Genomic DNA, 57,671 nt, shown 5'->3' on the forward strand with positions numbered 1-57,671 from the left:
TCACGAACGAGAGCCCCTTCTTTTGCTACAGCATGTTTATGTTGTATTTTTTACCGTCTGGAAAGGTCCTTGTTAAATACCTGTAGCCGTCTTCTCTTTGAGCAAATGAACGATTTCTTTAAACTCTTGAGGTAAAGACCCAATAGGTGTAAGAGGGCCGGTTGGATGCCAAGTGACGGTTTTATGGTCAACCTCGCCGCGCAAAAGTGCTTCCCACAGGGGGGTAGCACTTTCAAAGGTTATATCACCATTACGTCTCCAGTGGTACCCCATATCTTCAGGCAAATCGGTGGCTTCCAATGCCTTAGCCCCTTGACGTAGCTTGCGAGCAAATTGTTCCTTTGAACGCCAGGGGTAGTGGATGATAGCAACTTCATTAAGCTTCTGCTTACCCGGTGCAATGACCTCATGGTTACCCATTTTGATAACGGCATTTTCCCAGCGTGAGAAACACACTTTCAGGTCCCAGTGGGGAGTTGGATCAACCCTGAGACTAGGTCCTTCAATACTGGGAAAAACGTTGTACAGCTTCGTCAGTTCGATAGTGCGCCCCTTTTGCGAGCGTAGGACTTCCGATAGCGGAGCGGAAACACCATACCAAAATTCATCAGCGTCGAACGGGATAATCCATTCAGCGCCCGCCTCCATCACCCGGTCAGCAAGCCAGGTCATTTTCTCTGATTGGTAGTAGGCTAGTTCACGGTCCTGAATAACGTGCACAGGTAGGATCTTGCTGAGTTCGAGCAGTATCTCATAGGTCCCGTCTGAAGAGCCATTATCAGCTGCTAAGATATGGTCCACACCTTGATCGAATAGATGTCGGATTGTCTGCTCGATGATATCTGCTTCGTTCTTCACCATGGTTATGCCCCATATAAAGGGGCCGGAGGGGAGAACCGTGTGGGTAAATGTTTTATCGAGCGAAGCGTAACGTTCTTTAAACTCAGTACTCTCACGGAGCGCAATGGCTTCGCGTTTTTTATCATGATTAATTTTCAGCACGAAAAGCTGGTGCTTGAGGGATTTAAGAGCGTTAATCACAGCATTTCACCCGTAATCCAGTTTTTACCTTCGGGGTGATGCACAGCAACCCAATGAGTACGGTGCATCTTTGGGCGGCTCTGATAGATACGAGCATCTTCAGAAATAACTTGATGAATATCAGGGGAAAGGACGAGCTTTTGGGCCAGCAACTCACCGATATAGGCGCCCCAATAACCGAAAGTCGTGTTGGTCAGAATCAGGTAAGGGGCGCTGGCCACAAGGGCCAGATCGTCGAACATACCGGAACCCTGCTTTTCAAAGATACAGGGTGCTACTGAGTTCAGGTGTGAGAGGTTTTCCTCGCACCACTGAAGATCATCTGATACAAAAATAATCTTTGAAGGAGTTACGGTATCCTGAAGTTTCTTCAGTGCTTCCTCCACATAGGTCACCGTATCAATTCCGAAAACCTCATTAATTTGAGGCACAGAATAGTAATCGCCACGGCGAATGTTAATGACGAGAGAATTTTCATCCACTATGTCCTGCATTCTTGCAAGGCGCTCGCTAAAGGACTCTGAAGAAAGAAGGTACTCGCGAATAAAAAAGTGCAAATCTTCTTCGCTGATATCCTTCTCAATATCCGTCGGGAAGTAGCCGCTACGGCGGGTAAAGAACGTATACTCTGACGAAGAAGCCGTAATGGAGGCAAGCTTCGGGAACTCCTCGGTCCATGCCTCCATCCCGGGACCATAGAGCAAAGATGCTTTGTCGGTGCCGTGATGGCGGAGAGTAGCCGCGCGGGCCCATAGATACAGCCAATTACCTCCCCGGGAGATGGGGTAGGAAAGGAGAATAAATTTTTCGCCGCGGCGTAGAAGGTTAATATATTTCCCCAGATACTTATGGCGAATAGAGTTGTAAGCCGTATCGACAGCACGTTTGAAAGCGGGGTGCTGAACAGTGTATACGGCGACCCTTTCTGATTCATTGATGGGTTGGATATCAGAATCCACGAGAAAGTCCCCTTTCGGATGTGTAAGATAGCGAGTTGATAGTGGGCGAGTATTTGTTAACTGCATAGGTGATTGAAAAGTGCAGCTGAAAAAGTAGTGAAGTTGTATAATCCTAGAGACGATAGCATCCACCGCTACGGTGGTTTCTATTATCCCTCTCACTCAAGAAAGATTGTAATACATGACCTTCCTTCCCCGCGTTTCTGCGGTTATTCCTTTCTACGGCGAGCCGGAGCCGGTTCTTGCCATTATTGACACTCTGCGTGCTCAGCAGGGCATTGACTCCGCAGACATTGAGATTATTGTCTCTGATGATGTTTCGCCCATCCCGTTCCCCGAGGTTGAGGGCGTGACCGTGGTTCGCCGCCCTGTTAACGGTGGTTTCGGTAAGGCTGTGAACTCCGGTGTTGCTGCCGCGACCGGTGAATGGGTTTTCATCCTCAACAGCGACCTGGAGCTGGATAACACTTTCGTCTCGCGCATGCTCGCAGCCGTGGAACGCCACGGCGAGGTACTGGCTAGCCCCCAGATTATTGGCCACGACGGCAAGCAGCAGTGGGTCGCACGTAAGTTCCCCACCGCAGCGCATATTGCGTGGGAATGGTTCACTCCGCTGGCTCGTTTCAAGCCGACCGACTGGTGGCACCGCGGCGTCGGTCACGACGTTGAAGCATGCACCGGTACCTCGGACGCGAAGGTCGACTGGGTTATGGGTGCATGCATGGTTGTTCCTCGTACGACCTTCAACCGCATCGGTGGCATGGATGAGCGTTTCTACATGAACAGCGAAGAGGTGGATTTCCAGTACCGCCTCTCGAACGCTGGTGTGGACCGTTACCTGATTCCTTCGGTGACTGTAACCCACGAGGGTGGCGGATCTTCGCCCTCCGAGCGTCGTGTGCAGTGGCTGACCACCGCTCGCTTCATTTATGCGGATAAGTGGGGCTGGGAGAAGAAGCTCGCTGCTGCTCTGCGTGCTACCAGCTACGCAAACTTTGCGGTGAACTCGGTGCGCGGCCTGCGCAATAAGGATGTGGACGCTCGTGGCTTCCTTGCCACCGAGCTGGAGCGTATTGCCAAGGCAGAGCGCCGCGAGAACTAGGCACGAAACGTGCGGAGTCTGCAAGAGTAATTCCGGAGGATTTCTAGCTCTCTTCGTAAGAAGGCGCATATAGAACGTAGGAGGCGACACAGTGCACTCGAGTGTGTCGTCTCCTGCTTTCGTTGTAAAATTTCAATAGGTATGTTTTGCCTCAAGTTGTAGGTGAAACTTTCCGTTCCTCTTCACTCCAACACATAGCACCGCACGGTTTTACCCTGCGGGTTCTTATAGCAAACGCCGACAGGATTCAATCCTCATATGACTCAGCCCAAACTTCTACTGCTCTCGCCCGCATTCCACGGGTACTGGAAGGCAATTCAGGCATCCCTGGAAGTGCACGGATACGAAGTGCGCACCCACATCTACGATGCGCCGGGTACTCTGCCCGAGCGCATCCTCAACAAGCTTGCCCACGAGCTGCCCGAGAAGTACCGCCCCGAAAGCTTCGCAGCGCAGGCTACCCGTAAGGCTATTGACGCTTTCAACGAGTTCCGCCCCGATATTGTGCTGGTCATTAAGGGCGATATGCTCTCCCGCGAATGGTGGGACCTGCTGAAGACCTCCGGTGTTCGCTACGGCACCTGGCTCTACGACGAAATGCGCCGCATGAGCTACACCGAAGAGGACCTGCACCACCTGGGCTCGCTGGCAAGCTACAGCCCGCTGGATGCGCAGCACCTGCGTGAGCAGGGCTTCGAGGTGCTCGATATGCCCAACGCCTACGACACCCATTGCCCGGTTGTCCCCATGCGCGAGGACTCCATCAACTTTGTGGGTGCTAAGTACCCGAACCGTGAGGAGACCCTGCAGGCGCTGGTCGCAGCCGGTCTGCCGGTGCGTGCTTACGGCCGTGCTTGGTCGCGTCACCCTTACGACATTCTGCGCACTAAGCAGTTCAAGGACTCCGGCGTGCCTGCAGGCCGCGATATTGACCGCTCTGAGGCGTACGGCATCATGGCGTCCTCCCCGGCAACGCTGAACATCCACAATAACCAGGATGGTTTCACCATGCGCACCTTTGAGGCTCCCGGCGTGGGCGCTCTGCAGGTGATTGACCGTGCCGATGTGGATCGCTACTACATTCCTGGCGAAGAGGTCCTGGTCTACGAGAGCATTGATGAGCTCATCGAGATTTGTACCCGTATTTTCCGTGAGCCGAAGTGGGCTCGTCAGATTCGTGAAGCCGGTCAGAAGCGTACTCTGGCTGAGCACACCTTCGATCAGCGTGTCAAGATTTTGGAGCAGCTATGGGCCTAACCTATCCCGTTGATATTGACGCATGGGCTGCCTGGCAGAAACGCCAAAACACCCTGCGCTGGGCTAAGACGGAGGCACGTCAGCTCGTGAACCGTCTGCGCGGAGACGCGGCTGAACAGGAAGGCCCCGTCGGCGGCGTTCTGTACACCCGCGGTGCCGTACCCCGCGTGCTCATCGTGCTCGATTCGTTCTCGCCGACGAGCCGTAACTCCCTATTGGAGCCGCTCAAGTACCTCGAAAACGTGGGTGTGGCCCTGTGGGTCCCCGAGGACGCTTCGGAGTACCTCAACGGCCAGTACGCCACTGAACGTTACGACCGCGATGCCTGGAGCGAGCAGGAAGCGACAGGAGACCAGTTGCAGGAACTCCTGCCCGGTGTGCGCGTAGTTCTTTCCCTGGGCCACTACCTGGCACGCGGTGCGGCAGCCTACGAGTACGCTCGCGCGATTGGCGCGGAGTACTGGGTGGTTCAGCACGGTCTGCTCGTGCCGCAGGCACCGCCGCTACCGGTCGGATGCACCCTGCTGGCTTTCAGCGAAGCTGATGCGGAATTCTGGGCATCGGGTCGCCGCGACGTCACCACTCACGCGGTGGGTTCGCAGCTGCTCTACCTCGCGGCGCAGAAGGCTGCCGGTGCTGAGGCGCAGAAGCAGAACGACCTGGAACCGATCTTCCTAGGACAGATGCACGGTGCGGAACTGCCGCGCGCATCCTTCGCGTACGCTTCGCACTCCTTCTTGAAGAAGTTTGGTGGAACCTACCGCCCGCACCCGAGCGAGAAGGACAAGCTGTCGGTGCTGACCCACAAGCTGTGGGAGAAGGAAGGCATCCGCATTGACCGCTCCGGCACCCCGCTGAACGAGGTACCGAACCCGGTGGTGTCCATCTTCTCTACCGGTGTTCTGGAGGCTGCAATCCGCGGTATCCCGGCGTGGGTTTACCACCCGGCACCGCCGGCATGGCTCGTGGAATTCTGGGACCGCTACGGCATGAACCAGTGGGGTCAGGAACCGACCCCGGCGCCTGTTCAGCCGAAGAAGGAACCGGCACAGCGTATCGCTGAACTAATGATTGAAACTTTGGAGGCATAATGCGTATTCTCTGCGTCATCCCCGTGCGCGGTGGCTCAAAGGGCATTCCGCGTAAGAACCTGCGCCCTATCGCGGGTAAGCCGCTGGTCGCATGGACCATCAAGCAGGCACTGGCTGCTAAGGAAGAAGTAGCCGGCGAGCACGAGCTGCGTGTTGTCGTCTCCACCGATGATGCTGAGCTGGCTGATATCGCCCGCGAGTACGGTGCTGAGGTGCCGTTCATGCGCCCGGCACACCTGGCTGAAGACACCACCGCAACCGAGCCGGTCATCGAGCACGCCATCGAGTTCTACACCGAAAACGGTTGGGAACCCGAGGCTGTCATGCTGCTGCAGGCAACCAGCCCGGTGCGTCTGCCCGGTACTCTGGCTCGTGCGGTCCGCCAGTTCGCGGAGAACGGTAAGGACTCCATGGTCGGTGTGATTCCGATTGGTCCGTTCATCTGGACCTGGCACGCTGACGGTGAGCCCACCGCGGCGTTCGAGATTATGGCTCGCCCGCGCCGCCAGGAGCTGACCAAGGAAACCTTCCGCTACCGTGAGAACGGTTCGATGTACATCACCAAGACCCACGTGTACATGGACCACCACAACCGCCTGGCGGGCTACCCCGGCGGTACCATTGATTTGTTCATGCTGGACGAGGTCGAGGGTGTCGATATTGACGCACCGATTGACTTCTCCGTGGCAGAGCACCAGCTCACTCAGATCCTGTCCGAAGGCAAGTAACCTTCACCCGCGGCAGTACCTCTTCTGCCGCTTCCGGCTTGACCAGCACTCAGGCATTCAACTAAACGCTCAAACGAAAAGGTCAAAATCGTGATTATTGAACGCAATATTGCCCCCTACGTGGTCTTCGCTGAAGACCCGATTCTCAACGCCCTGCAGAAGATTTCTGCTAACGGCCAGCGCATCATCTTCCTGGTGAATGAGTCCGGTATTCTGCGCGGTTCGCTCTCTGACGGTGACTTCCGTCGTTGGCTGATTGCTAACCCGACCGCATCCCTGGAGACCAGCGCCCTGGACGCTGCGAACACCAACCCGCAGACCGCACCGGCTGATGCTGATCCCGAGACCCTGCGCGCATACTTCGCGAAGGGCATCAACCACGTGCCGCTGACCGACGAGCGCGGTCACCTTGTGGCACTGGCGATGGATGAGCAGGACGTCCTGCGCATCGGTAAGCACACCATCAGCGAGGATTCCCCCTCCTTCATCATTGCTGAGATTGGTAACAACCACCAGGGTAGCGTTGACTTCGCTAAGGAACTGGTGGACCTGGCTGTTGAGTCCGGCGCGGACGCTGTGAAGTTCCAGCTGCGCGACATGGACGCTCTGTACCGCCAGCGCGGCGCAGCAACCGCAGGTGAGGACCTGGGCGTTCAGTACACCCTGGACCTGCTCTCTCGCTTCTCCCTGACCGTTGACCAGATGTACGAGGTCTTCGACCACGTCAAGCAGCACGACATGGACATCATGTGCACCCCCTGGGACGCACCCTCCGTTCAGGCGCTGGTTGACTACGGCATCCAGGGCATGAAGATTGCTTCTGCTGACCTGACCAACCACGAGCTGCTGCGCGACGTGGCTTCCCGCGGCCTGCCCATGCTGGTTTCCACCGGTATGAGCCGCGAAGAGGAAATCCGCGAGTCGGTTGCCCTGCTGCGTAACGCTGGCGCGTCCTACGCTCTGCTGCAGTGCCAGTCCGCATACCCGGCACCCTTCAAGGACGTCAACCTGGCGTATATGGACCGCCTGGCTGAGATTGGTCAGTGCCTGGTCGGCTACTCCGGTCACGAGCGTGGCTACCACGTGCCGATTGCTGCTGTTGCTCGCGGCGCGAAGATTATTGAGAAGCACTTCACCACCGACAAGACCCTCGAGGGTAACGACCACACCGTCTCCCTGCTGCCTGAGGAATTCAAGGCAATGGTTCAGCAGATCCGTGAGGTTGAGGCGGCTATTGGCTCTGCTGCTCCTCGCGAGGTGTCCACCGGTGAGCTGATGAACCGTGTGAACCTGGCAAAGTCCCTGGTTGCTACCCGCCACATCGCTAAGGGCGAGGTTGTGACTGAGGCTGACGTTGCTGTGAAGTCCCCCGGTCGCGGTCTGCAGCCGAACCACCTGCCGCAGCTGGTCGGCCGTACCATGCAGCGCGATGTTGAAGAAGGCTCGTTCTTCTTCGAGGGTGACCTGAAGGACGATCTGGTGACCCGCCGCGACTTCAAGTTCGACCGCCCCTGGGGTCTGCCGGTTCGCTACCACGACTACAAGCCGCTGATCGAAGAGGCGAAGCCGGACTTCTTGGAGTTCCACTTCTCCTACAAGGACCTCGAGATTAACATCGACGACGTCTTTGACTCCAAGCTGGACATGGGCTTCACCACCCACCTGCCCGACCTGTTCGCAGGCGACTTCCTGGTGGACCTCGCGTCCAAGGACCCCGAGGTGTGGGAGCGCTCCATCGCTGAAGTTCAGCGCACCATTGACATCACCCGTGACCTGACCCGCTACTTCACTGTGGATGAGGACCCGGTCATGGTTGTGACCATGGGTGGCTTCACCAAGGACAAGCACATCCCCGCTGCTGCACGTGCTGAGAAGTACGAGCGTATCGGTGAGGCTCTGAAGCGTCTGGACGCATCCGGCGTTCGCCTGGCTGCTCAGACTCTGCCCCCGTACCCCTGGCTGATGGGTGGTCAGCAGTACCACAACCTGTTCCTGGATCCGAAGGACACCGCAGAGTTCTCGCGTGCATTCGATACCGCACTCTGCCTGGATATCTCCCACACCATGCTTGCATGCAACTTCCTGAACATTCCGCTGTCGGAGGCTGTTGAGCAGCTGGCACCGCTGTCCATTCACCTGCACCTGGTGGACGGCACCGGCGTTGACGGTGAGGGCGTTCAGGTTGGCGAAGGCGATGTCGACTGGGCATCCCTGGGTAAGCAGCTGCGTGAGCTGGCGCCGAAGGCATCCTTCATTCCCGAAATCTGGCAGGGCCACATCAACAACGGTGAAGGCTTCTTCACCGCACTGGACCGCCTCGAAAAGTGGCTGTAGGATTAGCGTCTATGGCCAAGTCTCAGACCGTAAAAGCTCGGGAGGGTGAAATTCTGGATCAGAATTTCATTACTCCCGGGCGTTTCCGGGAGCTAGACGGGTTCCGTGGCCTGGCTGCTATTACCGTGGTGATTTATCACCTGGGTGTTCCGGCTACTCAAAATTACCCGCGAACCGCCCCCTCGCCTTACGATATTCCTCTGGGCGAGCTGGGTGTTCAGCTCTTCTTCATTATTTCTGGCTTTGTAATCCTGCTCAGCGCTATCAAGAGCGGGTCGGCACTGAAGTTCGCGGTTTCGCGTTTTTCTCGTATTTACCCGACATACTGGTTTGCGCTGGCTGTATCAGCGCTGGTGTATTTCATCTATGGAAACCCCGGACGCCATATTACGATTCCGCAGACCCTAATCAACACAACGATGTTGCAACGCTTCCTGCGTGTGGATAACGTGGATCAGGTGTACTGGACGCTGGCAGTTGAACTGCAGTTCTACGTGATGGTCGCCCTGTACCTGATTATCAGGAAGGGAAAGATTTACCGTGGGGAGCTGACTACGATTCTGCTTACCTGGTCGGTTATCGGTACGGCTCTGTGTCTGCTTTTCCACCCTGAGGCTTCTCTCGGTGGAGCACCGAAGATGATTGTGTGGGCTGCGGTTGCGGAACATTCTTCGCTCTTTAGTCTGGGCATGATGTTCTTCATGTACAGTCATGATCGAAAGTTCACCTGGCACATTCCGTACTTTGCAATTCTGGCTTCCCTCAACGCAGCGCTGATGCATGATCTTGCTCATGGAATCGGTGTGGCGCTGATTAGCCTGGTGTTCTTCATCGTTGTATACCTGAAGAACGTTCCGGTACTTGCAAAGGGTCCGCTGAATTTCTTGGGACGTATTTCCTACCCCCTGTACTTGGGCCACGCTATGGTCGGCTATATGCTGGTGGATCTGTTCTACCCGGTGGCTGGTCCCTGGGGGGCACGTATTATTGCATTGGTTTTGGTGGTTTGCTTCGCCTACCTGGTGCATATTTCCATTGAAACTAAGGTTTCTGCATCCTTCCGTTCTTTCCTCACTCGAAAGTTGACTAAGGCATGACCACTACACCAACGACTCTTTGGGTCGTTCCGGTTCCCGATTTTGGTGGAGTAGCTCGGCACGTTGTCGATATGGCACGTGCCGGGCTCCCCGGCTTTAACCTGGTGGTTCTCGCCCCCGAGGGTAAGCTGACCGAGCGCCTCGAGGAACTGGGCGTCACCGTCATCAAGGCTGAGTTCGGCCCCGACTACGGTTTTAAGACTTCCTTTGCTTCTTTGAAGAAGGCTATTGAGCAGCTTCGCCCGGAGATTGTGCACAGCCACCTCGCATATGCGGACGTCGTCGCAACCGCTGTGGTGAATGCTCTGCGCGTCCGTAGTGTAATCAAGCGTGGTACCTGCGTGCCGAAGCTCCTGACCACTGAGCACGGTATTGCCGGTAACGATTCGGTGTATCACGGCAGCTCCTGGCGTTCTAAGCTCATGGAGACCGTGCACCGTGTGCGCCTGTGGGGTACCGACCAGGCGATTGCTGTTTCTCGTTCTACCGCTGATCAGATGCGCGCCAAGTGGGGCGCTCGTGGCGTGGAGCTGGTGTATAACGGTGTGGATATCCTCGAGGTACATGCAGCTGTTGAGCAGCAGCGTATTCCCTCTGAGGGGGGTCCGCGTATTCTCTCGCTGTCTCGTCTGTCCCCTGAGAAGGGCATCGACGTGCTGTTGGATGCTTTTGCGCAGCTTCGTGCTGAGTACCCGAAGGCTCATCTTGAGATTGCGGGATCTGGCGATTTGGCATCCGAGTTGCAGGCTCAGGCTCAGCGTCTGAACCTGGGCGATTCGGTGACCTTCAGCGGCTTCGTTAACCCGATTGAGGCTATGGGCCGTAGCGACATGATTGTTCAGCTGTCGGTGTGGGAGAACTGCTCCTACACTCTGCTGGATGCTAAGGCAGCCGGCTTGAAGACGGTCGCTACCGCTGTGGGCGGCAACCCGGAGATTCTGGGCGCTGATGAGCTGGTGGACCGCCAGAGTGCAACCCTGACTCAGGATGTTCTGCAGGCTATGCGCGCGCAACTGCAGAAGGGGGAATCGGTGCCTTTTACCTGGATCTCAAACGCGCAGATGGCTGCTCAGACCGCCGAGATATACGCTCGTATTTTGGAGAAGAAATGACTGTAGCTCACTCTCAACCTGCATCTGGAACCCAGTATCCAGGTGCCGCATCGAGCAATGCCACTCGCTTTGGGCAGGCTGCGAAGGCTGAAGCAAAGTACCTTGCTGGTAGTGTGTCCAAGCTATCGATGCTCGATTTCTGGGCGGGGTTCGGCCTGATTTTTATTGGTATTACAACAGCGTTCTTCGCCATGCCAGTTGGAACTGTTGTGGTGATGGTGCTTGTACTCTACAACTTGACTAAGCCTGCCAAAATCGAGAACACCTACAACGGCTTGTTCTTTACGATTCTTCTGTTGGCCATTGGCTGGGCACTATTTGAGACTTTGACGTTCAACAGCTTCCCTGTTGAATATGCGATTCGTCGTGCTGTGCGTATGGCGGTTGTGGTACTGCTTGCTCTGCAGATTGCGCAGAAGAAGATTGATATCCGTTCTCTACTGTTTGGTGTGGCCTTTGGCCTCTTGATCAACGTCATTGGCTTCTACGCGGGTATCGCACCTGATAACTATGGTGGTACGTTGACCGGTTGGCTCAATGATAAGAACCAATCGGGTCTGTACTATGCGCTTTTCGGTTTCCTCTTTGTCGCTATGGTCAGAAAGACAAGCCACCGTATTGCTGCTATTGCTGTTAGCGCGGGCATGTTGTGGCTGACTGGTTCTCGCACTTCATTGGCGGCGTACGCATTCGCCGTCCTGTGGTTGTACTTCTCCTACCGTCTGAATCTCTTCGGCAAAGCTGTTCTGGCGTATCTGTTCTATCTAGGCGTGAACTACCTGGAAGATAACTTTGCTCGTGCTGGTGCTTTCTCGGATCGCCTCGGTAGTGACCTATTGCGTCAGCGAATTGACGAAGGAATGTACCGCATGATTGATGTGGTTCCGTGGTACGGCGGCGGTTTGGGTACTGCACAGGTTCCGCTACAAGACCGATACTTTTACTTCCACAACTCATATATGACGCTGGTCCAGGAGGCCGGATGGGTCTATATGATTGTGGTTGTATCCTTGATGATTTCTGCCGCATTCATCTGGAAGCAGCAGCGTACTCAGCGCATTGTTATTGCCGAAGCCGCAATGGTGATTATCATTATTACCTCTCAGCGTCTTGGAGAGGTGATTCTGACTGTGCCGTGGGCTATCGTGGTGGGTCTTGCATTGCTGTACCTGAACCCGGATAAGGATCTGGATGCTTCAGATAGCGGACAGCAGGAACCAGGTGCTATGCAGAAGGTGCAGAGTAGCGATGAAAAACCTGCGCTGCAGAACGGCGAGCTCATCGAGAATGAAGCTCCTGCCTCTGTAACCCATCAAGAAACGCCTAAGAAGTTGACTACTTCTAAATCGTTTGACGTCAGTTCTATCCGTCAGCAGGCGAGGAAAGTATAACGATGAAAGAACTCTACATCGCCACCAATAACGGTGACATGGGCGGCGGCGAGGTCATGCTCCTGAACATTGCCCGCGCAGCCCGTAGCCTTGGCTACAAGGTCACTATTGTGGGTCCTTCCGAGCCGAAGCAGCTTGTAGAAGCTGCTGCGGATGAGGGGTTCCCCCGCATTGTCTTGCCGGCTAAGAACCGCGCACAGTACATGGTGGCTCTGCGTAGCTGGCACGCTCGCCATAAGGACGTTCTGTTGTGGTGCAATGGTCTGGTTCCCGCAGCGGCAACGGGCGGCCGTAAGAACCGCATCGTGCACCTGCACCAGCTGCCTACCGGTGTGAACGCGAAGCTCGTACCCTTTGCCCGCCATAAGGCGTCTGTCACCCTGGTGCCTAGCCGCTATGTGGCTCGTGCCTGCCCCGGTAGCGAGCTGTTCGCGAACTGGGTCAGTGGCGTATCCACCGAGCTGGATCACCGTGTGGGGGAGCGCCGACTTCGCGTCGGTTACCTGGGGCGTTTGACTCCGTCTAAGGGCATCGCGACCCTGTGCCAGGCGATGAGTTCCTTGAACTCTAACGGTATTGAATACGACCTGGTGATTGGTGGCGAGCCTGTCTTCGCATCTGATGAAGAACGTGCTGAGGTTGAGGACGCCCTAGCCCGTGTTGCTACGTTCAGCACGCGTTTGGGCTGGACTACCCCAGACCGTCTTTTCGGTGACATTGACATGCTTGTTGTACCTTCGATTGCCCCTGAGTCCTTTGGCTTGGTGGTCGCTGAAGCGATGAGCGCGCGCGTCCCTGTGGTGGTCAGTGATGCTGGTGCTCTGTCGGAGGTGCTGGGCGGCGCGTCGTACCCGTACGTTGTGCCTGCTGATCAGCCGGTAGCTCTTGCGCAGGCCATTAAGAGCCTGGGTACTGAGCTTCGAGAAGATACGGATGCCCTGGCGGAGCGAACCTCCGAGCTGTTCTGGCGTTGGCAGGAGAATTACTCGCCTGAAGCAGGCAAGGTCCGTGTTGGTGAGATTCTGGAGCGTTTTATCCGCTAAGGTGCCTCTAAACGTATAGGCCATTCCCAACGGATATCCTCTCACTCAAACCCCGAAGGAAAATTATGACGACTACTCACCGCTACAAGGCTGCGGTTATCATTCCGTCTCGCGGTGGTGCAGATATTCTGCACTACCCGCTGGATGCGCTTGCCGCCCAGACCGAGAAGGACTTCCAAGTTATCGTGGTCCTCGACGGCGATATCGATAACAGTGAAGCTGTGCTTGACCGCTACATTGCCGAAGGCAAGCTGAACCTGACCAAGATCGTTTTCGAGGAGAACCGTGGCCGCGTGGCTGCGCTGAACGCTGGCCACCGTGCGGCTGATGCGGATGTCCTCATCCGTTGCGATGACGATCTTGAGCCGGCATCCGACTACGTCGAGGCGCAGATCCGCCTGCACCGTGATTATGACGGTGTGATTGGTACCTTGAAGAACGTGTACCCGGACACTCCCTACTCTCGTGTGTACGGTAACTTCCGCGATGCTCGATTCAAAGAGGGCGCCCTCAGTGTAGCTGAAGAAGGCCGTTGGCTGTACTGGAACGGTAACTCTTCTATCTCTGCGGAGTACTTTGAGCGTACTGGCGGCTACGACCCCGCGTACCGTCTCTACGGCTGGGAAGACGTAGACATGGGCAAGATGGTTCATGACGCTGGTGGCCGCATCATCATCTCTGATGAGGTTGAGGTCAAGCACTATGCTGAGGCTACCACCACTGCGGTGCGTGCCCTGCGTGCCCTACACTCGGGTTCTGCTCGCACCATCTTCGTGCGTAAGCACGGCGATGCGGCGCACCCTGCCCCGAACCCGACCGGTCCCTGGGGTTTCTTGGTCAAGACCCTCGCTCGTTTCACCACCGAGAAGACCATCAAGGCTCTGGGGGATGCGAGCGATAAGATTCTGCTCAAGCTGCCGGCTAAGGCGGCTGAGAAGCTTGTGGCTTTGCAGGTTGAGGCTGCATCTTACGCCGGTATTCACTATCCTGAGCGAGCTCAGAAAGTTTTCTAGGAGGAAAAGAAAATGTCACTCACTCAGCTCTTGACCTCCGCTCCGTTTACCGGGCCGAAGAACCCTGACGCGGTGCTTGCGGATATCCCGAAGAGCCTCAAGAAGCTTGGCCGCCTGGTGCGTCGTTACGTGCCGCTGGTGAAGCCTGAGGCTACTGAAGAGATTGCAATTGCCCACGACTACCTGACTCAGCGCGGCGGTGCGGAGCGTGTTGTGCTGGCAATGCACCGTGCGTTCCCGGATGCACCGATTTACACGACTCTGTACGACCCGGAGGGCACCTTCCCCGAGTTCAAGGACGCGAAGATTATCACGAGTCCGCTGAACAAGATTGGCTACCTGCGTCGTAACCACCGTATGGCTCTGCCGATTCTGCCGTTTGCTTCTTCTCTCTTGAAGGTGCCGGCTGAGCGTGCTGTGGTGTCGACGACCGGCTGGGCGCACGGCTTCAACTTTGCTGGTCGTAAGTTCATTTACTGCCATTCGCCGGCGCGTTGGCTGTACCTGAGCGATCAGTACCTGGGTGAGAAGAGCACCGGTCCCGTGCCGTTGCTGCTGAAGACTCTGCGTCCTGCACTGATGCTGTGGGATCACTGGGCGGCTCACTGTTCGGCGGTGTACGTGGCGAATGCGAGCGTGATTAAGAAGCGTATTGAGAACGTCTACGGTAAGAAGGACGTTCCGATTTTCTTCCCGCCGCACTCGGTAGACGCCACCGCACCGGTTGAGCCTATTCCGGGTCTGGAAGAGTTTACCGAATCGGACGATTACTTCCTGATTGTTTCGCGTCTGCTGCCCTACAAGAATGTTGATAAGGCTGTTGAGGCGTGTAATGAGTTGGGTAAGAAGCTGCTGGTGATTGGTCGCGGCCCGGAGAAGGAACGCCTGGAGGCCCTTGCTGGCCCGACTGTTCGTATTGCTTCGGGTGTCTCGGATGCGCAGCTTCGTTACGCGTACCGTCACTGCTTGGCGCTGCTGGCTATCTCTTATGAGGACTTCGGTATTACCCCGCTGGAGGCGGGCGCTAGCGGCAAGGCCGTGATTGCCTACCGTGCGGGTGGCTTCCTGGATACCATTCAGGAAGGTAAGACCGGCATGTTCATCAACCAGCCGACTGTGGAACAGCTGGTGGAAGCCCTCAAGGCTTTCAATCCGGATGACTGGGATGCCGACTACATCCGTGAGCACGTTGATGGCTTCTCGGAGGCTCGTTTCATCAGCCGCCTGAAGATGTACGTGCAGGCTCTGCCTGAAGACTAAAAGAGCTCAACGGCTCATAGAAGAAGGCGGGGCGGTAGAAACTAAGGTTTTTTTCTACCGCCCCGCCTTCTTTGCGCCTTCTGGAGGCCTTAGCGGGCCTCTAGGAGCCCCTTGGAGAGTAGCTCGGGAATGAAACCCTCAATCTGCGGTCCCATGGTCTCTATGGGCTGTTCATACATTTCGCAGAGCTCGTCGATAGCATCCTGCAGAGACATCGGGTCCTCAAAAATACTCCAAATAATGGAGGCAGAATCCTGAAGAACAGACAGCTCACCGTTGGCAAGATTCGCGAGATAAGTTGCCGTGGGGGAGTACTTAGCGAACTCTTCAGAATGAACATACGCGATGTTCTCGGGGATGCCGTATACGGTCTGACGGGAATCTACCGGATTGCTCATTTTTTCACCTTGATTCCGAAACGATCAAAGAACTTTGCACGTATCTCTGCCTTAGTGGGGGTGCGTCCCAGCTGCATCGCCAAATGGTCCTTATTCACAAAGAAAATATTTTTGAGGGTGCGTAGCTTATCGTGCAGGGTCGTCGCCGACTGCAGACGTCCGATCCACTGGATGTAGTGGGGCACATCCTGGGAGACCGACAGCCACAGTAGGTAGTCGCGGTCGTCACGGTACTGCTCCAGACCGCCCATAGCCGCGCTATATGCCAGGGACGAGTCAAGCTCCTCGGCGCGGGCTTGTAGGCGCTGCCAATCGCTGTAGGAGAGCAGAGAGACCAGGTAGTTAATATCTGCACTGTAGCGTGATGCTGCGCGGGCGCGGTGAAGCACCACGAGAAGACGCGCGTCCAGATCGCTGGGGACAGTGCAGGGACGGTGAGCAATCATACGGGTCTTGCGTGCCGCCCAGACGCGGTCAAACGCCTTCTCATAATCGCCGTGGCGTCCTAGACCGGGGAAGAAACGATGAATATCAGTCAGGCCCCATGAAGCGTGGTAGAGCGTCATCGCGTGCTCGAACACGGAACCTGTTTCGAAGTGGGCTTGGATACGCCATCCATCTGCCAGAAGGATCTCTACAAAGCGGTCCACGTGAGAGGGACGGACGAGCAGGTCAGCGTCGGAGCTGTACCTGCCCTTGCGGTAAATTTCCTGGGAGAAAGCGTAGCCTTTGACATGCAGAATATCGATGGAGTGCATGTCGGCAATTCGCTGGAAGTAGGCGTGCGCAAGCCGAATCCGTGCCGCGAGCGGAGTAGTCTGCGGCTCCGGGGTATTGGATGAGTGAGTGGTCACAATAGCCTTTCGGTGCACATGTATACCAGATAAGTATAAGGCGGGACAGACAGAAAATACTGCCCATCCCGCCCTAAGTCGCTCCCTATAATTTAGGGCGCTTATTACGTTATTACTTCTTAGCCGAGGACTTCTTTGACGACTTCTTGTCGCCGTCCTTGCCGTAACCGTAGTAGGTTGCATAACCAACGTAGGCGCTTGCGTAGCCGAAGCCGTAGTAGGAGTTACCCAGACCCTTACGGGGTGCACGGTTCAGAACCATACCGAGGAGGTTAGCGTTGACCTTCTTCAGGATGTTGGCAGCCTCGGTCATCTGCTCACGGTGGCTTCGGCCGATAGAACCAACGAGAATCACGCCATCCACGGAGTGGGAGAGCAGCGAAGCGTCGGTCACGGGCAACAGCGGCGGAACGTCAACGACCACGATGAACTCTTCGGAGAGCTCGTTAATCAGCTGGCGCATCTTATCCGAACCCAGAAGTTCGGAGGGGTTCGGGGGGATACGGCCTGCAGGCAGGACGAAGAGGTTCGAATCACCCAGCTGGTGCACAGCGTTAGCAATCTCAACCTGACCAGCCAGAACCTGGGTCAGACCGACCTTAGCGTCGAGCTTCAGCTTCTTAGCCACGGTCGGGCGGCGCAGGTCGGCGTCAATGAGGATGACGGGCGAACCCGCATCAGCCATTGCGCGAGCCAGCGACAGCGACACGGTAGACTTACCTTCACCGGGCACTGCGGAGGTGACGATGAACGAACGCGGGGGAGTGTCAACGTTCACGAAGCGCAGGTTGGTGCGCAACTGACGAATGGATTCCTGTGCGATGTGGTCGTCGGTGTTGCCGTTAACGATGTTTTCTTCGTTCAGGTCGTCACTGACGGGCAGAACACCCAGGATGCTCGCGCCGGTTGCCTTGGTAGCATCGTCACGAGTGCGGATGCGCTGATCCAGTGCGCGGCGCAGGAAGATTGCAGCGTAGACCAGAACCAAACCGGTGCCAGCACCGATAAGAGTGTTCTGCTGGTAATTCGGAGCTACCAGCGGCGGGTTCACGCTTGCGTTATTCAGCGGAATCACGCGAACGGTGTTGCCGCCAGTCGGGGATGCACCGGTGTTTTCGCCGTTTACCAGAGCCTGAGCATTACCGGGGTTCTGCTCAATCTCCTTGATGTAGTCGGCGGTAGCCTGCAACGCACCGTTAGCGAGCAACTGTGCGTTCTTCGGGGAAGAAGCCTGCGCGCTCACGGTAATCAGCGCGGCGTTATCACCCGCAGTTGCAGTGAGGCTTGCACGAATCTGCCCGGTAGTCATGGAGAGTTCGGGGTTGTTCTGCTTAATCTTCTGTGCCACGGCCTCAGAGGAGACGATAGCAGCGTAGGAACGAGCGCGCTCCTTAGCGGCTGTAGAGCCGGAGAGAACATCCACCGTACCGGACTCGCCCACGGTCACGTAGCCCGAGGACGAAGCAGCGTAGACCCTCGGCTGGAGAGAGGCATAGCCGAAGCCCGCTGCGGCACCGACAACGATGCCAATAATCAGCAGCCAGAGGTTAGCCCTCGTGGTGCGGAAAAATTCCAAAATGGTCATGGTAGTGAGAATACTCCAGAAAGTTTGAGTTAGTGTACCTGCAACGTGGAGTGTTGTTGCAGGCGGTGAAGGGATACGAAAATCCCCTGGTGTTTATTAGCGGAGCAATCCGAGCAGGTAGCTACCGTAACCGCTCTTAACAAGCGGGGTAGCAATGTCGCGCAACTGCTCATCGGAGAGCCAACCGTGGCGCCACGCAATTTCCTCCGGGCAACCAACTGACAGGCCCTGACGGCTCTGAACAGTGCGGATGAAGTTAGTGGCATCAGCGAGTGAATCAAAGGTTCCGGTATCGAGCCACGCGGTACCGCGAGGCAGAACCTCAACCTTCAGTTTACCCTGTTCCAGGTAGACGCGGTTGAGGTCAGTGATTTCCAACTCACCGCGCGGAGAAGGCTTAATCTGACGTGCATACTCTACAACCTTGGAGTCGTAGAAGTACAGACCCGGAATAGCGTAGTCGCTCTTGGGGTTCTCGGGCTTCTCTTCGATGGACAGTGCGTTGAAGTTCTCGTCGAACTCCACCACGCCGTAGGCGCGAGGATCAGCAACCCGGTAAGCGAAGACGGTTGCGCCGTCCTTCTGCTCGTAGGTGGCAAGCTGAGTACCCAGGCCGGGACCGTAGAAGATATTGTCACCGAGCACGAGCGCTACAGGGTCATTGCCAATAAAGTCGGCACCCAGAATAAATGCCTGTGCCAGGCCGTCCGGGGAAGGCTGCACCTTGTATTCGAGATTAATACCGAAACGGGAGCCGTCACCGAGCAGTCGCTGGAACTGCTCCTGGTCGGCAGGAGTGGTAATAATCAAAATATCGCGGATACCCGCCAGCATGAGAGTGGACAGCGGGTAGTAAATCATCGGCTTGTCATAGACCGGAGTGAGCTGCTTGCTAATACCCTGAGTGATAGGGTGCAAACGGCTTCCGGTACCGCCGGCAAGAATAATTCCCTTCATAACTTCTTATTGTGTCATGTTTATCTCTTTGTTGAGGCATAAAAATCACTGTTTAGCCAGGTAAAATCTACCGTATGGCTCACATTCTTGTTACCGGCGGTGCCGGTTTTATTGGTTCGAACTTTGTTCACCACCTCATCGATAACACTGATCACACTATTACTGTGCTGGATAAGATGACCTACGCCGCAAATGCTGCGTCTTTGGAGGGTCTTCCCGAATCCCGCTTTAAGCTCGTCGTAGGCGACATCGCCGACCGCGAGCTGGCTGACGAATTGGTCGGCAAGGCAGATGCTGTCGTTCACTACGCTGCGGAATCGCACAACGACAACTCCCTGTCCAACCCCGAACCGTTCATCCACACTAACCTCATCGGTACTTTCAGCCTTCTGGAAGCAGTCCGTAAGCACGGCACTCGCTACCACCACATCTCCACCGACGAGGTCTTCGGCGACCTCGATCTGGACGATCCGGCAAAGTTCACCGAAACCACCCCCTACAACCCCTCTTCCCCTTACTCCTCCACTAAGGCAGGCTCCGATCTGCTCGTGCGCGCATGGGTCCGCTCCTTCGGTATTGAAGCAACCATCTCTAACTGCTCCAACAACTACGGCCCCTACCAGCACATCGAGAAGTTCATCCCCCGCCAGATCACTAACATCCTCTCGGGTTTGACCCCGAAGCTGTATGGCGAGGGCCTGAACGTTCGTGACTGGATTCACGCATCCGACCACTCTTCTGCTGTGCTGCGCATCCTGGAGCAGGGCAAGATTGGCGAAACTTACCTCATCGGTGCAGACGGTGAAGAGAACAACATCACCGTTCTGCGCACCATCCTGCGTCTGATGGGCAAGGACGAGAACGACTTCGAGCACGTGGTTGACCGCCCCGGTCACGACCTGCGCTACGCAATCGACGGTAGCCGCCTGCGTGCAGAGCTCGGCTGGGAGCCGAAGTTCACCGACTTCGAATCCGGTCTTGCCGACACTATTAAGTGGTACACCGATAACCGCGGCTGGTGGGAGCCCCTGAAGGCTGAGGTTGAGGCGAAGTACGCAAAGGCTGGCCAGTAATGACCAAGGAATTGAAGGTTACTGAAACCGAGATTCCCGGCCTGCTCATCATTGACCTGCCGGTTCACGGCGATAACCGCGGCTGGTTCAAGGAAAATTGGCAGCGCGAGAAGATGGTCGCAGCCGGTCTGCCCGACTTCAACCCGGTGCAGAACAACATCTCGTTCAACGCTTCGATAGGTACCACCCGCGGTATCCACGCCGAGCCGTGGGATAAGTACGTTTCTGTTGCGACCGGCCGTATCTTCGGCGCGTGGGTTGACCTGCGTGCCGGCGAGTCCTTCGGCAAGGTCGTCACCGTGGAGCTGGGCCCGGACACCGCAATCTTCGTGCCCCGCGGCGTGGGTAACTCCTTCCAGACCCTGGAAGAGAACACCGCCTACACCTACCTGGTGAACGACCACTGGTCGGCGGATGCAGTATCTGGCTACAGCTTCCTGAACCTTGCCGATGAGACCGTCGCAATCGACTGGCCTATCGACCTGGCGAAGGCGGAACTCTCCGAGAAGGACCGTAACCACCCGCGTCTGAACGAGATCAAGCCCCTGGAAGCCGACCCGATCCTGATTATTGGTGCGGGCGGTCAGCTCGGCACCGAGCTGGTTCGCCAGCTCACCGAGCAGAACGTACCCTTCCTGGCTGTGGATCGCGACCGCCTCGACCTGGGCAAGCCCGAGCAGTGGCGCGACGCATTCCGCTGGCGCTCCTTCCGCGCGGTCATCAACGCTGCAGCGTACACCGCAGTGGATCAGGCAGAAACCCCCGAGGGGCGCCGTGACGCCTGGGCAGCTAACGCCCTGGGTGTGAGCGCTCTTGCCTCCATCTGTGAAGAAGCTAACCTGCCGCTGGTTCACGTATCCACCGACTACGTCTTTGACGGCTCCCTGCCCCTGGGCGAGGAATACCCGGAGGACTACCCCCTGGCACCGCTGAGCGTCTACGGCGCATCCAAGGCTGCCGGTGAGGTTGCCGCCGCCGCATGGCGTAAGCACTACACCCTGCGCACCAGCTGGGTTGTTGGCGCCGGCAAGAACTTTGTGGGCACCATGGCGTCCCTGGCTGAGCGCGGTATCGACCCGTCCGTGGTCGCCGACCAGTGGGGTCGCCCGACCTTCACCCAGGACCTGGCAGCAGCTGCCCTGCACCTGCTCTTCTCCGGCGCTGAATACGGCACCTACAACGTGTCGAACACCGGTGAGGTCATCAACTGGGCACAGTTCGCTCGTGCAGTGTACGAGGGCACCGGCCATGACCCGGCACGCGTCAGCGACACCACCACCGAGGAATACTTCGCCAACGCTGAGCTCTTCGCTCACCGTCCGACGAACTCGGCAATGGACCTGTCCAAGCTGATTGCTGCAGGCTTCACCCCGCGCGATCACCGCGAGGCGCTCGCCGCCTACCTTGCAGAAATGGGTTCCTAATCCTCTAGGATTTGGTCCTAATATCTGCTGATAACAGCATAAAAGGCGTGAAAAGCGCCATATCACAGGTTCCCGGCCCTTGAAGAAGAGCCGGGAACCTGTACAATATTGTCTTGGCCAAGGCGGTGGAATACACGAAACGTGTAGGTCCGTAACTGACGGTGGCTGGTTGGAAAGAGATTTCTGGCGCCAGTCCCTATTCCACTTGGCGCATAACTTCTAACCAAGAAAGGGTGGACAACTCATGTCAGATACCATCAAAATTTCAGCTACCGTACGTAGCGACTTCGGCAAGGGCTACGCGCGCCGCATCCGCATGGCAGGCGACATCCCCGCCGTCATCTACGGCCACGGCGAAGAGCCCAAGCACGTAGTACTCCCCGGCCACGCAACCACCCTGGCTGCCCGCGTCCCCAACGCTATCCTCGACCTCGACATCGAAGGTGAATCACACCTCGCAATGATCAAGGACATCCAGCGTCACGCAATCCGCCCTGAACTGCAGCACATCGACCTGCTGACCGTTAAGCGCGGCGAGCGCGTTGAGATTGAGGTTCCTGTACACGTTGAAGGCGAGCCTGCTGTTGGCGCCGTTGCTAACCAGGAAGAAACCGTTCTTCTGGTTGAAGCTGACGCACTGAAGGCACCCGAAGCTTTGACCGTGAGCATCGAAGGCCGCGAAGCTGGCGCTCACGTTCTGGCATCAGACGTTGAACTGCCCTCAGGCGTAACCCTGGTTGCAGACGCTGAACTGCTGATCGTTAACGTTTCTGAGCCCGAGGAACTCGACGTTCCCGAGCCCGGTGAAGAAGGCGAAAACGCACCCGAGGGTGACATCGTTGAAGCTTCCGAGGAATCAGATCAGGCTGGCGAAGCTCACGACTCAGATAACTCAAAGCACTAGACCGCGCCCTGCGCCTAGCGCAACAATGATTTGTGGATGGCCCGCCGCTACCTCTCTTCTGAGGTGGTAGCGGGCCATACTCATAGAATGGTGTAGTCCATGAATTTTCTAAAAACCTTTTACAGCGCCGTGGAAAGGGCGAAGATATGTCTGATGCGTGGCTCATTGTTGGTCTGGGGAACCCGGGCCCGGAGTACGAGAAAACCCGCCATAACATCGGCCAGATGGTGGTTGATGAACTGGCGCGTGAAGTAGGCGGTGGCTTCAAGAAGCACGGACGCGCGCGCGCCCAGGTGCTGGAAGGACGTTTGGGTATAGGCGGACCCAAGGTAGTGCTGGCCAAGCCCCTGACCTATATGAACACCTCGGGCGGCCCGGTATCGGCTCTAGCCCAGTTCTACGATATTAACCCCGACCGTATCATCGCGGTGCACGATGAACTGGATATCCCCTTCGACACCATTAAGCTCAAGATTGGTGGGGGAGAGGGCGGCCATAACGGTCTGCGCGATATCACCAAGGCGCTGGGCACCAAGGACTACTACCGTGTTCGCACCGGCATCGGTCGTCCTCCCGGACGCATGGACACCGCAGACTTCGTGCTCAAGCCCTTCAGTAGCACTGAAGCGAAGGACCTGCCCTTCCTCATCTCAAACGCAGCGGATGCAACCATGATGCTCGTAAAGGAAGGCCTGCTGGCAACCCAGCAGCGCTACCACGGCGCAGGTTCCTAGCCGTATGACCCGTGCCGGGTAAACACTGAACTGGGTCAACACTGAACTGGGGTAATGCATGATGCGGGCCGATGTGTGAACTAGGCTCTACCTAACTATGCAAGAGCCCGGTGAGGGAATAAGCTAGAAAAGAATGACGTTATACGCTCCACGACGGGAAAACACCCGACCGTGGAGCGTATGAGCGAGAGAAGAAGGTACCCGTGGCTGAATACTCCACCCCCGCCAACACCCCGCTGAGCGACGACATTGTACGCCAGCTTCGTAAGGATTTTCCTATCCTCAACACTGAGGTTAACGGGCATCCTCTGGTCTACCTGGATTCGGGGGCGACCAGCCAGAAACCCCTTCAGGTGCTCGACGCAGAACGCGACTTCTACCTGCACGCTAACTCTGCCGTACACCGTGGCGCACACACCCTCGCGGTTGAGGCAACCGACCTGTTTGAGGACGCGCGCATCACCGTCGCCAACTTCGTGGGCGCTACCGACGAAGAGCTAGTGTGGACCTCCAACGCAACCGAGGCGCTGAACCTGATTGCCTACTCCATTGGTAACGCCTCGCAGGGTATCGGCGGTCCCGCCGCCGAGCGTTTTGCGCTGGGCCCCGGCGATGAAATCGTCACCACCGAGATTGAGCACCACGCGAACCTCATCCCCTGGCAGATCCTTGCTCAGCGTACCGGCGCGATCCTGCGCCACATCCCCTCCACCGAGGACGGTCAGCTCGACTACGCTGCTGCCGAGGGCATCATCAACGAGAAGACCCGCATCGTGGCGTTCACCCACGTCTCGAATGTGACCGGCGCGATTACCGATGTGCCCCGCATGGTCGCCATGGCTCGTAAGCACGGCGCTCTCGTTGTGCTGGATGCCTGCCAGTCCGTGCCGCACATGCCCGTAGACTTCCACGCCCTGGACGTCGACTTTGCGGCGTTCTCCGGCCACAAGATGCTGGCTCCCACCGGCATTGGCGCCCTCTACGGTCGTGCCGAACTGCTTGAGGCCCTGCCCCCCTTCCTGACCGGTGGCTCCATGATTACCCGCGTGGGTCTGCAGGATGCCGAATACATGCCCGCCCCCATCAAGTTTGAAGCGGGTACCCAGCGCGTCTCGCAGGCAGTCGCCTTCGCCGCCGCCGTGCGTTACCTGCAGCACCTGGGCATGGAGAACGTTGAGGCATGGGAGCACGAACTGGGCGCTCGCCTGGTTGAGGGTGTTCAGAAGATTGAGGGCGTGCGCCTGCTCGGCCCCGCCGACCCCTCCAAGCGTGCCGGCCTGGTAGCCCTCGCCATTGAGGGTGTGCACCCGCACGACGTGGGCCAGCTGCTCGACACCCAGGGTATCGCTGTGCGCGTGGGCCACCACTGCGCCCAGCCGCTACACCGCTGCGCCGGTGTGACCGCCTCGACCCGTGCATCCACCTACATCTACAACACCACCGAAGATGTGGACGCTTTCCTGAAGGCACTTGCCGAGGTGCGCCCCTACTTCGGGTTCTAAACGTAGACGCGTTAGAAGCTAACGCCTCAATTTTTCAGACAGACCAACTGACGGAAGAAGAACACCGTGTCTCTTGAATCCCTGTACCAGGAAATCATTCTGGAGCATTCCAAGCAGCGTAGCGGCGAGCACCTCGTAGAGGTACCCGCCGGCCACGCAAGCGCCGATAACCACCAGTACAACCCCACCTGCGGTGACGAAATCAACCTGCGCGTGGTGCTCTCTGACGAGCTGAAGGATGGCGAGAAGACCATCGAGTCGATCTCTTGGGAAGGCGACGGTTGCTCCATTTCGATGGCTGCCGCTTCCGTGCTCTCTGAAATGGCTCCCGGCATGACCACCTCCGAGCTGCAGAGCCACGTGGATGCGTTCCGCGAGATGCTGCGTTCGCGCGGTAAGGTGACTCTGGACGAAGAGGAGTACGGCGATATGGCGGCTTTCTCCGGCGTTTCGAAGTTCATGGCGCGCGTGAAGTGCGCAATGCTCTCGTGGGTTGCTGTTGAAGAAGCCACTAAGGAAGCGGCAGCCAAGAACTAACTCTTCGCTGAGAATGTAGTGGAAACGGCGGGGGAGTAGCTAGTATTTGAACGCCAATCGAAAATACCGAATGGAACCATCGACAATATATTGCATTTATGTGTAATATTTTTTGATGAACTTTTAGCGGTAAGCACCGAACGAGACCCGAGCTGAGAATCTACCCCCTGCCCTTTCTTGATATAAGTTTTCTTTGATTTAAATCAATAGGATGAAAATATGAGGCGGATACTACACCGTATCCGCCTCATATTTATATCTTTTCCTTTTTCCTTCAAAAAGGTGACTGGTAAAATAAAAGGACGAAGGGCGCCCAACCAGCACCCTCGAGAAACTCTTTTCGGACCCGCACGTTCTAAGGCAACAGCGCGAAGAAATAGGGCAATATAAGAAAATATTTTCTCAATATTGCACATTCTTCGTTTCATCTCATGCTCTCACCCTAGACCGCGGATACGTTTCTCACCCTCCGGTACTTCAACCACACCGGAATAACCATCGCCGCTACCAACCACAAGGAAGCCCTATGATTATTGGCTACGCCGCAGGCGCCTACGACCTTTTCCACTACGGCCACCTCGAGATTCTCCGCAAGGCTAAGGAAAACTGCGACTACCTCATTGCCGGCGTCGTGCACGATGACGTTCTGGAAGTGACCAAGGGTCGTCGCCCCGTCATCCCCATCGAAGAGCGTGCCGCCATCGTCAGCCACATCGACTACGTGGACGAAGTGCACGTTGAAACCAACCCCGACAAGCTCGAAACCTGGAAGCAGAAGCCCTTCAACGTCTTCTTCAAGGGCGACGACTGGAAGGGCACCGAAAAGGGCAATGCCCTGGAAGCACGCTTCGCAGAGGTCGGCGTGGAAGTACACTACTTCCCCTACACCGAGCACACCTCCAGCACCAAGCTGCGCAAGGTCGTTGACCTACTCGAAGCAGAGCACGACCTGCGCGTAGAGATGCGCCGCTTTGCTGAGCTGCTTGGCGAACGCGAATACTCCGAGGCGACCGTCGCCTCCTAACGCTCCTACCCCTTCATAGGTGCGTTAGAGCTCATAAGACTCATAAAGACACAAAGAGGATCCCCGCCGTAAGTACTTACGGCGGGGATTCTCTGCATATTGGCGGTATATCAGCTACACCTCAAAGGTGAGCGTCTCATAAGCTTTAGCGCTGTGCCAGCCACTTCTCAGCGGAGGAGCCCAGAACCTTCAGCACGCGGCCAACCTGCGGCTCAGCAGCGGCTGCAATCTTCTTGCCCACCAGTGGGATGGAGCAGGAGACTTCACCGTTGACGTCCAGGCGGGTCTGCTCGCCCTCGGGGGTCAGCTTCTGAGTAGCCTGAGCGGACACGGGCACGCCGTTGACCTTGACCTCGGTAGAAACGGTGCGGGATCCGTCAGCAGCCGGTGCGCTTACGGTGTCCATCTGGGTCATAGCAACGCCGTTGCCGACGAACTTACGAGCGATGTCCGGCACGCGCTCAGCGGGTACGGTACGCTCGGTGGTTGCGGTGAACTCGGCGGAGGTGTCACCGGAAACGGAGAAGCTACCGAACTCCACGCCAACCTCGGAGCATACGAAGCGTGCGAAATCCTCGCTAGAGAACGCCTCGATAACCTGTTCAACGCTTGCGTTGATAACGGTCGATTCCTGAACTGCCATAATTGTTCCTTTCGTAGTGCGCGAAAACCCCGCGCATTATCCCTTACTAAGGATACGGTGCGCGGGGTTTCGCAACCAATGTAAAGACGCGAATCCACCTGAGAATATGCCGTGAACAAGGGAAAACATCCACAGCCTCTCACAGGGTGGTTGGAGGATTCGCATGCCGGTCTAAAAATGTGGGAAGCGCCCGGCCGGGCACCTCCCACACCGCATCACGAGGATGCTGAGCTTAGAAAGCAAGAAAACCTTAGGCGCTGGGAGCCATCGCGTCGATGCGAGCCATCTCAGCCTTACCCGCACGGTGCGCGCGAGCAGCCTGCTTCAGGCGGCCCCAGAAGGAATCCTTACGGTGGGTCTTGCCGGCGAGCAGGTCCTGCAGTTCCTCACCCAGCTGAGCTGCGGAAATCTCCGGGGTGGAGACGTAAGGCTCAGCGGTGCGGAACAGGGAGGGGTTCGCCAGGGCAAGATCGAGCTTAGCGAAGAGATCTTCGCGGCTCTCAACGACAACAGCGTGGCCGCGCTTCTCCATCAGAGCGGTGAAGGGGACCTGGTGGTTGTCAACGACCTCATTGAACTCTGCGCGGCGCGGAACAGCCAGGGGCAGAGCGCCGGTGCGGCGTGCATCCTGGATGGAGCCGGGGCCGCCCTGAACCAGTACTACGCGTGCGGTTGCGTAGTAGTCCAAAAGCTCGGAGGCGGGAAGAAGCTTAAGGTTGTCTGCGTGCTTAATGGGCGCAGTGTGGCCATGCTGCACGAGGCAGGTGACCTCGGGGTGAGCCTCAAGATAAGCCTCAACCCAACGCAGAAGACGATCAAAAGTGTGAACGTCGGTGCCGAGGGACACCACCAAATCGTAAGTCTTAGTAGGAATACGAACGGGCGCGACGGCAGGGGTAAATACGGGCAGGTCGAACTTGGAAGTATCAACGCTGACGTGGGGGAAGTCCTGAATAGACATAGCCTATTCCTCTCTATGTATTTATCGGTAGTAACCCCGTATACCTGACGCAAAAATCCGGAGGGCATCATTGGTATACGCGGCGGCGTCGTGCCGGAGAAAATGGTGAGTAATCTCCGCATACGCTTCTCTGGCGAGTGGTTAGTTCGCTTGGATGGTGAGTCCACAGTGGAGCGCACGACTTATGCGTATCTGTATGTATTAATAAATACTATACCCTGAAAATAACGCCCTCAGCACACGCGAGGACGCTATTTTCAGGATAAATTCATCACTCTTAGAAAATGGGATGAATCACACGAGAATCAGGGAAATTCTCCTGCTGTTCCTCGCTCTGAACAATAATTCGATCAGCAAAGGTGTACAGCATCTTGCCGGTCATCGTCGGCAGAGTCGGGCGATCAAAACACTCAATATAAAGAGTCTTTACTCCAAAGAGTTTAGCCGCCACAAAGAAAGGAACGGCAACACCGGCGCCGGCAGAAACAACCGCATCCGGACGTTCCTTCGGAAAAATACGAAATGCCAAGAACAGATTACGAATAGCGTTCTTAATATTTCGGGTGGTCGGGTAATACGCCCAATAGGTCTTCTCATCAGCCAGAGAAGATTCAACATCGGGCTGCTTAAAGCTAACCCACACGCGGTCATAATCCTGCCACGCAGCAGAAGTAGCCGTCAGATGCTTCAAGTGTCCGCCACTGCTAGAAACCAGCAGAAGCTTCTTCTTCGGTGCCTGAGAGGAAGTTGCCTCAGTCATAGTGTTCTCCTAAAGCCCCAATACAAGAGAAAAATAAGAAGAGAAGATAAAGGTGAGCTGACGGGCCCGGCGGCACCTGCATCAACAGACCTATCACAATAGATCCGCCTCAGCAGGTACCACCGCACCCTACGCTCAAGGACGAAGGACGAACCCGCACAGAGGCGAGGCATCCATCAACAGAACCCCGAGTACTCGCGGTCTGATTACTCGCGATCCAGGAACACAGCCAGAGCGTTCACGCCCTCAAGCTGATCCAGCTGAGCGAAAAGCTCACGAACCTGCTGCAGAGAAGTAGCCGCAGTCACCGGAACCAGAGCCACGCCGCCAGCCTGGACGAAACGCAGCTGAGTCGACAGGGGAGTAGCGGTGCTCAGGCTAATCACCAGAGGAGTCTCGCTCTTCTCAACCAGCGACTCGGGAGTGTGGCGGGTCAGCGCGTCACGGACCGAAGCGTAATCGGTGAAACGTGCGTACTCGGTGGGCAGAACACGCTGCAGCATCTGGTATAGGTGCTCAACACCGCGGTCAGTACCGGGCAGAATCACAATGCCGGAAGCGCCAGCGCTCTTCACGTCGCCGTCGGGAGCACCAATGGTGCGCAGCAGCATGAACGCGTCATTCGCCTCAGAAGTGGAACCCAGCTCGTGAACCGGGATACCAGCATCTTCCAGACGATCAGCGTAACCAACGTGACGCATAGTGCGGTCACGACCGTACGCCAGCACAGCACCAATCAGCAGACCGGCAACAGCACCAACAATACCCATCTTCACCGGGCCAAGAGCCGAGGAAGAAGAAGGAACCTGAGCCTCGCTCATCACGCGACCACCGGTGGTGGAAGTCAGCTGAATCTGAGCGCGACGGTCCTGCAACTGAGAGAGCAGACCCGCACGGTTGTTATCACCCTCGAGGGCCGAAATCTGCTCATCAATCTGGTGCAGAGCAGAATCAACGCTGCTCTTCAGCGACTCGGAACGAACCTGCAGGTATGCGTTCGCCATAGCGTTAGCGTAACGTGCAGCCTCCGTACCGTTGGGGCGGGGCACCTCAATATCCAGAACAGCAGTCTGGGAGGTGCCGGTCACCTTGACGGAGTTCATCAAGCGGCTGGTCAGCTGAGCCTCAGAGAGGGTATCGCCATTAGCAATCAGAGACTTTGCCGCGTTCTGTGCAACCTCGCGAGAGGATGCAACGCGAGACTCGGTCGCAATATCCACCTTCGCGGAGTTAGCGCTACCGGTACCGGCGGGATCAACCACCAGCGGGTAAACAACCAGCGAAGCCTTAGAAGTGTACTTGCTATTGGTCATGTAGCCGTAGACGGCACCCGCCACAGCGAAAACCACAACCGACAGCAGAATCAGCAGACGGTGTCGGAAAATGCGACGTACCTGGTTGCCAAGGGTAACCGAGGAGGTATGAGAGGTGTTATCCATGAGGACATCCTAGAGGAAGAGAAACGGACACTAAATATCGGAGAAAAACGTAGAAGAAGCGGAAGGCTAAGACTTCGCGCGGCGGGCGGAAAGGAAACGCTCAATACCGAGAGCCTTACGGAAGCGGTACAGTACCGCACCGTACACCGGAACGAGCAGCACCACGTACACGATGACGCCCAGCACGCTCTGACCCAAGAAAGCCAAAGACGCCAGAGCGCACACCGTCGGAACAGCCGCACCCAAGAAGAGTGACGGAGCCATCTCGCGAACCGAAGCGCGAATACCAACGAGGCGGAATACCTGGTAGCTCGCCAGGAAGGTGTCAATCAGCAGAGCAGACGCCCACGCCGTCACCGCACCGTACAAGCCCCAAACCGGAACCAAGGTGAAGTTCAAGGTCACAGCCACCACCAGCGAGGAGAGTTTGTTCAACAGCTGCCAGCGGCTCTTACCGCTCATCAGCAGAACGGACTGCACGCCACCGGCGCTCATCGACAGCATCGCCGCCGGGCAAATCACCCAGAGAATACCGGCGCCAGCCTCAAAGCCCTTACCGAAGAAATGCAACAGCACCGGACCAAAGAACGCCAGGGAGAGGTAGAACGGCCACGACAGAGCAGTCAACACGCGAGTGGTCGACAAGAAAATCTCTCGAGCACGATCTAGCTGACGGGTAGCCAACGCCGCACTAATCGACGGTCCGGTCACCACGCGTCCGGTGTGCTCAATCATGGTGCCCACACGAACACAACGGTTCACAGCACCATAGATACCACCGGCAGCGGCACCCAAGAACGCCGTCACCACCAGCACGTCAATCCACTCCAGGATGGTTTCCACAATGGTAGCGACACCGCGTGCAGAGCTGAAACCCCAGAACGAACGGAACGTCTCAGGCGGAGAATCCTCAGAAGAAAGAACCTCCACATGCTCCTCGGAAGGGAACGCCCGCTCCAAAAGCCACAGGGCAACCACCGCAGTAATCGCCACCGGGATGGTCCAGGCGTACACCAAATCCATGAGCTGACCCGAGAACAGAACAACCAAACCCACCGCCGCAAAACGCAGAGTGGGAAGCAGAACATTCTGCAGGAGCGTAAAGGTCACCACACGATGCAGGCCACGCAGAGCGCCGAAGAACACCGTCATCAGCGCCGCTATCAGCACGAAAGCCGAACTGACACGCATCGCCGCCTGATACTGGGGAGCCATCGGCACAATCCCGGTGTAGATGTACACACCCGCCACCAGAAGCACCGAAGTCACCAGCGAAGGAATCAGACCGTAACGGATCAGCTGCGGAAGCACACCGTAACGACCCAGCGCACGCTGAGCACTCATCGTACGAACCAAGCCCGTATCCGCGCCGAAAGTCACCAGCGAAATCGCAATCGCGAACAACGCCATCAGACGGAAAAACTCGCCCGAACCCTCAGCACCAATACCGTTCGACACCACCATCGTGGTCACGAACGCGATACCCGCGCCGTACATCACGCACAGAGAAGCAAGAGAGCCGCTCTTTGCCAGGCTGGGCTGCTTAGCCTTTCCGGGAGCTTTCTTAACCGGCACGCTCTTCGCGGATGCGCTATCTGCCTGAGCACCTGACGCGGAAGGCTTAGCCTTCTCATTCGGAGTCTTTTCTTCCTGCACCTTTTCTACAGACTCAGCAGTAGCCGAGGCAACCCGCCGGGAACCGGACAGATGAGCACCCACTACAGCGGTAGCGTTTGCCGCTGAGGAACCAGCAGTCGAAGTACCTGACTCCGAAGAACCCGCCTCCAAAGAATCGGGCAGTAACTCTTCGGAAGCAAAGCCTCGAGCCGGAGGCACAATCGACAGCGCCGTGGTCGCAGGAAAACGACCGGAACGGATATCGTCCACCGTCGGAGCAAACTCATCGGCAGAAGACTCAGCCAGCGATTCGCCCTGCTCCACTACCGGCTCGATGTACTCGCCGCTCTCACGCAGACGCGCACGGCGGCTAGGATGACCACCCGTCGAATACGCATCCTCGAAAGATGAAACCGCAGAAGTATCTAAACCACGAGGGGACTGATTCTTCGTCATAGCCCCTCACCATCCCGAATGGAACGAATGCACGCCATCGATGCGAGCATCAGAATGGTCATCTGAGCAATATCGAAGCTGTAGAAAATAAAGACGACGCAGCACGCGACCGGCACGCTATGCAGCCAGTACCCGGAGGTGGTCTTCACTCGTGCGCCGCCTGCTACAGTGCACACCATGAAGAGCGCGAACAGCGCCAGACCCACGAAGCCGAAGCAGAACATCAGAGTCCACAGGTACCCCTGGGTACCCATTGACACGCCAATGCTCGGTTCCATACGCGGAGTGCCGTAACCAATAATCGGGGACTCCAAGGTCGCCTTCCAGGTGGCGCGGTAGAGCGCCGCACGGCCACCGGTGGAGTCAGAGTAGTCCTGACGACCCAGAATGTTATCCACGGTGCCCGACGCAAAGAGCGCCACAACCACAGCCGTAATCGCCGCAACACCCGTACCCACAGCACGCCAATTAGCCGCAAGGAACTGACGCAGCAGTACGTACGCTGCGCTGATACCTAGACCAATGAACATGCCGCGGTTACTGGTCGCAATCGCAGGCACAGTAGAAAGCGCCATACCAATCAGCAACGCAATACGCAGCCAGATGGAATGCAGGCGAAGCAAGCACGCCAGCATCACCGGGGTGAGCAGAGTGTACGCCAGACCCCAACTATTCGCGTAGGGGAACGGCGCGGAGGGGCGAATATACGCCTCGGGAGCGCCCCACGGGCGCTGAACCTCAGCCAGGGGAGGAAGCATGTAGTCACGCACCAGCGGATTCTGCATAAAACCAGAAGGCATGATGAAGCTCATCGGGGTACGCAGACGGAACTCAGGGAAGAGAACGCCGCCGTAACCCAGGACAATGAGGGTCACCCACAGGGTCGCCAGACCGCCCAGCAGCCTATTGATGCTAATAGAGGATCGCGCGTTGTAGTAGTACAGGGCGTAAATACCTGCACTGAGAATATTCACAAAGCGCAGACCCCAACCAATAATGTCGGTGGAACGGGTCAGCGCAAGCGCCGCAACAACAACCCACACGCAGAACGCGCCCCACACCCACAGGGAACCGGGCACACGCACATTACCTCGAATAATGAGGTAAAAAAGCATGATCGCTGCCAGTACCAGCGGTGCAATCTGAAGCACACCCAAAGCCCACAGCGCCGGGAAGCCGTACAGCAATGCCAGCAGAGGCCAGGCCGGGAGCTTCTTCTGCGCCGTAGACAACGGGCGGATGCGTGCGCGGGCACGCAGAATACCGCTGGGCGGAGTACTATCCGATCCGGCGGAATCCTTCAGCCCCGTAGGCGAAGTGCCCGGAGAGGAAAGAACGGAAGAGGAAACCATGTCTGTGCGATACCTGGTTAGAGACCTCGACCGGTCTTCTGGACGAGATCAAGAAGAGTGGCGGGCTTAATAAGACCGGTGGACACAACATACGCCGCCCAAGCACGAAGCTGCATGGGGTCGCGGCGCAGAGCCGCGCGAGCGTACGCGCGCGCCTCCTTGTTGTTGCCCAGCGACGCCTGAGCGTACGCAATCTGACCGGCGATACGTGCCAGACCCTTGGGATCCTGCTCGAATTCAGGGAACTTACGCAGAATGTAGCTCAGACCGTCAACCATGGACTGCCACTTGCCGGAGAAGAAGGAAGGGCGGTCCCAGAGCACCAGAATCAGCGGTTCGGGCACGCTCAGTACATCGCCGTGACGGGTTGCACGCAGCAGCAGGTCGTAGTCTTCACCGTAGGCGGCGGGCAGTTCCTCATCGACCAGGCCGATGCGGGCGGGCTTACCGTCAACGCCGAGCAGATCCTCGCGGGAGTACAGCATGGCGGAGGGGTGAATTTCGGTAATGCGCGAACGCAGGAAGTCAGCGAAGGTTGCGCGCTCGGGCGCCAGGCGCACGATATCCTGACCACCGGAGCGGACGGTAATACCCGAAGAGATAGCGGTTGCTTCGGGGTTTTCGCGCCAGAGAGCGACCTGCTGGGTGAGCTTGGAAGGCATCCAGTAGTCGTCATCATCGCAGAAGCCAATCATCTCGCCGCTGGAGGCGATGATGCCGCTGTTGCGGCCGCCAGCCAGACCGCCGGAGCGGGTGTTGGAGACAATCTTCAGGGCACGGTTTTCGCCGACCTCAATGTCCTCGAGGCGGTCGGGCTCAACACGGTCAAAGACAACAACAACTTCAACGAAACCGCGGTAGCTCTGCTCAAGGATGGAGCGGACAGCCACGCGCAGCAGTTCGGGGCGCTTGCCGTTGGTTGCGATAACGGCGGAAACAGCAGGGGTGCGAGAGGTGAAGTGCATCATTGGGATTCTCCTTACTCAGCGGGGGTCGCGAGGCTAACGTATTTGCGACGCATGGACAGCAGGACGGTTGCGGCGTTAGCCAGCAGAAGCAGCGCATAGACGATGACGAATACCGGGCCGAAGCCAAGGAAAATGTAAATCCAGCAGAGGGTGCCAGCGTCCATGTGCAGGTTGATGAAGGAGCGCAGGGGGCCACCGGTCGGGGGAGCGGCGGTCTTGCGGTTATTGCGCAGCTGCTCAGCAAGAATCTGGCTCATGAAGTGACCTGCGGTCAGCGCGGTGAAAATCATCGGCATCGCAATGATCCAGCCGTTGAATGCGCTGGAGCCGGTAAAGGAGTAGTGCGCCGGGTACAGCAGGAAGGAGAGCAGGGTTGCCATGTGCACGGAAGGCACGCGGATGGAGTCGACCACGTGGTCGAGCCACTCACCGGCGGGGGAGGACGCGCCGGTCACGCGAGCAACCTGGCCGTCAGCGGAGTCCAGACCGTAACCGAGCGCGAAAAGCAGGGCAACGCAGATACCTACACCAACGCTGGGCGGGCAGGTAATCAGAACGATGAGGCCTGCAGCGGAACATGCAGCGGAAATCGCGGTGACGCCGTTGGGGGTGATGCCCAGAGCGACAGCTGCCGCGGCGAAGTAGCGTGCTACTCGGCGGTTGACCCAGCGGGTGTAGGCGGGAACGCCAATGCCGGGCTTCTGCGCTGCTTCAAGAGAGCGCAGGGTGTGAGAAAACTTCGCAGAAAATCCCGATGCGGGCGCGGAGTTCGGGGCGTGAGGTGCCTCAGAGGTGGACATGCACATTCCTTTTTAATCGGTGAGAGGAGTGAAGGAGAGTGAATTACTCCCTTTCGGGGTGGTTGCGAGAAAGTCCGGAAGTCTCGCACGCGAAAAAAGAGGTGGTTGGTCCCTTTTTTCACGTACACCACTATATAGATATTTTACAACGAGATGAAGTGCAACAGGGGGCGTGTGGTCAGGGTCAACAATTGTGTCGTAAAAACCCTCTGACAATGCGCTTTGGTGCAGATTTGCGGGATCCTTCGGGTAGGCTTGGTGTGCTGTTAGAGGGGGTTATCGGCGCTTTGTTCTCGTGAATTGTGGATTTAGAAAACATTTCTGAACATTGTGCAGAGAGGCACATGACAGAAGCACAAATAATGGGAATAAATGATGCAAAAAACACGGAAAAGTGGGGAATATACGCAAATGGGGTTTGATTTCCTGAATCATTCAGAAAATCAAACCCCATTTAGCTGAGATTATCTAGAAGGTATTAGTTCCTTCGAGACTGCATCGGAACGCGGGTTCCGACTCCGTTATTGACGATGCGTCGCTCGCCCTGGCCGGCTGCCGCGTTGTTCGCGTTGTCGACCACGGGCTGCTCAGCCTCGTGTGCGGCGGGAGCATCCGCCTCCTTGTCAGCTTCCTTCTCGGCAGGCTGCTCAGCAACCGGTGCCTTAGCGATTGCCTGCATGTCGAAGCTTACATTCGGGCGAACGTTTCGTCGACTGATGCCCGGATGAACCTCAACTGCGATGAGGTTCTCGCCAACCTTCAGCTTGGAAGAAGGAACGGTGAAGGTCACCGGAGTCTTCTGAGCCGTAGCGGTATCAATCGAGCTCGATGCAATCGCGCTATTCCACAGCTTTCCACGAGTGTCAAAGTTGGAACGACCAACCTCTTCACCGTTGACACCCACCGCAATAGCGTCATCCGCGTAAGTGGTCAGCACGAGATCACGGCTGGCCTGCTCACGAGTGAGCTGGATGGTGGTGTAGGCGTAGATATTGTGGCGGGAACGCACGAGCGGAACCTTAACGGAGGTGTTGAGGTTACCAGTACCGACCCCAATCGGGGTCTTGCCGGTCTGCCATGCTTCCTGCGCAATATCTTCCAGGCTGAAGTGGAAGTTGTACTTCCAACCGTACTTACGGTTGGGAGCCTGGGTAGAGACCATGTACTTCCAATCCGAGGCGTAGGGCAGAACAATCTGGTCCTTAGCGGCTTCTTCCTTCGGATTCTCAGGCTTGGGATCGGCGGGCTTAGGCTCCTCAACCTTCGGGTCCGGATCCTGGACCTTCGGTACCTCAGTAGTCGCTTCTGCACTCGGGGTAGCGCTTGCCGAAGCACTGGGGTCAGCGCTCGCGGTCGGGTCAGCACTTGCCGTGGGGTCTGCAGTAGCAGTCGGGTCAGCGGTAGGCGTTGCGGTCGCGGTCTCCGTGGGGGTAGGAGTCGGTCGCACCGGAGCTACCTGGACCGGAGTGGACGCAGAGTAGTTATCCGAGCTATCCACAGCGCGCACAAAGTAACGTGCGTTATCGGTGTGGTCAATCTCGAACTTCGTACCCGAAGTGCTAGCAATGACGCGGTCATCACGCAGAATCTGGTAGCGGACACTACCGGTATCCTGTACAGCATCCCAGGTCAGAACGTCCTTATCGTCCTTCAGCTCAACCTGCAGGTTCTGCGGGGTAGCCGGAGGAGTCACATCGCGGGCCTCAAAGCGCGCAAAACCGACGGTATCCTGAGTACCGTGAACACCCAGCGAACGGTGAATATCGCCGCCAACCCACAGGGTGCCCTTCGAATCCACGAAAGACTCCCAGATACCGAATCCGTGGTCACCCTTAATAGCAGGGGAGAACTCCGGCAGCATCTTACCGCTGTCCTTATCGAAAGCAGCAACCAGCTTGACCGAGTGAATCACGCTCGAACCGCCCACGGGGGTCCGCTTGTTACGCGAATCCTGGTAGAGGAAGTCGCCGCAGTGGCAGGCGCCGTAGATGGTGTTACCGTGCAGGTGCAGATCCTGGAAGTCTCCACCATCGCGGGTAATCGCGGTGTAGGTGGGGGTCAAGGACGCCTTATCGTAACGAGAGATGAGGTGCTCAGTACCGCCCACCCAGACGCCGGTACCGGCATCCTGGACGTCGAACTGGAAACCCCAAATTTTGGTTTCATTACGCAGGTCAGAGACATTAGCGCCAGCAGGAATCTCAGACTGCTGGTACGCCCACGGGCTGCCCTTCTGCATATGCTGAGTAATATCAGCCACGCGGTAGGCAAGGCCACCGTTGAGCCAGGTGAAGTAACCGGCTACGTAAACATGAGAGTTATCAGCGGAGGCGCTAATACCGTTGACAGTACCGTTGAACACCTGGCGCCAGTTACGGTCTATACTCACAATACCGGGCACACCGTTAGAAGGCTCGCCCAACTTAAAACGGGCAATATTGCGCGAATACGCCTCACCCGCCTTTTCACTTTCATAAATGTGGGTAAAGGTGCCGCCAATATACACGTAGTCACCCTGACGGTGAATGGTCTTCACCGTCATGACCTCGGTACGAATGCGATCTTCGACTTTAACCTGGGCCCATTCAGGGGCAACTTCACCGGTTGTGGCGTCAACAACGACGAAGCTCTCATGCTTCTCACCGTTAACAAGCTTGAAGTTACCGCCAACAGCCAAACGGTTATTCGGCAGAGCCTCAACAGCCTTCACCTGACCGTCAACAGTCAGCTTAAAATCGCGGCGCAACTCGCCGGTCACCGGGTCAAAAGCAGCAATATTAGATTGCGCAACACGCTCACCGGTAGAGGACTCAAGGTACTCGAAGTCGCCACCAATAAACACGCTGGAGGTGCCGTTACCGTGATCGACCTCGGTAATGGCCTCAACGTAGGTGTTCATTTCGCCGGTTTTACCGGAGGCGGTCCTGGCGCTGGTTCGCCAGCGCCAATCCGCCGAACGGCTATTGGGCAGGGCACGACGAGCGCTCGCCGGGGTACCGGAATCCGGGATAGCGCCCAGGTTCAAATCATTCTGGGTCAGCTTCGGGCGCAGGAACATCTGGGTGTAACCGAAAGAGGCCTCACCGTTGCTTTCCTTACCGTAGATGTAGGAGTTCCGCGCATCGGTGATTGCCGGCTCAGAGCCATCCTGCGAAATGGGAGAGTTTGCACCGTAACGGAAACCCATACGGTAATCCTGGGACGCCAACTCATCAAACATCAAAGTCTTGAAGCCGTTGTTCTGTCCACGCAGAATGTGGTCTTCCCACGTGCCATCAGGCCAGTCCCTGCGGCCATTTTCATTGTAGGAAGAGAACTCGTCAGGGTTCGTGACGATCGCATTAGACCAGACAGCGTTCGAACGCAGAGCCCAGGTCCACTCGGAGGTCTGACGGCGGTCAACCGTCGCCTCCTGCCACTTGGTGCCCGAGGTGTTCAGCGCGCGACGGAAACGGTAACCATCGGGCAACTGATCGGGGCGGGTGCCGTTGAGCAACTGCGAAATGGTGGTACCCGAAAGCTGAATCGGGGTCTTCGCGGCGGGCAGGGAGCTCAGAGCTTTGCCCTGTTCAAGAGTCATACCGGAAGATGCGGGTGCGGCATCGCTGTAGAGCTGCGAAGTGTCACCCTGACCTTCATAGTTTTCAGTCCAGCCGTCGCGGCCCTCACCAATCTTGACCCAGCCGCCACCATCAGTTTCCTGATCGCAGTAGAACTGAGTCGGCTGACTCATCGAAGGAGTGTACAGCCAATAGGCGCCGCTCTTTGCCTCGGGGTTAGCCTGCTTGGCTTCCCAACAGCTAGCGGCAGCACGCTCGGAGGTCGTGCCATTGTAGAAAGCAGAGTCCCTTTTTTCCGCAGTCTGTTCGACAGCGGTACTCGGCGTAATAGCGGGGATAGCTACGGGCAAAGCCAACGCCGTAGCAATGCTCAAGCAAAGAGTTGAGCGAGTTATAGCAGAACGTGAAAAGCCAGAGCCCGTCATGCCAAGGTGGGCTTTCATAATATCTCCAAATGAATGCCAAGAAATGTTATCGAGTGCGCATCAACATTAATGCGCTATGGATGATAATGCGCGGGTTCCAGCGAATCATAGCTGGAAACCGGCATCTTTAATTAGACCCTAACAATCAGGATTGTTCGGGAAATCATGGGTCGCAATCTTCCACTGACCATCGACCTGAACGAGGGTGTAAATATTGAGTGAACGCTTCGGAGAATTGTCATCCTTAACGGGCTGATTATTCTCGTCATAGATCTTCACAGAGGAAGAATCCATGCATACTTCCAGCATGCGCGCGGGCTGACCCTTGTACTGGGTTTCAGTCATACGGGGAGTGCCCACGACAGTGGAAGAACCTTCATAGTGCCAGCCAGCCAGTGCGTACTCGGAAGCCTGCACGGCAAACTCAGCGGCAGCGGAATCAACAGCCACGGCCTCGATGGAGCGAATCGTCTCATCATCGAGAACAGCGCGGGCCCGCTCAACGTTCTGTTGCTCAGCCTCTTCGTCGCTGGTCGGATCAGCGGCACGCTCAGGCGAAGCCTCAGCAGAGGGGGCTGCCTTCACCTTGGTCAGAATGGTCTCAAAAGAGTTAACCAGTTCGGTAGTCTTCTTAACTTCTTCAGCGTCAACAGGTACGGAAGAAGCGTTCCTCATCTCTTCAGCGCCAGTGTAAATCTCTTCAAGCTTCTGGCCGTCAGAAGAGGTCGCCTCACTCTTTGCCCCATCCTTTGCCTCAGCCGAAGCCCCAGAGGAAGCATTGGCGGATGCTTCTGCGGTGCCCTGCTCAGAAACCTGGGGGGAAGCGCTCGAAGACTTGTTTGAGGAAGCATGCGCCGACGCGGAAACGCTCGCGGACGCAGAAGCAGGCGAAGAGCTATCGGAGCTCGGGTTTTCAGTAGCGCAAGCGCTCAGGACCAGGGTGGATACCGCAACGGTACCCAAGGTGCCCAGAAGGCGGGACCGGGAGGGGTACTTGAAGAACACTGACATGGAAGCCTCTTTAGTGGTTGGAGTGAGAATGACTATATTCCGGAAGATAATACCTCGCACGAAGGTAAGGCACCTAAAGGCTAACACGCAAAGCTGGGAAAATACTTAGACCCGCAAAAATAACGTTTTTATAAATGATGAGAATAAGCCCTAACTAATGCTCTATTTTGACTCGATTAGAAGGTAAGTATATATCTCTGCATGAAAAAACCTTCATGTAAATGAATGAAATAGATTCACTATGTGCAAAAAAATCCCGGGCTGGTTTAAAACCAGCCCGGGAGAATAGGGCGAACATCACTAAAATTATTTGTCATAAAAGTGAATATCGCCCTGATGAGGGGTTATGCCGCCTGAGCAGCCTCGGTACTTGCCGAATAGTTATCCGCAGTATCTACCGCACGCACATAGTAGCGGGCGCCGTCGCGGTGATCCACCGAATAGCTCGTGCCCGTAACCGTCGCAATAGGACGATCATCGCGCAGAACCTGATACTTCACCCTATGCTCGGAAATACCCGACCAGGTCAGCTGATCCTTGGAGCCGTTCGTCGTAACCTTCAGGTTGCTCGGGGGAGCCGGAGGCGTTACATCGCGAGGTGCATAACGTGCGAAACCAACGGTCTGCTGCACGCCGTTAGCACCCAGCGACTTACGGATATCGCCACCAACCCACAGAGTGCCGGTGGAATCCACGAAGGACTCCCACACACCGTAGCCATACGCGCCGTTCATAATCGGGGCGAACTCCGGCAGCATCTTGCCGCTGTCCTTATCGAACGCAGCTACCAGGCGAATGGTCTGAGCATTAGTCGCGTTCTCCCACTCCGAATAGACAGTGTCTGCGCCCTGGAAGAGGAAATCGCCGCAGTGGCACGCACCGTAAATGGTGTTACCGCTCAGGTGCAGATCCTGGAAGTCGCCACCCTCACGAGTAATCGCACTGTCTGTGCGACGCATGCTCGACTTCTCGTAACGGGTAATCATATGCTCGGTGCCACCCACCCAGACGGAGGAACCAGCATCCTGAACATCGAACTGGAAGCCCCACATCCTGCGCTCGTTTTTCAAATCCCAGGTTTGGGCATTCTTGGGGGTGTACGAAGGACGGTGGTGCCAAGCCACCGGGTTCGTGCTACTGCCTTGCATATGAGCGAGACGGAACGCCTCCTGGTTATTCAGCTGGGTGAAGTAACCAGCGACGTACACATCGGCATTGCCCTCAGAAGCGCTCACGCCGTTAACTGTGCCATTAAAGACCGGACGCCAGTTCCAGTCCACCTCACCGTTGCTCAACTTAATGCGAGCCAGGTTCCTCGCATACGCGTAGGTGGGGGAGGTCTGGCCCTTCAAGTGAGTGAAGGAACCACCAATGTACAGGTAGCCATCACGCACGTGCAGGGTCTTAATCTGTACCGGTACGGAAGCAATGCGGCTAACCACGCGGATATCCCAGTCCTTAGCAACCTGACCGGTCTGCGGATCCAGAATTACAAAACCGTTGTAGTACTCGCCGTTCACCTGGTCGAAAGAACCACCCACAGCAAGCAGGCCGTTCGGCAGAGCCTCAACCGACTTCACCTGACCGTTAATCTTCGGGCGGAAGGAACGGCGCAGCTCGCCGGTACCCACCTCGTAACCAGCCAAGAAAGCCTGCTCAACCTTCTCACCGCTTGCCGACTCAACGTACGCGAAATCGCCACCGGTAAAGACAGCGCCACCGACCTCGGTGATAGCCTCAACCTGGGTGTTCATCTCACCCTTCTTGCCGGTACCGGTCTCAGTGCTGGTACGCCACTTCCACTTCTCGGAGTAGCTATTGGGTAGCGCGCGGCGGTTACTTGCCGCAGCGCCCTGCTGGCCATAATCATGCAGACCCTTAGCCACCAAATCGTTCTGAGTCACCTTCGGGCGCAAGAACATCTGAGTAAATACCAGGGGAGTGGTCGAATCATCCGCCGGGCGGTAAATATACGCCGAAGGACGGTTCATCAGGTAGGTCTCGGTCCACCATGTAATCTTGGCGTTGCGACCGTAGGTGAAGCCCAGCTTGTAGCCCTGCGATGCCTTCTCTTCGAAGTTCAGGGAACGGAAATCATCAGAATCATGGGTGAAGATGTTACCAGCCACCTGACCACGGTTGGCGTAGTCATAACGGTTACTGTACTGCCAGGTGTTTTTGACCGAAATATTTGACCAGAACATCTTTGAACGCAAAGTCCAAGTCCATTCGGTACTGGAATCACGGTGAGCCTTAAAATCCTGCCAGGTAGTGCCCTCAACGTTCATCGCGCGATGGAAACGCACGCCATCGGGCAAATCCTGCGGACGGGTACCGTTCAGTAGCGCGTTCACGGTCACGCCGGAGAGCTGCACCGCATCAAAGCCGGTCGGGTTCTTATACAGCTGATCGGCATTACCGCGACCGTAGTAGTTCTCAGTCCAGCTCTCACGACCGCGGCCAATCATAACCCAGCCGCCGCCATCAGTTTCCTGATCGCAATAGAACTGCTCAGGAGCACTCATCGCAGGGGTGTACAGCCAGTACGCGCCGCTCTTGCCACGCGGATTATTCTGCTTAACCTCCCAGCAGCTCGCAGCCGCGCGCTCACTCGACGAACCGTCATAGTAGCGTGCATCAGCAGCCTGCGCGCCCGAAGCAATCGGACCCAAAGAAGCCGCAACCATCGCAAAAGAAGCAGCCGCCGCACCCAAAGCACGGGACCCGGAGCGAGAAGCTACGCGAGAGCCCTCAGAAGCGGAGGAAGCAGCACCCTGCGCGCGCCCTCCACGCGTGAACGGAAGAAAATTCATTTGTCTCTCCTAGAGACCTCAACCGGCACACAGCAGAAAACTGCAATTCACACAGCAACACCCACCCCACACAAGGCACAGCATAGTGACCAGGCATCGGGGTAAGGGGGAAGCGTTATGAACTGCGCTAACAGCGAGTCTGTAGCCGGAATCAGTGAGTGTAGTTATCGGAAATTGAATGAATACGCCCCACCCCTCACGCACGAAGCCAACAGTGGCAACGCACCCGTACGAAGCGGAACGCTAAAAATCTGTGAAGTTTCCTCTGTCGTACCAACAGCGAAGAAACACCACAGATCAAGATTCAGCCCATCATCGGAAAGGACGGAAGCAACCCATCCGACGCAATGAATCCCAACCCATCATAGCCGCCACAGGGGCGAAGAGATAGCAAACTGGGAAAACCGGACCGAACCAAAACTATAGAGGGCATACACCCCGGGTGCACCGCCGCCTGATTCGGACCCCGCAAACCCTGCAGAGCCCGAACCAGGCGGCGGCTCAAAGAAACTAGATCAACAATCTGACCTAAGCCTGAGCAGCTCCCGTGGAAGCCGAGAAGTTCTCAGACGCATCGATGGAACGCACATAGTAGCGAGCGCCATCAGTATGCTCAACCTCGTAGCTGGTGCCCGAGACCGTAGCAATCACACGGTCATCACGCAGCACCTGGTAGCGAGCACCGCTCTCACGAACACCAGACCAAGACAGCTTATCGGTCGAGCCATCACGCTGAACCGACAGATTCGACGGAGTCGACGGGGCGGTCACATCGCGAGGAGCAAAACGAGCAAAACCGACAGTGCGCTGCTCACCATTAGCACCCAGCGAACGGTTAATGTCGCCACCAACCCACAGGTTGCCGCGAGAATCCACGAAGGACTCCCAGACACCGTAGCCGCTAGCGCCCTTCAGAACCGGGCTGAACTCGCCCACAACCTCGCCGCTGTCCTTATCAAACGCCGCGACCAGGCGCATGCGGTGAACCGCCTTCGATTCCTTCCAGTAGGTGTGGTAACCGGTAGAACCCTCGAAGAGGACATCACCGCAGTGGCACGCACCGTAAATGGTGTTACCGCTCAGATGCAGATCCTGCCAGTCGCCACCGTACTTAGAGATAGACGAAGAAATACGGCCGTAACCGTTCTTCGAGTAGTTCGCAATCAGGTGGTCAGCGCCGCCAGTCCACACGGTCGAACCAGCATCCTGAACATCGAACTGGAACGCGTACACAATGCGGTCAGTAATGTTCAGCTTCAGCGACGGCTCCCACTCCCACTTAATATTCGAAGCGTTAGAACCATTCAGCGCCGCCAGGCGGAACGCGCGCTGGTTATTCAGCTCAGTGAAGTAACCCGCAGCGTGAACAGTCGAGTTATCGGACGCAGCGGTAATACCGTTGACCGTACCGTTAAAGTTCGGGCGCCAGTTCCAATCCACCGCACCGTTCGAGAGCTTAATACGAGCGGCACCACGCGAGTAAGCGTACGCCTTAGACGTATTGCCCTTTACATGGGTGAAGTTACCGCCAATGTAGAGGTAACCATCCTGAACCAGCAGGGTCTTCACCTGCGCGGCAGCACCATTACGGCGCTGAACCTGCACATCCCACGTGCGGTCAATCTGACCGGTGGTCGCATCCAGAATGACGAAGTGATCAACCTTCTCGCCATTAACCTCGGTGAACTCGCCACCAACCGCCAGGCGGTTATTCGGCAGAGCCTCCAGAGCCTTAATCTGACCGTTGAAAGTCGGGCGGAAGGAACGAACCAGCTCACCCGAATCCACGTTGTAGCCAGCCAGGTACGACTGGTTCACGCGCTCGCCGCCAGCAGACTCAACATACTTGAAGTCGCCACCGGTGAAGACAGTATCGCCCACCTGAGTAATAGCCTGAACGTAGGTGTTCATCTCGTTCTTCTTGCCGGTACCAGTCTGCTCACTGGTACGCCAACGAACGGGCATCGTGTAGCTATTGGGCAGAGCACGACGGTTGCTAGCGGCAGAGCCAGAACCAATCTGCGAGAAGTTCAAGTCACGCTGAGTCAGCTTCGGACGCAGGAACACCTGGGTGAAGGGGATGGAATAACCGGCGGAACCGCGCTTCTTATAAATATAAGAATCGGCACGATCATTGCCGAAGTTCACCAGCGAACCGTACGCAAAACCAATCTGGTAGCCCTGGTTCGGGTTCGCGAAGAAACGAACCGAGCTGGTGGTAATACCCGGAGCCATTTCCGAGGGAGAACCGCCCATATGAGCGGTGCGGTTAATGCCGGCACCAGTGAACTTCACGTTGCCCCAACGCTGACCGTAGCTCATCGCCCAGGTCCACTGCTCAGTCTGAGGACGCTGAACATAAACGTTCTGCCACTGAGTGCCCCTCGCATTGTGAGCACGGTGCAGACGCATGCCGTCGGGAAGGTCCTGAGGCTTAATGCCGTTCAGCAGCGCATCGACAGTGTTTGCGGGAAGCTGGACCGGAGTAAAAGCGGAAGGGCCGGTGGGGTTCTGGTGCAGCTGATTCGGGTCGCCGGTGCCGTTGTAAGACTCGGTCCAACCCTCACGACCGCGACCAATCATGACCCAGCCGCCGCCATCAGTTTCCTGATCGCAGTAGAACTGCGCCGGGCCGCTCATCTGCGGGGTGTACAGCCAGTAAGTGCCAGAGGAGGCAGAAGGATTAACCTGCTTGACCTCGTAGCAAGAGGCAGCCGCCTTATCGCTGCTGGAACCATCATGGGTTCCGGTCGCAGCCGAGGCGGGAGTAGTAGGAGTAAGAGGTGCCGCAGTGAAAGCGGTACCAAAAGCGAGTGCGAAAGCGGCCCACTTTTTAGCAGACCATGAACGGACATGGGGCTTTTCAGTGGGTTTGTTCGTGTATGTGGTTGTCATATGCGTCTTTCTGATGCGACGTTCCGGAAGAAACATCGAAAGATACGGTGAATTTAGCGCACTAGAAAAACCGCAGTAAATACTGAAAACCTGAGGTTGGTATTTAGGGTATTCAGATTCCGGAAGGAAGATACGGTGCGGTTTTTCTATAAGTGTTATTGATTAGGTTACAGGATTAAGCTATGAAAATAATGGTGCACAAAGTGCAAAGATGGGGGTGGGAGTGTGATTTACATCCTATAAAATCGGCGTTGTGGTGTAAGAAATGACACAGAAGGAAACCATACTCATATATCGTCAATGAAAGCGACAATCGGGTGCAAAAAGCTATATCTACAGCCAAAGAAGCCCACGAAAGAAAAATGCCATAAAAAGCAGAGTAGACCTACAATAGAAAAGCCGCGCACATCACCAAAAAGTGCGCATAAAATGCCTCAAAATAAAACACCCGGGCACCCCACCCGACACCACCTCACACCGACCACCCGTCGACACCCTCCACCAGCCAAACCGCCGGAACCGAGGACAGCAGATTCAGGAGAACCCGTGAGCACCACCCGAAAAGCTACCGCACAGCCCCTCGAGGCACCCCTGCACCCCCTCCTGAACACCCTCAACCAACTCAGCAGCTGGGCCGCGATCCGCACCGCCGCCTCCGCGAAGCCCACCGAACGTAGCGCACGCACCCTCATCGGCGCCGTCGCCGGAACCCACGCCGCGCTCATTGCAGACATCTCCACCGCAGTACGCGATACCACCGCCGAAGCGCTCAGCCTCATCATCGCCCCCACCGACCGTCAAGCAGAAGACCTCGCCGCAGCCCTGCGCTCCTACTTGCCCGCCGCAGACATCGCGCTCTTCCCCGCCTGGGAAACCCTGCCCCACGAACGCCTCTCACCGCGCTCCGACACCGTAGGCCGCCGCCTGCAGGTACTGCGCGCCATGACCGGGGACGCGGCTAAACGCCCCCAAGTCGTCATCGCACCCGTACGCGCCGTCATCCAGCCCATCGTCACCGGCATTGAAAAGCTTGAACCCGTGCACCTGATCCGCGGCAAAGAATACCCCTTCAAAGATGTAGTACGAGGCCTCAACGACGCCGCATACTCCCGTGTAGACCTCGTCGCCAAGCGCGGTGAATACGCCGTACGCGGCGGCATTATCGACGTCTTCCCGCCCACCGCAACCACCCCCGTCCGCCTCGAATTCTTCGGTGACGAACTCGACGAAATGCGCCACTTCTCCGTCGCCGACCAGCGCACCCTCAGCGGGGGAGAAGAACTTACTGAACTCACCCTGCTGCCCTGTCGCGAACTGCTCATCACCCCCGAGGTCATGAGCCGCGCCGCCCGCCTGAAAGCCGACTACCCGGCAGCCGCAGCCATGCTTGAGAAGATTGCGGGTGGAATCTACGTCGAAGGCATGGAATCGCTTACCCCGCTGCTCATCGAATCCATGAACACCCTCACCGAGCTGATGCCGGCAGGGTCCATGATTATTAACGTCGAACCCGAACGCGTGCGTGCCCGCGCCGAAGACCTCGTCGCCACCAACGAAGAGTTCCTCGCCGCCGCATGGGACACCTCCGCAGAAGCCGACGCAGTAGCACCCATCGACCTGGGCCAGTTGCGTATGAGCGACAGCGGATTCCGCACCATCGACCAAACCACCGCACAGGCACTCGAAGCCAAGCTCAGCTGGTGGGAAATCACCGAACTCGTCACCGACGCAGACCTGCTCGAAGATGCCGCCGCAGGCGCACTCGAAAACCAGAACATCGCTGACGCCATCGAAGACGGAATTGACACCTACACCGTCAACGCCACCCCCGCAACCGCATTCAACGGATCCGTCGAACGCATGCTCTGCCAGGTCGGCGACCTCATCGGCCAACAGTGGACCGTCCTCGCCCTCACCAACGGCCGCGGCTCCACCGACCGCCTCATCGACCTCTTCCACTCCGGCGAAGGGGCACCCGCCGTACCCGCAGCCCGCCGAACCAGCCTCGAGGAGGACCCCGCAGGCGACCTCGAACACGGCATCGTCGAGGTTTGCGAGGCACCCGCCTCCGCAGGCTTCCTCATCGAGGAGGCGAAGCTCGCCGTCTTCACCGAAGCCGAACTGCTTGGCCGCCGCGGAACCTACGCACCCCGAGGCGCCACAGGACAGAAATTCAAAACGCGCCGCCGCCGCAATGCGGTTGACCCGCTCGCACTGAACCCCGGCGACTACGTGGTGCACGAGCGTCACGGCATCGGCAGGTTCGTCGAGATGACCTCCCGCCCGGTGGCTGGTGCATCCCCGGTCAACGGCGTGCAGCCCATGAAGGAATACCTGGTCATCGAGTACGCCCCCACCAAGCGTGGCGGCGCACCCGACCGACTCTTCGTGCCCTCCGACCAGCTGGATCTGATTTCCAACTACGTGGGTGGCGAGAACCCGAGCCTGTCCAAGATGGGCGGTAGCGACTGGGCTAAGACCAAGTCCCGCGCTCGCAAAGCCGTCAAGGAAATCGCTGCTGACCTGGTGAAACTCTACTCGGCTCGCCAGGCATCGCGCGGTCACGCCTTCGCAGCAGACACTCCCTGGCAGCGAGAGCTGGAAGAATCCTTCCCCTATAACGAGACTCCGGACCAGCTCACCGCCATCCACGAGGTGAAGGAAGACATGGAGAAGGAAATCCCCATGGACCGCCTCATCTCCGGCGATGTGGGCTTCGGCAAAACCGAGGTCGCCGTACGTGCCGCATTCAAGGCGGTGCAGGACGGCAAACAGGTTGCCGTACTCGTACCCACGACCCTGCTCGCGCAGCAGCACTACGAGACGTTCAGCGAGCGCTTCTCGGGATTCCCCGTGAAGATTCGCGTGCTCTCCCGCTTCCAGAAGGCGAAGGAAACCCGCCAGATTACCGAAGAAATCGCATCCGGCGCGGTGGACGTGGTGATCGGTACCCACCGCATCCTCTCGGACAGCGTAGTGTTCAAGGACCTGGGCCTGGTCATCATTGACGAGGAACAGCGCTTTGGCGTGGAGCATAAGGAAAAGCTCAAGCAGATGCGCACCAACGTGGACGTGCTCGCCATGAGTGCTACCCCGATTCCGCGCACCCTGGAAATGTCGCTAACCGGTATTCGCGAGACCTCCACCCTTGCCACCGCGCCGGAGGAACGCCATCCCGTGCTGACCTTCGTTGGTCCGCGCACCGACAGCCAGATTACTGCCGCAATCCGCCGCGAGCTCATGCGTGAAGGACAGGTTTTCTTCGTGCACAACCGCGTGGCTGACATCGACGATGTTGCCGCGGAAATCGGCAAGCTCGTGCCGGAGGCGCGCATCGCCACCGCCCACGGCCGCATGAGTGAATCGCGCCTGGAGCAGATTATTGTGGACTTCTGGGAGCGCCGCTTTGACGTGCTGGTGTGCACCACCATCGTTGAGACCGGCCTGGATATTTCGAACGCGAACACCCTCATTGTCGACCACGCCCAGAACTACGGTCTGAGCCAGCTACACCAGCTGCGTGGCCGCGTGGGTCGTGGCCGCGAGCGCGCCTACGCCTACTTCCTGTACCCGGTGGATAAGACCCTCGGCGAGATTGCGCACGAGCGTCTGAAGGCTGTGGCAACGCATAACGAGCTGGGCGCTGGCCTGCAGCTTGCGATGAAAGACCTGGAGATTCGTGGTGCCGGCAACCTGCTCGGTGGCGAACAGTCCGGTCATATTGCCGGTGTCGGTTTTGACCTGTACCTGCGCCTGGTCGGCGAGGCGGTCGCAAACTACCGCGGCGAGAAGGAAGAGCGCGAGGTCGAGACGAAGATTGACCTGCCCGTCAACGCGCATATTCCTCACACCTACATTGATTCTGAGCGTCTGCGCTTGCAGGCGTACCGTCAGATTGCTGCCGCCGATACCGAAGAGAAGATCGCGGAGGCACGCGAGGAGCTGGTCGACCGTTACGGCGAGCTGCCGGATGCGGTAGAGAACCTGCTTGCCGTGGCGACGGTGCGTATGCACGCCCGTGCCGCCGGTATTCATGAACTGGTGGTGTTGGGTCCGAAGGTTCGCGTGGTAACCGCTACGCCGCTGCCGGAGTCCCGCCAGATGCGCCTGAAGCGCGTGTACCCTGGGTCCACGCACGCCCAGCCGAAGGGTATGGATACCTGGCTGACTCTGGTGCCGCGCCCGAAGACCATGCCGGTTGGCGGTAAGGACCTGGTGGACGGCGCGATGCTGCAGTGGGCTGAGAAGTTCATCAACTCGATTTACTCGGAGAAGCCGCAGGCTCTCGAGGAGTAGAGACCTACAGGGGTAGGTGCCGCCCTGTCATATCGGGCTGCCGAACCATGAAGATGCTCGCCGTGCAGATTGCCACAATATGGCACATCTGCACGGCGAGTGCGTTTGCCCCACGCAGGCGGCATAGCTCACAATTAAGGCATGACTTCAAAGGTGAACTACGCATCTCAGCGAATTGTAATTATTGGTGGTGGCCCCGGCGGCTACGAGGCGGCGATGGTGGCTGCCGCATCCAACGCGGACGTGACTCTGATCGAGCGTAATGCCATTGGTGGCTCCGCCGTTCTGACTGACGTTGTGCCCTCTAAGACCCTAATCGCTACGGCGGATATGATGACCCGCTTCTCTGAGGCGGGTAGCTTGGGCATTGAAAATACGAAGGGTAAGGCTCCGCAGCTTCGTGTTGATATGGACCGTGTGAACCGCCGAGTCCGCGACCTGGCTCAGCAGCAGTCTGCCGACATTAAGCGCGCCCTGGCTTCTGCAGGAGTGAAGATTATTCACGGTACCGGTAAGCTCCTGGACCGCCACACCGTTCAGGTGACCGATGAAGCTGGTCTGGTCTACCCCCTGCAGGCGGACTTTGTGATGCTGTCGGTGGGTACGCATCCGCGCGAAATGGCGACCGGTATGCCTGATGGCGAGCGCATCCTGACCTGGACTCAGCTGTACAACCTCTCCGAAGTTCCCGAGGAACTGATTGTGATTGGTTCGGGTGTGACCGGTGCGGAGTTCGCTTCGGCATATAACGGTCTGGGGTCTAAGGTTACGCTGGTGTCTTCGCGTGACCGTGTGCTTCCCGGTGAGGACGAGGACGCAGCTCGCGTGCTGGAGGACGTCTTTGAGCGTCGCGGCGTGCGAGTGATGCCGCGTTCCCGTGCGGCTGCTGTTGAGCGTACTGAGGACGGCTCAGGTGTCATCGTGACCCTGTCCGATGGCCGTAAGGTCTCTGGCACTCACTGCCTGGTGGCTATTGGTTCGATTCCGAACACTGAGGATTTGGGCTTGGAAGCTGCCGGTGTGGAGCAGACCCCGAGCGGCCATATTAAGGTGGACGGCGTGTCCCGCACGAGCGTGAACAGCATTTACGCCGCTGGCGACTGCACGGGCGTGTACCCACTGGCTTCCGTGGCTGCAATGCAGGGCCGTATCGCTATGGCGCACATCCTCGGTGATGCGGTGCGCCCGCTGCGTACCGATAAGGTTGCCGCAAATATCTTCACCTCCCCGGAGATTGCGACTGTGGGTGTGAGTGAGAAGGACCTTGCCGAGGGGGCGTACCGTGGCGATGCGGTGACCCTGCAGCTGAGCACCAACCCGCGCGCGAAGATGATGGCGATGCGCGATGGATTCGTGAAGATTTTTGCTCGCCGCCACTCCGGCACCGTCATCGGTGGCGTGGTGGTTGGTCAGCGCGCCTCCGAGCTGATTTACCCTATCGCCCTGGCTGTGGAGAAGAAGCTCGCGGTGGATGACCTGGCGGACACCTTCACGGTTTACCCCTCGCTCTCCGGCTCTATTGCTGAGGCTGCGCGCAAGCTGCACACTCGCGGCCTGTAGCCGGCGCATAGATACCCTGGGCTTGTAGAGAGCCGCTATCTCAGAAGCTCACAGAATCTCTGAAACGCACAAAAGCGGTGGGGGTCACTTCCTGAGTTCCTAAGAATCAGGAGGTGACCCCCACCGCTTTGCCGTAGAGACGCTTAGCGCCGCGAAGCTTTACTTCGTGGTGCTGACGGCGTTCATGTCCACGTCACGGGTTTCGTGAGTGAGCAGAATGAAGACAACGCTCAGAATCGATGCGAATGCCAGGTAGCCGCCCACTGCAGCCACACCGTAAGTGGAGTTCAACCAAACAGCCACGAACGGGGTCAGTGCCGCGCCGAGGATGGATGCCACGTTGTAGGCGATACCGCTGGCGGTGTAACGCACGTTGGTGGGGTACAGCTCCGGCAGGTATGCGGACATGGAGCCGAAAGACAGACCCATCAGACACATACCGATAAAGATGAAGAGGGTAACTACAGCGGCGTTTGCGTTCGCACCGGTACCAACAACGGAGGGGGAGATGAACAGACCGAAGGACAGACCGAAGACAGCCATCGCGATGGTGGTCCACAGCTGCTGGGTGCGGCGGCCGTACTTGTCAGCCAGCCAACCCGAGATCGGAATGAAGATTGCGAAGCCAATAATGGAGATCAGCTGAATGATCAGGAACTCGCGGTAGGGGATAGCCAGGCCGCCCTTATCCGCCTTGCCGATACCGTAGGAGAGAACCCACGCGGTCATCAGGTAGAACAGCACGTAGCATGCCACCATGATGAAGGTACCCTGAATCATGGGCCACCAAGCGACCTTGAACGCCTCAACGAGCGGGGTCTTAACCTTCTCGTTGTTAGCAGCAGCCTTGGCGAAGACGGGGGTCTCCTCCAGCTTGAAACGCACGTACAGGCCGACAGCAACCATCACGATGGACAGCAGGAACGGAATACGCCAACCCCAAATGAGGAAGGGGTGATCAAGGTTCTTGCCGTCGGTTGCGGAGTTGAAGGAAATCCAGCTGGTCAGCAGCAGCATGAAGCCGTTCGCAAGCACGAAGCCGATGGGTGCACCCAGCTGAGGCCACATGGCGGCGCGGGCGCGCTTGCCGTCCTCAGCATATTCGCTGGCGAGCAGTGCCGCACCGGACCATTCGCCGCCCAGACCCAGGCCCTGGCAGAAACGCATAATGGTCAGCATGGCCGGTGCCCACAGACCAATCTGGTGGTAGGTGGGCAGCAGGCCGATGATGAAGGTCGCCAGACCCATGGTCAGTAGCGCACCAACGAGGGTTGCTTTACGACCGATCTTGTCGCCGAAGTGACCGAAGATTACGGAACCGAGGGGGCGGGCAATGAAGGCGACGCCGAAGGTCGCGAAGGAAGCCAGAAGCTCGGTGGTTGCGTCCTTCGCGGGGAAGAACAGCACAGGGAACACCGCCACTGCTGCGGTGGCGTAAATGTAGAAATCGTAGAACTCGATGGTGGTACCAACGAGCGAGGCGAGAATAACTCGACTGCGAGGAGTCGTATTCTTCACCGATGCAGCAGACACTTTCGTGTCGGGTGCAGAGGTGCTCATAAGGAAAACTCCCGAAATGGTGAACTGTGTGTACAGGTGGAGCCGGGGCGTCCGTTACCGGTCAGCGCGTGAGGCGGGTGTGCCGTAGGCGCGTATCGGGTGCCGTGACCGCACCGGGTGGGTGCGGTGGGCGTAGGAATCTGAAAGGCTCCTCTAAAGTGCAACATTATAACTCTGTTCAGAAAAACCCAAACAAATACAGCCACTATCTGGACGCGAACACAAGGGTTAGCGGCGTAAATCCCACCTAAACAGGCAAGAGCGGACATAGAAAATCCTCCGGAAAGATACGAGACATGACCTCATACCCCTCCGGGGGATTCGTATAGCCTATAGCGCTCGCAGTCGCGAGACCGCGGTATCGAGACCTCAGTATCGAGGCGAAGCGTTACTTAATGGTCGCCAGCACCGCACCGGAGGTGACGGTATCGCCGGCCTTAGCTGACAGTCCCGAAACCTTACCCGCCTTGTGCGCGGTAATGGGCTGCTCCATCTTCATCGCCTCCAGCACCAGAATCAGGTCGCCCTCAGCGACGGTGTCGCCGTCAGAAGCCGCTACCTTCACGATGGTGCCCTGCATGGGGCTGGTCAGCTCGTCGCCGCCACCCTTTGCCGCGCTACGTGCCGAACGGGACTTGCGGGTCTTGGACGCGGGCTTAGCGGCAGGCTTAGCGCCACCGCCCAGCTCGGGCAGGGACACCTCCATGCGCTTGCCGTTGACCTCAACGACCACGGTGGTGCGCTCGTCCTCATCGGAATCCACGCTGCCGGGCGCACCGGAGTACATGGGGATGGTGTTGTTGAACTCGGTCTCAATCCAGCGGGTGTGCACCTTGAACTCGCCGCCCTCAGCCGGTGCGAAGGCGGGGTCATCCAGCACGACGCGGTGGAACGGGACGACGGTGGGCATGCCCTCAATGGTCAGCTCAGCCAGGGCACGGCGGGCACGCTGCAGAGCCTGCTCACGATCTGCGCCGGTAACAATGAGCTTAGCCAGCATGGAGTCGAAGTTGCCGCCGATAACGTCGCCAGCCACGAAGCCAGAATCCCATCGAACACCGGGGCCGGTGGGCACGGTCAGCTTCTCGATGGTGCCGGGGGCGGGCATGAAGGAACGGCCCGCATCCTCACCGTTAATACGGAACTCGAAGGAGTGACCACGCAGAACCGGGTCCTTCTCCTCAATCTTCTCGCCGCGGGCAATACGGAACTGCTCACGAACCAGGTCCAGACCGGAAATCTCCTCGGAGACGGGGTGCTCCACCTGCAGACGAGTGTTGACCTCAAGGAAGGAAATGGTGCCGTCGGTGCCGACCAGGAACTCACAGGTGCCGGCACCCTGGTAGCCAGCCTCGCGCAGAATCGCGCGGGACGCCTCATACAGGCGCTCGTTCTGCTCATCGCTCAGGTAGGGGGCAGGTGCCTCCTCAATGAGCTTCTGGTTGCGGCGCTGCAGGGAGCAGTCACGGGTGGAAACCACCACAACGTTGCCGTGCGCATCCGCCAGGCACTGGGTCTCAACATGGCGGGGCGAATCCAGGAAGCGCTCGATGAAGCACTCACCGCGACCGAACGCCGCGGTAGCCTCACGAACAGCGGACTCGTACATCTCAACAATGCTCTCGCGGTCGCGCGCCACCTTAATGCCGCGGCCACCGCCACCAAATGCGGCCTTCACCGCAATGGGCAGACCGTGCTCATCCGCGAAGGCAACAACCTCATCGGCGGACTTGACCGGGTCCTTGGTGCCGGGCACCAGGGGAGCGCCCACCTTCTGCGCGATGTGGCGTGCCGCCACCTTATCGCCCAGCTGGGTAATGGACTCGGGGGAGGGGCCAATCCAGGTCAGACCAGCGTCAATGCACTTCTGTGCGAACTGCGCGTTCTCAGAAAGGAAACCGTAGCCGGGGTGCACAGCATCAGCGCCGGAGCGGCGAGCGATTTCAATGAGCTTATCCATGACCAGGTAGGACTGTGCCGCGGTGGCGCCGCCGAGAGCGTAGGCTTCATCGGCGAGCTTCACGTGCTGGGAGTCGCGGTCGGGGTCAGCGTAGACGGCGACGGTCTGCAGACCCTCATCGCGGGCTGCACGAATCACGCGGACAGCAATTTCACCGCGGTTGGCAATGAGAATCTTGCTGACCGGGCCGGTGTGGCGGCCGGGGACTGCAGTAAATTTCTTGGCGGCTTCTGCCTGGTGCTGAGTCACTTAAAGCTCTCCTTTAATCTCCTGCTCCAAGGATACATCGGCAGGATTGGCGAATATAACGCGCATCATACTGTTCTATCTTATCGATTGGTGTTCAATAATGTGTATTTCAGGGCGCGCTTTGAGACAGATTTATACGATTACGCTGGATCTAATCTTCATCTTGGGGCGCTAGCCACAGCTCGGTCACCGCAACCTCGCGGCGGCGCAGCATATCGCGTAGCGCGTGAATGGACAGACCCACCACCGTGTGGAACTCACCCTCAATACCGCGAATAAACGCCGAACCGTAACCGTCCAGGGTAAAGGAACCGGCTACCCAGAGCGGCTCACCGGTAGCAATGTACGCCTCGATTTCCTCTGGGCTGAGCGTATCAAAGTGGACGGTAGCGCTGCGCAACTCAGAAACGGTGGGCAGCTCAGAAGTAGCGGACAGCTCGGCACCCGGCTCAAGACCGCGCAAATCCACGAGCGCGTGACCGGTATGCAACACACCGTGGTTGCCGCTCATGGCACTAACGCGCTCGCGTGCCGCCTCGGCAGTGTGAGGCTTGCCGTAGGCAACACCCTCAAACTCGAAGACCGAATCGCAGCCCAGAACCAGCGCATCGCGCACACCCTCGGCGGCGAGTTCAGCGGCAACTGCCTGCGCCTTCAACTGCGCCAGAAGGGAAGCGGTCTCAGCCGGGGTGAGTCCCGCACGTCCCTGCGCTCGCGCCTGTTCGTTGGCGGTAGCGAGTGCGGCGTCCTCATCTACGGAGGAGACGCGCACCGTGAATGCGATGCGGGAGTCTTCCAGGAGCTTGCGGCGCGCCGGGGAGGCGGAGGCAAGAATTAGTCGGGGTGATGAAGCGCTGGTAGTCATGGGTTCTATTTTAAGCGTTGCCGGAGAGTTTTACTTTCGGGTTTTACTCTGGGGTGCAGATTGAGGGTCACTGGGTGGAAGCCTCCGCCGGTGCGTCAGCGTTGAGCACGGAGCCTTGGTGCAATCTGGGGGGGGGCGTGATCTGCGGGAGGGCTGGAGTGTCGAGCCGAGGGGCGTAACGAGGGGGCATAAAACCGGCGGGCATACAAAGAGCGTGTCCCATCCCCCTCAACCACGTAGGAGATGGAACACGCCGTTCAAAATCATAACTCTTCTCAAACCTTAAAGAAAAAAAGAATCAATAGTGACACTTTTATGACGTTTGACAAATGTATTTTGCCCATGCTGGGGGCATGGGTGGCGGAGAAGCGACACAGCGCTAAGCAGTACCGCCTAGCGCCGTGTGCATGAGCCTTCGCCAGATTAGCTTGCCAGATTAGCGGCGTGCCGCGGCGGTGCTGTCCTCCACCTCGTGAAGTCGCTGCGCCTCGCCGGCGATGCGCTCATCGTAGAATTCCTGAGCAACGAAGCCGCCCTCAGAACGGGGAGCGTTGTAGAGCTCCTCATCCAGGATGCCCCCGCGGCGAGCCACAATCGCGGGAACCAGAGCCTGACCGGCAACGTTCAGAGCGGTACGACCCATGTCAACGATCGGGTCAATCGCCAGGAGCAGACCCACGCCGTCCAGGGGCAGACCCAGAGTGGAAAGGGTCAGGGTCAGCATCACGATAGCGCCGGTCGTACCGGCAGTCGCAGCCGAACCGAGCACGGACACCATCACAATCAGCAGATACTGGGTGAAGTCCAGCTGAATACCGTAGAACTGAGCCACGAAAATCGCCGCCAGTGCCGGGTAAACCGAAGCGCAACCGTCCATCTTGGTGGTCGCACCCAGCGGAACCGCGAAGGACGCATAGGCTCGGGGAACACCCAGGTTGCGTTCGGCAACGGTCTGGGTCATCGGCATCGAACCCATCGAAGAACGGGACACGAAGCCCAGCTGAAGCGCCGGCCACACGCCCGAGAAGTACTGTCGGACCGACAGGCCGTTCGCACGCACA

Annotated in this window: 42 protein-coding genes (1 of these 42 only partly in view); 20 read left to right on the forward strand and 22 right to left on the reverse strand. The window is 57.6% G+C overall.

The genetic code is table 11. The annotated features are described in order from the left end of the window. Positions 1-72: 72 nt before the first annotated feature. Positions 73-1,041: a glycosyltransferase family 2 protein gene (locus HMPREF2919_RS07980; RefSeq protein WP_070667132.1), complete on the reverse strand. Its 969-nt coding sequence runs from the start codon at positions 1,039-1,041 to the stop codon at positions 73-75. Then, positions 1,038-2,000, reverse strand: coding sequence for an alpha-1,2-fucosyltransferase (locus HMPREF2919_RS09040; protein WP_070594029.1), 963 nt, complete (start codon positions 1,998-2,000; stop codon positions 1,038-1,040). The genes HMPREF2919_RS07980 and HMPREF2919_RS09040 overlap by 4 nt, the downstream gene beginning before the upstream one ends. Positions 2,001-2,181: 181 nt before the next feature. Here HMPREF2919_RS09040 and HMPREF2919_RS07990 point away from each other — a divergent pair, with 181 nt between their 5' ends. The 11 genes from HMPREF2919_RS07990 (at position 2,182) to HMPREF2919_RS08040 (ending at position 15,428) form a co-directional block, all read left to right on the forward strand. Further along, positions 2,182-3,102: a glycosyltransferase family 2 protein gene (locus HMPREF2919_RS07990; RefSeq protein WP_070594031.1), complete on the forward strand. Its 921-nt coding sequence runs from the start codon at positions 2,182-2,184 to the stop codon at positions 3,100-3,102. A 258-nt stretch (positions 3,103-3,360) separates the two neighbouring features. Beyond that, positions 3,361-4,359 (forward strand): CgeB family protein, encoded by a 999-nt coding sequence (locus HMPREF2919_RS07995; protein ID WP_070667137.1) that lies wholly within the window; start codon positions 3,361-3,363, stop codon positions 4,357-4,359. After that, complete coding sequence (locus HMPREF2919_RS08000; RefSeq protein ID WP_070667139.1) at positions 4,350-5,450, forward strand: RNA-binding protein; 1,101 nt, start codon at positions 4,350-4,352, stop codon at positions 5,448-5,450. Before HMPREF2919_RS07995 ends, HMPREF2919_RS08000 begins: the two co-directional genes overlap by 10 nt. Next, positions 5,450-6,178 carry an acylneuraminate cytidylyltransferase family protein gene (locus tag HMPREF2919_RS08005; protein WP_070667141.1) on the forward strand — a complete coding sequence of 243 codons (729 nt, stop codon included), beginning with the start codon at positions 5,450-5,452 and terminating at the stop codon, positions 6,176-6,178. Before HMPREF2919_RS08000 ends, HMPREF2919_RS08005 begins: the two co-directional genes overlap by 1 nt. Before the next feature lie 90 nt (positions 6,179-6,268). Further along, positions 6,269-8,512 (forward strand): N-acetylneuraminate synthase family protein, encoded by a 2,244-nt coding sequence (locus HMPREF2919_RS08010; protein WP_070667142.1) that lies wholly within the window; start codon positions 6,269-6,271, stop codon positions 8,510-8,512. A gap of 11 nt (positions 8,513-8,523) precedes the next feature. Further along, positions 8,524-9,609 carry an acyltransferase family protein gene (locus HMPREF2919_RS08015; RefSeq protein ID WP_049355028.1) on the forward strand — a complete coding sequence of 362 codons (1,086 nt, stop codon included), beginning with the start codon at positions 8,524-8,526 and terminating at the stop codon, positions 9,607-9,609. Further along, complete coding sequence (locus tag HMPREF2919_RS08020; RefSeq protein WP_070667145.1) at positions 9,606-10,721, forward strand: glycosyltransferase; 1,116 nt, start codon at positions 9,606-9,608, stop codon at positions 10,719-10,721. Before HMPREF2919_RS08015 ends, HMPREF2919_RS08020 begins: the two co-directional genes overlap by 4 nt. Continuing rightward, positions 10,718-12,112, forward strand: coding sequence for an O-antigen ligase family protein (locus HMPREF2919_RS08025; RefSeq protein ID WP_070634157.1), 1,395 nt, complete (start codon positions 10,718-10,720; stop codon positions 12,110-12,112). Before HMPREF2919_RS08020 ends, HMPREF2919_RS08025 begins: the two co-directional genes overlap by 4 nt. A 2-nt stretch (positions 12,113-12,114) precedes the next feature. Next, entirely contained in the window at positions 12,115-13,155 is a 1,041-nt protein-coding gene (locus HMPREF2919_RS08030) for a glycosyltransferase family 4 protein (RefSeq protein WP_049346739.1), read from the forward strand. Between the two features lie 65 nt (positions 13,156-13,220). Further along, complete coding sequence (locus tag HMPREF2919_RS08035) at positions 13,221-14,168, forward strand: glycosyltransferase family 2 protein (protein ID WP_070667147.1); 948 nt, start codon at positions 13,221-13,223, stop codon at positions 14,166-14,168. Between the two features lie 12 nt (positions 14,169-14,180). Beyond that, the gene (locus HMPREF2919_RS08040) at positions 14,181-15,428 is read left to right on the forward strand and encodes a glycosyltransferase (protein ID WP_070507830.1); all 1,248 of its coding nucleotides are present in this window, start codon (positions 14,181-14,183) and stop codon (positions 15,426-15,428) included. A gap of 89 nt (positions 15,429-15,517) precedes the next feature. On the opposite strand, the gene HMPREF2919_RS08045 is transcribed toward HMPREF2919_RS08040, so the two are convergent. The 4 genes from HMPREF2919_RS08045 to rfbA all read right to left on the reverse strand — a co-directional run bounded on the left by HMPREF2919_RS08045 (position 15,518) and on the right by rfbA (position 19,222). After that, positions 15,518-15,826 (reverse strand): PqqD family protein, encoded by a 309-nt coding sequence (locus tag HMPREF2919_RS08045; protein ID WP_012904017.1) that lies wholly within the window; start codon positions 15,824-15,826, stop codon positions 15,518-15,520. After that, positions 15,823-16,680: a nucleotidyltransferase family protein gene (locus HMPREF2919_RS08050; RefSeq protein ID WP_049352238.1), complete on the reverse strand. Its 858-nt coding sequence runs from the start codon at positions 16,678-16,680 to the stop codon at positions 15,823-15,825. Before HMPREF2919_RS08050 ends, HMPREF2919_RS08045 begins: the two co-directional genes overlap by 4 nt. Positions 16,681-16,792: 112 nt before the next feature. After that, positions 16,793-18,265: a tyrosine-protein kinase domain-containing protein gene (locus HMPREF2919_RS08055; protein ID WP_012904015.1), complete on the reverse strand. Its 1,473-nt coding sequence runs from the start codon at positions 18,263-18,265 to the stop codon at positions 16,793-16,795. A gap of 96 nt (positions 18,266-18,361) precedes the next feature. Next, positions 18,362-19,222, reverse strand: coding sequence for a glucose-1-phosphate thymidylyltransferase RfbA (gene rfbA / locus HMPREF2919_RS08060; protein ID WP_012904014.1), 861 nt, complete (start codon positions 19,220-19,222; stop codon positions 18,362-18,364). Between the two features lie 74 nt (positions 19,223-19,296). Between rfbA and rfbB the strand changes: the two genes are divergently transcribed. From rfbB to HMPREF2919_RS08095, 7 genes are all read left to right on the forward strand, one after another. Beyond that, on the forward strand, positions 19,297-20,295 hold the full coding sequence (gene rfbB / locus HMPREF2919_RS08065; RefSeq protein ID WP_070594035.1) for a dTDP-glucose 4,6-dehydratase: 999 nt from the start codon (positions 19,297-19,299) through the stop codon (positions 20,293-20,295). Next, a complete protein-coding gene (rfbD, locus tag HMPREF2919_RS08070; RefSeq protein WP_070594036.1) occupies positions 20,295-21,719 on the forward strand; it encodes a dTDP-4-dehydrorhamnose reductase in 1,425 nt (474 codons plus the stop codon). Before rfbB ends, rfbD begins: the two co-directional genes overlap by 1 nt. 244 nt (positions 21,720-21,963) lie before the next feature. After that, positions 21,964-22,623 carry a 50S ribosomal protein L25/general stress protein Ctc gene (locus HMPREF2919_RS08075; RefSeq protein WP_012904012.1) on the forward strand — a complete coding sequence of 220 codons (660 nt, stop codon included), beginning with the start codon at positions 21,964-21,966 and terminating at the stop codon, positions 22,621-22,623. A gap of 146 nt (positions 22,624-22,769) precedes the next feature. Next, entirely contained in the window at positions 22,770-23,357 is a 588-nt protein-coding gene (gene pth, locus HMPREF2919_RS08080; RefSeq protein WP_012904011.1) for an aminoacyl-tRNA hydrolase, read from the forward strand. Between the two features lie 203 nt (positions 23,358-23,560). Then, positions 23,561-24,859: an aminotransferase class V-fold PLP-dependent enzyme gene (locus HMPREF2919_RS08085; protein ID WP_049341601.1), complete on the forward strand. Its 1,299-nt coding sequence runs from the start codon at positions 23,561-23,563 to the stop codon at positions 24,857-24,859. Between the two features lie 66 nt (positions 24,860-24,925). Beyond that, on the forward strand, positions 24,926-25,396 hold the full coding sequence (sufU, locus tag HMPREF2919_RS08090) for a Fe-S cluster assembly sulfur transfer protein SufU (RefSeq protein ID WP_005506960.1): 471 nt from the start codon (positions 24,926-24,928) through the stop codon (positions 25,394-25,396). A gap of 526 nt (positions 25,397-25,922) precedes the next feature. After that, positions 25,923-26,420 carry an FAD synthase family protein gene (locus HMPREF2919_RS08095; protein ID WP_012904009.1) on the forward strand — a complete coding sequence of 166 codons (498 nt, stop codon included), beginning with the start codon at positions 25,923-25,925 and terminating at the stop codon, positions 26,418-26,420. 145 nt (positions 26,421-26,565) lie between these two features. Here HMPREF2919_RS08095 and HMPREF2919_RS08100 read toward each other — a convergent pair whose 3' ends face one another. The 12 genes from HMPREF2919_RS08100 to HMPREF2919_RS08155 all read right to left on the reverse strand — a co-directional run bounded on the left by HMPREF2919_RS08100 (position 26,566) and on the right by HMPREF2919_RS08155 (position 46,120). Next, entirely contained in the window at positions 26,566-27,063 is a 498-nt protein-coding gene (locus HMPREF2919_RS08100; protein ID WP_012904008.1) for a DUF2505 domain-containing protein, read from the reverse strand. A gap of 250 nt (positions 27,064-27,313) precedes the next feature. Continuing rightward, entirely contained in the window at positions 27,314-28,024 is a 711-nt protein-coding gene (locus tag HMPREF2919_RS08105) for a glycosyltransferase (RefSeq protein ID WP_012904007.1), read from the reverse strand. A 277-nt stretch (positions 28,025-28,301) separates the two neighbouring features. After that, positions 28,302-28,784, reverse strand: a complete 483-nt coding sequence (pssD, locus tag HMPREF2919_RS08110; protein WP_049327955.1) for a PssD/Cps14F family polysaccharide biosynthesis glycosyltransferase — start codon at positions 28,782-28,784, stop codon at positions 28,302-28,304. A gap of 206 nt (positions 28,785-28,990) precedes the next feature. Next, positions 28,991-30,223, reverse strand: coding sequence for a Wzz/FepE/Etk N-terminal domain-containing protein (locus tag HMPREF2919_RS09305; RefSeq protein ID WP_070667149.1), 1,233 nt, complete (start codon positions 30,221-30,223; stop codon positions 28,991-28,993). A gap of 66 nt (positions 30,224-30,289) precedes the next feature. Further along, positions 30,290-32,296, reverse strand: a complete 2,007-nt coding sequence (locus HMPREF2919_RS09310; RefSeq protein ID WP_070667150.1) for a lipopolysaccharide biosynthesis protein — start codon at positions 32,294-32,296, stop codon at positions 30,290-30,292. Further along, a complete protein-coding gene (locus tag HMPREF2919_RS08125) occupies positions 32,293-33,648 on the reverse strand; it encodes an O-antigen ligase family protein (protein ID WP_049350001.1) in 1,356 nt (451 codons plus the stop codon). The genes HMPREF2919_RS09310 and HMPREF2919_RS08125 overlap by 4 nt, the downstream gene beginning before the upstream one ends. A 17-nt stretch (positions 33,649-33,665) precedes the next feature. Further along, positions 33,666-34,616, reverse strand: coding sequence for a glycosyltransferase family 2 protein (locus HMPREF2919_RS08130; protein WP_049341609.1), 951 nt, complete (start codon positions 34,614-34,616; stop codon positions 33,666-33,668). Between the two features lie 11 nt (positions 34,617-34,627). Beyond that, complete coding sequence (locus tag HMPREF2919_RS08135; protein ID WP_070644088.1) at positions 34,628-35,416, reverse strand: CDP-alcohol phosphatidyltransferase family protein; 789 nt, start codon at positions 35,414-35,416, stop codon at positions 34,628-34,630. Positions 35,417-35,894: 478 nt separating this feature from the next. Continuing rightward, positions 35,895-39,419: a fibrinogen-like YCDxxxxGGGW domain-containing protein gene (locus HMPREF2919_RS08140; protein ID WP_070644084.1), complete on the reverse strand. Its 3,525-nt coding sequence runs from the start codon at positions 39,417-39,419 to the stop codon at positions 35,895-35,897. A 120-nt stretch (positions 39,420-39,539) separates the two neighbouring features. Continuing rightward, positions 39,540-40,412 (reverse strand): hypothetical protein, encoded by an 873-nt coding sequence (locus HMPREF2919_RS08145; RefSeq protein ID WP_070594041.1) that lies wholly within the window; start codon positions 40,410-40,412, stop codon positions 39,540-39,542. Between the two features lie 344 nt (positions 40,413-40,756). After that, positions 40,757-43,225: a fibrinogen-like YCDxxxxGGGW domain-containing protein gene (locus HMPREF2919_RS08150; RefSeq protein WP_070600650.1), complete on the reverse strand. Its 2,469-nt coding sequence runs from the start codon at positions 43,223-43,225 to the stop codon at positions 40,757-40,759. Positions 43,226-43,753: 528 nt separating this feature from the next. After that, on the reverse strand, positions 43,754-46,120 hold the full coding sequence (locus tag HMPREF2919_RS08155) for a fibrinogen-like YCDxxxxGGGW domain-containing protein (RefSeq protein WP_049341618.1): 2,367 nt from the start codon (positions 46,118-46,120) through the stop codon (positions 43,754-43,756). 546 nt (positions 46,121-46,666) lie between these two features. On the opposite strand from HMPREF2919_RS08155, the gene mfd reads away from it, so the two are divergent. Further along, positions 46,667-50,416 carry a transcription-repair coupling factor gene (mfd, locus tag HMPREF2919_RS08160; protein WP_070644076.1) on the forward strand — a complete coding sequence of 1,250 codons (3,750 nt, stop codon included), beginning with the start codon at positions 46,667-46,669 and terminating at the stop codon, positions 50,414-50,416. A gap of 141 nt (positions 50,417-50,557) precedes the next feature. Continuing rightward, positions 50,558-51,976: an NAD(P)H-quinone dehydrogenase gene (locus HMPREF2919_RS08165; RefSeq protein WP_049358705.1), complete on the forward strand. Its 1,419-nt coding sequence runs from the start codon at positions 50,558-50,560 to the stop codon at positions 51,974-51,976. Between the two features lie 159 nt (positions 51,977-52,135). Here the strand turns inward: HMPREF2919_RS08165 and HMPREF2919_RS08170 are convergent, their stop codons facing one another. The 4 genes from HMPREF2919_RS08170 to HMPREF2919_RS08185 all read right to left on the reverse strand — a co-directional run. Further along, positions 52,136-53,536 carry an MFS transporter gene (locus HMPREF2919_RS08170; protein ID WP_049341622.1) on the reverse strand — a complete coding sequence of 467 codons (1,401 nt, stop codon included), beginning with the start codon at positions 53,534-53,536 and terminating at the stop codon, positions 52,136-52,138. 388 nt (positions 53,537-53,924) lie between these two features. Next, positions 53,925-55,745 carry an acetyl/propionyl/methylcrotonyl-CoA carboxylase subunit alpha gene (locus HMPREF2919_RS08175; protein ID WP_070667152.1) on the reverse strand — a complete coding sequence of 607 codons (1,821 nt, stop codon included), beginning with the start codon at positions 55,743-55,745 and terminating at the stop codon, positions 53,925-53,927. Between the two features lie 151 nt (positions 55,746-55,896). Further along, complete coding sequence (locus tag HMPREF2919_RS08180; protein WP_049345185.1) at positions 55,897-56,610, reverse strand: Maf family protein; 714 nt, start codon at positions 56,608-56,610, stop codon at positions 55,897-55,899. A gap of 436 nt (positions 56,611-57,046) precedes the next feature. Next, positions 57,047-57,671, reverse strand: partial view of a dicarboxylate/amino acid:cation symporter gene (locus HMPREF2919_RS08185; RefSeq protein ID WP_070667154.1) — the 3' end only. The gene runs 794 nt beyond the window's last position; 625 of the gene's 1,419 nt are visible here — the last part of the coding sequence; its start codon lies off the right edge, out of view; it ends in the stop codon at positions 57,047-57,049.

It is taken from the genome of Rothia sp. HMSC068E02 (assembly GCF_001813565.1).
In the GTDB taxonomy this organism is placed as follows: domain Bacteria; phylum Actinomycetota; class Actinomycetes; order Actinomycetales; family Micrococcaceae; genus Rothia.

Bases quoted from the DNA above. Each gene is read 5' to 3' on its own strand.
- HMPREF2919_RS07990 (WP_070594031.1), top strand. From the start codon at position 2,182: ATGACCTTCCTTCCCCGCGTTTCTGCGGTTATTCCTTTCTACGGCGAG.
- HMPREF2919_RS08030 (WP_049346739.1), top strand. From the start codon at position 12,115: ATGAAAGAACTCTACATCGCCACCAATAACGGTGACATGGGCGGCGGC.
- HMPREF2919_RS08125 (WP_049350001.1), bottom strand. From the start codon at position 33,648: ATGGTTTCCTCTTCCGTTCTTTCCTCTCCGGGCACTTCGCCTACGGGG.
- rfbB (WP_070594035.1), top strand. From the start codon at position 19,297: ATGGCTCACATTCTTGTTACCGGCGGTGCCGGTTTTATTGGTTCGAAC.
- HMPREF2919_RS08000 (WP_070667139.1), top strand. From the start codon at position 4,350: ATGGGCCTAACCTATCCCGTTGATATTGACGCATGGGCTGCCTGGCAG.
- pth (WP_012904011.1), top strand. From the start codon at position 22,770: ATGTCTGATGCGTGGCTCATTGTTGGTCTGGGGAACCCGGGCCCGGAG.
- HMPREF2919_RS08095 (WP_012904009.1), top strand. From the start codon at position 25,923: ATGATTATTGGCTACGCCGCAGGCGCCTACGACCTTTTCCACTACGGC.
- HMPREF2919_RS08170 (WP_049341622.1), bottom strand. From the start codon at position 53,536: ATGAGCACCTCTGCACCCGACACGAAAGTGTCTGCTGCATCGGTGAAG.
- HMPREF2919_RS08055 (WP_012904015.1), bottom strand. From the start codon at position 18,265: ATGACCATTTTGGAATTTTTCCGCACCACGAGGGCTAACCTCTGGCTG.
- HMPREF2919_RS08045 (WP_012904017.1), bottom strand. From the start codon at position 15,826: ATGAGCAATCCGGTAGATTCCCGTCAGACCGTATACGGCATCCCCGAG.
- HMPREF2919_RS08015 (WP_049355028.1), top strand. From the start codon at position 8,524: ATGGCCAAGTCTCAGACCGTAAAAGCTCGGGAGGGTGAAATTCTGGAT.
- pssD (WP_049327955.1), bottom strand. From the start codon at position 28,784: ATGACTGAGGCAACTTCCTCTCAGGCACCGAAGAAGAAGCTTCTGCTG.
- HMPREF2919_RS08035 (WP_070667147.1), top strand. From the start codon at position 13,221: ATGACGACTACTCACCGCTACAAGGCTGCGGTTATCATTCCGTCTCGC.
- HMPREF2919_RS08005 (WP_070667141.1), top strand. From the start codon at position 5,450: ATGCGTATTCTCTGCGTCATCCCCGTGCGCGGTGGCTCAAAGGGCATT.
- HMPREF2919_RS08155 (WP_049341618.1), bottom strand. From the start codon at position 46,120: ATGACAACCACATACACGAACAAACCCACTGAAAAGCCCCATGTCCGT.
- HMPREF2919_RS07995 (WP_070667137.1), top strand. From the start codon at position 3,361: ATGACTCAGCCCAAACTTCTACTGCTCTCGCCCGCATTCCACGGGTAC.
- HMPREF2919_RS08145 (WP_070594041.1), bottom strand. From the start codon at position 40,412: ATGTCAGTGTTCTTCAAGTACCCCTCCCGGTCCCGCCTTCTGGGCACC.
- HMPREF2919_RS08140 (WP_070644084.1), bottom strand. From the start codon at position 39,419: ATGAAAGCCCACCTTGGCATGACGGGCTCTGGCTTTTCACGTTCTGCT.
- HMPREF2919_RS09305 (WP_070667149.1), bottom strand. From the start codon at position 30,223: ATGGATAACACCTCTCATACCTCCTCGGTTACCCTTGGCAACCAGGTA.
- HMPREF2919_RS08025 (WP_070634157.1), top strand. From the start codon at position 10,718: ATGACTGTAGCTCACTCTCAACCTGCATCTGGAACCCAGTATCCAGGT.
- HMPREF2919_RS08100 (WP_012904008.1), bottom strand. From the start codon at position 27,063: ATGGCAGTTCAGGAATCGACCGTTATCAACGCAAGCGTTGAACAGGTT.
- HMPREF2919_RS08135 (WP_070644088.1), bottom strand. From the start codon at position 35,416: ATGTCCACCTCTGAGGCACCTCACGCCCCGAACTCCGCGCCCGCATCG.
- HMPREF2919_RS08075 (WP_012904012.1), top strand. From the start codon at position 21,964: ATGTCAGATACCATCAAAATTTCAGCTACCGTACGTAGCGACTTCGGC.
- HMPREF2919_RS08020 (WP_070667145.1), top strand. From the start codon at position 9,606: ATGACCACTACACCAACGACTCTTTGGGTCGTTCCGGTTCCCGATTTT.
- rfbD (WP_070594036.1), top strand. From the start codon at position 20,295: ATGACCAAGGAATTGAAGGTTACTGAAACCGAGATTCCCGGCCTGCTC.
- rfbA (WP_012904014.1), bottom strand. From the start codon at position 19,222: ATGAAGGGAATTATTCTTGCCGGCGGTACCGGAAGCCGTTTGCACCCT.
- HMPREF2919_RS08040 (WP_070507830.1), top strand. From the start codon at position 14,181: ATGTCACTCACTCAGCTCTTGACCTCCGCTCCGTTTACCGGGCCGAAG.
- HMPREF2919_RS08130 (WP_049341609.1), bottom strand. From the start codon at position 34,616: ATGATGCACTTCACCTCTCGCACCCCTGCTGTTTCCGCCGTTATCGCA.
- HMPREF2919_RS08165 (WP_049358705.1), top strand. From the start codon at position 50,558: ATGACTTCAAAGGTGAACTACGCATCTCAGCGAATTGTAATTATTGGT.
- HMPREF2919_RS09310 (WP_070667150.1), bottom strand. From the start codon at position 32,296: ATGACGAAGAATCAGTCCCCTCGTGGTTTAGATACTTCTGCGGTTTCA.
- HMPREF2919_RS08180 (WP_049345185.1), bottom strand. From the start codon at position 56,610: ATGACTACCAGCGCTTCATCACCCCGACTAATTCTTGCCTCCGCCTCC.
- HMPREF2919_RS08150 (WP_070600650.1), bottom strand. From the start codon at position 43,225: ATGAATTTTCTTCCGTTCACGCGTGGAGGGCGCGCGCAGGGTGCTGCT.
- HMPREF2919_RS08105 (WP_012904007.1), bottom strand. From the start codon at position 28,024: ATGTCTATTCAGGACTTCCCCCACGTCAGCGTTGATACTTCCAAGTTC.